This window comes from Campylobacter concisus, assembly GCF_902460665.1.
GTDB classification, from domain to species: domain Bacteria; phylum Campylobacterota; class Campylobacteria; order Campylobacterales; family Campylobacteraceae; genus Campylobacter_A; species Campylobacter_A concisus_AL.
In genome coordinates this window covers 1-56,334 of record NZ_CABPUR010000003.1, presented here as the reverse complement: position 1 = coordinate 56,334, position 56,334 = coordinate 1, and the positions used below count along the sequence as shown (strand labels likewise).

Genomic DNA, 56,334 nt, shown 5'->3' with positions numbered 1-56,334 from the left:
TGCCAGCACGATCACTCTAGCTTTTGGCTTTTCATAAATTTTATTCACACTTGGTAAAAACGCAGCTTTTATGTTGCCAACGACCTCTATTTCGCCTTCTCCAAGCGACTTTAACCGCTCTTTATCAAGCTCACTTTGGGTGTAAATCTTATCTATAAATTTAAAAAGATATCTATAAAAAAAACTAAATTTTAAGTAGCTTTTGTAGCTTCTATCTGAAATTCTAGCGTTTACAAGGATCACGCGACTACCTTTTAGCTTCGCCATGAAAACCAGCATAAGCCAAAGCTCAGCCTCAAAAATGACTAAAATTTTGCTCTTTTTTAGCCAAAATGGTAAGAAAATTTCAAATGGCAAAAATCTCGTGTTAGAGCAAATTTTGCTTGCTGCTTCAAAGCCTGTATTTGTCACCACACTTATAGCTTTGCTATCAAATTTTTGCATCAAAGGCTTAAGCGCTTGCACTTCGCCAAATGAGCAAGCGTGAAAATGCACATCTGCATCTTGAAATTTAGGATTATTAAAGAGGAAAAAACGTGCTGGAATTGATCTATGATACTTTTTTTTAAAACTTAAAAAAAATAAAAAGATAGCCCCAAAGAGATAGAGTATTGAGGCCAGAAAATAATATATTATTATCACGAAATGTGTTATTGCTCTTGTTTATATAAAATTCTGCCACAATGCGGACATGTAACGATATCTTCGCCCTTGATAACAGCAGAGAAAGTTTTGTCGTTTATCTGCATAAAACAACCATAACAAGCTTGTTTTTTTACAGGAACAACGGCTGTGTTATGAGCCCATTTTCTAATTTTTTCATAAAATGCGAGAATTTTTTGATTCATAGTGGCGATAAGCTTGTCTTTTTTAGCATAAACTTCTTCACGTTCTTTCCCGATATTTTCAAGTTCAGATGAAGTTTTGCTTTTTATATTTTTTAAATTCTCTTCAAGTTCAGCTTTTTTTGCACCAAGCTCATCTTTTTGACTATTTTTACTATCTATTAGCTTCTCAAGTCTAGCAATCTCTTCATTTGCAGCCTCAAGTTGCTCTTTTGCAATATCTTCTTCAAGACTTAGAGCTTTTATCTCCTTTTCACTTTTTGCACTTGAGCTTTTTTTGGCTACATCTTTTATCTTTGCACTAAACTCGGCAATATGAGCATTTGTGCCTGATTTTTGAGATTTTAGGTCATTTACCTCTTCATCTAGTCTTTCTATATTAACCGTTATGGTTTCGCACTCTTCTTCTATATTTTTATAAGCCTTTTCTATGTCTTGAATGCGTGGTATAAAGCCATCTATTTGTTTATCAAGATCAGATAATTCAACTAATTGTTGTAAGTATTTATTCATAATGTTTCCTTTTTTTGTTAGCAATATGTAAATGGATTTTTAGAATTGCGTATTATAACTTCAATTTTCAGATTTTGCAAATATTTTGCTAAAAAATCACCAAAATAACGTTCACTTTCATAGTGATTTATATCGATTAAATTTAGCCCGTTTTCCTTTGCATAAAGAGCTTGGTGATACTTTAGATCGCCTGTCAAAAAGGTATCTGCTTTGACTTCTTGTATGAGATCTCCGCCACTTCCAGTGCAGATACAAATTTTAAAAATTTCATCTTTTGCATGAACTACTCTTAAATTTTCTAGCCCAAGTTTTTCTTTTACAAATTCACAAAGCTCGCTAAATTTCATCTTCACATCAGCATAGATCAAAAAGCCCTCTTTGTTTGAAATTTCAAGCCCCAAAACCTGCATCACAAATTTTTCATTTAAAAATGCAAGGTCAGCATTTGTGTGAAGCGAGATGAGCGAGATATTTTTTATCATCATCTCCCTTATGAGTGAGCTTGGATAAAGGCTGTAGTCTAGGCTTTTTAGCCCCTTAAAAATGAGCGGATGGTGAGTGATGATGAGCGAATTTGGCAAGACATTTTGCAAAAGTTCGCTATCCAAATCAAGACTTAGATAAATTCGCTCAAATTCGCTATCAAATGAGCCAACTTGAAGGCCACTATTATCCCAAGACTCTTGGCTCGCAAACGGGTAAATTTCATCTAGAATTTTATAAATTTCAGCTATTTTCATAAAATTTTACTTTTGCTCTAGGCTCTCTTTATAAGTTAGCGCACACTCTTTTGCAAGCTCTCGAATTTTTAGGATGTAGTCTTGCCTTTGCGTTACACTAATCGCTCCGCGCGCGTCAAGGACGTTAAATGTGTGAGCCGCAAGCATGCAGTAGTCGTAAGCTGGCAGTGAAATTTTAGCCTCTAAGCAGCGTTTGCACTCGTTAAATGCGTTTTCAAACTGGTTAAAAAGCATATCAACATTTGCTACTTCGAAGTTGTATTTGCTCCACTCATACTCGCCTTGTTTATGCACGTCGGCGTAGGTTACGATGTTGCCATTAGAGTCGTCCCAAACGATGTCATAGACGCTATTTACATCTTGGAGATACATGGCCAAACGCTCAAGTCCGTATGTTATCTCACCAGAGATCAGCTCGCATGCGATGCCGCCCACTTGTTGAAAATACGTAAACTGCGTCACTTCCATGCCATCTAGCCAGACCTCCCAGCCTAGTCCCCAAGCACCTAGCGTCGGGCTCTCCCAGTTATCCTCGACAAAGCGGATGTCGTGATTTTTCAAATTTAACCCAAGCTTTTCAAGACTTTTTAGATAAAGCTCTTGAATATTTTCTGGACTTGGTTTTATGAGTACTTGAAACTGATAATAAGCGCCTAGGCGGTTTGGATTTTCGCCGTATCTGCCATCAGTCGGACGGCGGCTTGGAGCTACGTATGCAGTAGCCCATGGCTTTGGCCCGAGGCTCCTTAAAAAAGTCGCTTGATGATAAGTACCAGCACCAGCAGGCATGTCGTATGGCTGAAGTATAACGCAACCTTGCTCTTGCCAATAGTTTTGAAGGGTTAATATTATTTGTGAAAATGTCATTGCTTTCCTTTTAAAATTTTACTTTACATAGTGTATAACTGCACCAGGTCCTAGCGGTAGATCAAAAATGTACCAAAACGACATTAGCGCTGTCCAAGAAATTAAAAATGCAACCGTATAAGGAAGCATAATAGAAACTACTGATCCGATTTTTAACTCTTTATTGTATTTTTGCATAAAAGCTACTATCAAAACAAAAAATGGCATCAAAGGCGTTATGATATTTGTAGTAGAGTCGCCTATTCTAAAAGCAGCCTGTGTAAGCTCTGGTGAGAGTCCAAGATTCATAAACATTGGTACAAAAATTGGAGCCATCATAGCCCACTTTGCAGAATCAACAGCTATAAATAAATTTATAAAAGCGATCAAGAAAATAAAAACTATAATAAGACTAAGTCCAGTCAATCCGACCTCTTTTAGAAAAATAGAACCTTTTATAGAAAGCACTAGCCCAATATTTGAGGTATTAAAAAGATATGTAAACTGGGCTGCAAAAAATATCAAAACCAAAAATCCTGATAGCTCAGAAATAGATTGTTCCATAAATTTTATGGCGTCATTACTACTTTTTATACTCCTAGCACCTACGCCGTAAGCGACACCTACCACTATAAAAAGTAACATCATAAAAACAACAATAGAATGCATAAAAGTAGATTTCATAAAGCTTTCATTGCCTTTTGCTCCAAATAAAGAACCAGAAGGCAAAATAGCCACAAGCAGTAAAATCACAAAAACGATCAACGCTATTAGTGAAAATTTTAAGCCACGTTTTTGCTCTGCACTTATCTCGCTATGCTCTTTTAGGCTAAAATCACCTAAAAAATCAAATTTGCCAAGCCTAGGCTCTACGATTTTATCCGTTACAAACCAGCCAACAAATACGATCAAAAATGTCGAAGCGATCATAAAGTACCAATTTGCAGTTGCTAACACTACATAATCTGGATTTAACACGCTAGCTGCTTGCATAGAAAATGCTGCAAACATAGGGTCATTTGTACCGATTAATAAATTTGCCGACCAGCCACCGCTAACACCAGCAAAAGCAGCAGCTAATCCAGCAATTGGATGACGACCAAATCCAGCAAATAAAATAGCTCCGAGCGGGATTAGTACAACATAGCCAACCGAGGAAGCAACATTTGACATTACACCAAGGAAAATAACGATTGGAGTTACCCATATTTTGGAAGATTTTAAGGCAATCTTTGTCATAAGTGCTGACAAAAGTCCAGACTTGTCTGCGATACCAATACCTAGAATAATCGCAAAGACTACTCCCAAAGGATAAAAATTAGTAAAATTTTTAAGTACAGATGAAACAAAAGATCTAAGGCTATCAGCAGAAAGCAAATTTATAACATTTGCATTAAGCTGTGATATTTGTCCATCTTTGATAGCCTGATAGCTTACGCCAACGCCCATCTTTTCTAATACAAACGATATTATTATCGTAATAATCGAAAGATATATAAAAAGCATAGTTGGATTTGGCAATTTGTTACCAAAATTTTCGATAAAACTTAAGATTGAACTATTATTTTTTTTATTCATTTTTCTAACCTAAAATGGATATAAAAATTTTTATCTCATCGCTGCCGTAAAACTCAAAATCCGTTTCGTAGGCTCTTTTTAGCTCACTACTTTCAAAATATTTCCAAATTTTACCCCAAAATTTTGCTACGTTTTGCGGCTCTCTTGCAAAACTAAAAACGGCATATTTGCCACTTTTTATCTCTAGAATTTCATCACTTTTGTGGCTTAATCTTGTGCCGATGAAGTTATCGTAATGTCCGTTAAGATCGCTTTCATAGTTGCAGTAAACGCTATAAATTTCACTTTTGCCATCATAGTACTCATTCATAAATTTAGACCATAAAGCTGGAATTTTACTCTTGCCGCCTATCTCATCTTCATTTTTAGTGCGAGTTTTTACTCCGTAAATTTCAAAGCTATCATCTAAATTTATAATCTTCATAAACTACTTTTGTCCGTTAAAATTTTCAACCGCTTGGTTCCACATGAGTTTGTATTTTCGTTTTAGAAATTCAACTTCATCTTGTGAAATTTTAAGCTGTTTTGTAAGCGTCTCGACCGTTTTTCTATCCTCATCATAGAGCTCTTGCATCGAAATAAGCGCCTCTTTTAAAAATTTATTCTCATTTCTTAGGGTTTCAAGCGTCTCATCCTTTGCGTCAAGTACCTTTTCGTGTAAATTTAATATCGTTCCAATCGTCTTTTCAACAAAGCTGATACCATCTTGGCTTTGCGGCTGCAAGGATAAATTTTGCGAAACACTAGGCACCACGCTCATCGTTCCCTCGCTCGCTTCTATCAAAATTTCTCCATTTTCCTCTTTGGTTTTCAAAACGCCACGATTTATCATATCTTCGATAACTTCACGCTCCAAATGCACAAGTTTGCAAAATTCATCAACACCAAGATAGGTCTGCACCGCTTCTCCTTTTTACAGTATCACTTCAACCTTTGAAGAGTCTTCCTCTAAAGCCTTTATCTTCGCCTCTCTGTCAGCTTTTAGAGCACTTGCTAACCCCTCATCTTCAAGTGCTAAAATTTGCACTGCCAAATAGGCCGCATTTATGGCACCGGCCTTGCCGATGGCCAAGGTAGCCACTGGCATGCCACTTGGCATTTGCACTGTTGAGTAAAGTGCGTCAACGCCGCTTAGGGCCGAGCCTGCCATTGGTATGCCGATCACTGGTTTTGTAGTATTCGCAGCGATCGCTCCAGCTAGGTGAGCCGCCATACCAGCAGCTGCAATGAAGACTTTTGCGCCTTTTTTTTCTGCATTTGCGACGTACTCGCTAGTTCTTTTTGGACTTCTGTGAGCTGAGCTGATTATTAGTTCATATTTTACGCCAAATTTTTCAAGAGTTTTTGCCGCCTCACTAACTATCTCATAGTCGCTCTTACTTCCCATTATAATAGAAACAAATTTCATATCTTCTCCCTTAAAAAACTAAATTTTGGTAGCTTGACACCAAGACTTATCTCATTTTCATTGCCGCTATGAATTTCACTCATAATCTTGCCTTTTTTGGTGATGAGCTGCTTAAATTTGATAAATTTCTTGCCCTCTTGTGAATAAACCTTTGAGATTTCATTTTCACTATCTTCTATAACAGATCCAGTAGGAGCCACGATCTCGTAGCCCTTATCTGGAAAAATTTTATATTTACACTTAAAAAACTCGCCATCTTCACTTATTGCATTTACCTGATGCGTGCCCTCTTCTAGGCTACTAACGTGATTTTGTGTATCTATTCTCTCATAAGGCCTATGCACCAAATATCCATCCGTAAAGCCGCGATTTTTCAGCGTATTTATCTCATTTTCATAAATTTGTGCGTTAAATTTATCGTTTAACGCATCATCTATCGCCATTTTATAGGCTCTAGCCGTGCAAGCTGCGTAGTATTCGCTTTTTGTGCGACCTTCTATTTTTAGGCTATCTATTACGCCGCTATCAACGATCTCTTTAATGTGAGAGATGAGGCAAAGATCTTTTGAGTTCATAATATGAGTGCCATTTTCATCCTCTTCTAAGCGGAAAAGCACGCCACTCTCTTCGTTTTTAGCGTAAAGTTCATACTTAAATCTGCAGTCGTTGGCACAACTGCCGCGGTTTGACATACGTCCGCTTTGCACTGAGCTTACTAAGCACCTACCAGAATAAGCAAAGCACATCGAGCCATGTACAAAAATTTCAATATCAAGAGTTGGAATTTCTTCTTTTATCTTTATAACATCTTTCAAGTTCATCTCGCGTGCTACGACGATACGTTTTGCGCCCATATCGTGATAAATTTTTGCATCAAGCACATTCATAACGTTTGCCTGAGTTGAGAGATGTATCTCGATATCAGGAGCAATGGCTTTTGCTAAACTCATAACGCCTGGAGTTGCGATGATAAAGGCATCTGGCTTCATCGCTGAGATAGTCTGCAAGTGCCTTTTTAATGGCTCGATCTGAGAGTTAAAAGGAAAGGCATTTATGGTCGCATAAAATTTCTTTCCTTTTGCATGTGTGTAGTCTATCGCCTCTTTGAATGTTTCAAGGTTAAATTCGCGCGCCGAACGAGTGCGAAGCGAAAAGCTCGCCACTGAGCCATAAACAGCATCAGCTCCATACTCAAGGGCGATTTTAAGTTTTGTTAAATTTCCAGCTGGAGATAAAAGCTCAGGCCTTTTTAGCACTATTTTTTACCTAAACTTTCTATCAAGGCTTCGATATCGTCGTTGCTGACAAGATTTTCAGTCGTTGTATCACCAGCGATGTGAACAGCAGAGCTAACACGCTTATCATCGTCGATTTTACCTTCAAATAAGGTATTCATATATTTACTTAGCGCTCTCATAACGTTGATAACACGCTCGATCTTTTGTCTATGAATGTCTTGATACTGCATCATATCCATAGCCATCATGATCTCATCTTGTCCCATTTGTAAATTTCCGATGATATTATCGATCGTACCAAGAAGTGAGTTGTTTTTCTCTAAAGCTTCACTAAAAGCAGCAATATTTGGAAATTTCTCACTTAGCGTCGTAAATAGCTCAATATTTGAGTTTATTGTGTCTTTTAGGCTATTTGAGTCACTCTCAGCGTCCATAAAAAAGTTATTTATCGTCTCGAGCTTGTCAAACATCTGAGTAGCTTTTTCTTCGCTATCTCTTGTTACGTCATCAAGTTGATGAACCATTTTGTGGTCTTCCGTTGGTGGTGGTGGTGGCCAAACGCCATCTGCACTTACTCTGTAGTTTTCTGCATTCTTTGAATTACTTTCTGATTTTGACTGTGATTCATCTTTAGTATCGATTGCTTCTGCAACTTCTGTTACCTCGTCCGTATCCTCTTTGACGTCCGCAACCTCTTGGCCAGCATCTTCTTTAGCATTATCTAACTCATCATCTAGCCCACCTGCCATAAGTGCGTCAAGTTCCTCTTGGGTCATAAAAGCTCCTAATAAAATTTGGCTTGATTATATAGGATTTAAATAAAAAGTAAGTTTAAAGGCAATGCTTTTATCTTTAAATTTATAAATTTTTAGATAGCATTTTTAAAAATAAACGACCTTAAAAGGCTAAAAATGACCGTCGATCTTCACAACCACACGCCACTTTGCAAACACGCAGTTGGCGAGCCAAGAGAGTATGTACAAAACGCAATAAAAGCTGGCACAAAATACTTTGGCTTTAGCGATCACGCGCCGATGAACTACGATGAAGCTTACAGAATGAGCTTTGATGAAATGCAAGGATATGAAGATGAAATTTTACGTTTAAGAGATGAATTTAGCAGTGAGATAGAAATTTTACTTGGCTATGAGATGGATTTTTTAGATGGATTTATGGATGAGCGAGTTTTTGCTAGAAAAGTTGATTATCTAATAGGCTCTGTGCATTTTTTTAATGGCTGGGCATTTGACAATCTAGAATTTATCGGTGGCTACGAGGGCAAAGACTTGGATCAAATTTGGCAAGAGTATTTTGATCATGTAGAAAGATCAGCCAAGCTTGGCAAATTTGACATTATGGGGCATATCGATCTTTTAAAGCTTTTTAAATTTTTACCAAAAAAGGATGTTAGAATTTTGGCTAAAAATGCAGTAAATGCGATAAAAGAAGCGGATTTAGTTATTGAGATAAATGCTGCTGGCTTTAGAAAGCCTATCGGCGAGCAATATCCAAGCGTAAATTTACTTGAACTAATAGCCGAAAAAGATATAACCATCACCTTTGGCTCAGACGCTCACGCAAAAGAAGATATCGGTAAAAATGGTGAAATTTGCGAACAAATAGCTAGAGATTTAGGTTATTCAAAATGTGCTATTTTTAAAAACAGAGATAGAGAATTAGTAAAATTTTAGATTGGGTTCAAATAAAATATAAATTTAATCTTAAATATTAGGTTTTATGATAGAATACGAAAAATTTAAAAATTAGAAGGAGAAAAAAGTGGGAAAATTCGTCCAAAATATAGATCATTTTTTTGATTTTTGCAAAGAAAATGAAGTCAAATTTGTAGATTTTAGATTTACTGATTTAGGTGGTGCTTGGCATAGCATTAGCTACAACATAAAAGCTGTTACAAAAGAAAATTTCACAAATGGCATCCCAATGGACGCTAGCTCTATGCATGGCTGGCAACCAATCGATAAGAGCGATATGATAATGAAGCCAGAAGCTACAACTGCATTTTTAGATCCATTTACTTCCGATATTACAGTTGTTGTTTTTTGCGATATTTACGACATTTACAAAGGTCAAATTTATGAAAAATGCCCTCGCTCAATAGCTAAAAGAGCAATGCAGTACGTAAAAGATAGCGGTCTTGGTGACGAGGCGTATTTTGGCCCTGAGAATGAATTTTTTGTCTTTGATAACGTCAAAATCATCGATAGCCCAAACTGCGCGATGTATCAAGTAGATAGCGAAGAAGGCGAGTGGAACGATGCTACTGACTTCAAAGATAGCTACAACACAGGTCATCGCCCACGCAGAAAAGGCGGCTACTTGATGACTCAGCCAATCGACAGCATGGTAGATCTAAGAGCCGAGATGATGCAAGTTTTAGAGCAAGTTGGCCTTGAAGTCTTTTTGGGTCATCACGAAGTCGCTCAAGGACAAGGTGAGATCGGCGTAAAATTTGGTAACTTAGTAGAAGCCGCCGATAATGTTCAAATCTACAAATACGTCGTTCGCATGGTCGCTCACCTAAACGGCAAAACAGTTACATTCATGCCAAAACCACTCTACGGCGACAACGGAAGCGGCATGCACGTGCATCAATCAGTCTGGAAAGATGGTAAAAATTTATTCTATAAAGAGGGCAACTACGCAAATTTAAGTGATTTTGCAAGATACTACATCGGTGGCGTTTTAAAACACGCAAGAAGCGTTGCAGCCTTTACTAACCCAAGTACAAATAGCTACAAACGCCTAATCCCTGGCTTTGAAGCACCATCTATCCTAACATACTCTAGCCAAAACCGCTCAGCGAGCATCCGCATACCTTACGGCGCTGGCGAGAAGTCAGTTAGGGCTGAGATGAGATTTCCAGATAGCACAGCAAACCCTTATCTAGCCTTTTCAGCGATGCTAATGGCAGGACTTGACGGCGTTAAGCACAAATATGAGCCAGTTGGTCCGATGGATGAAAATTTATTTAAACTTCATCTTGATGAGATTAGAGAGCGTGGCATAGAACAGCTTCCACACACACTTCGTGGTAGCCTTGAAGCGCTAATTCGAGATAATGAATACTTAAAACCAATAATGACCGATCTTTTCATAGACACCTATCAGCACTTCAAATTTGAAACTCAAGTTTGGCCTTACGAAGCGCGCCCAACAGCTTATGAGTTTAAAACCTGCTTTTCTTGCTAATCTAAAATTTTGCCTTGGCACACACGCCAAGGCTTTTTATACCAAACACAATTCATACAAAAATACAAAATATTTAACATAAAATTTTATGTATTTTTATTATAAATTTTAAATCTAATCGGCTATGGATCATTATAAAAAGGGATAATTTTTTATATTTTTTGCAAATGTACTAGAAATTTTATGCAAATCTATAAAAAATTTATCCGCCCTCATTAAACTAAAATAAAAATTTTAAAGCCAATTAAATATATAAATAATCATAAATTTATGCCTTTTTTTATAAAATCCTTGAACTTTATAAAAAGGATACCGCATTGCAAGCACTAGCTTTAAAATATCGCCCTAAAAATTTTGATGAACTTATCGGTCAAGAAGCAGTTAGTAAAAGTCTTATACACGCACTTGACGAGGGTCGTATAAGCCACGCATATCTATTTTCAGGACTTAGAGGCAGTGGTAAAACTTCAAGTGCTAGGATATTTTCAAAAGCTTTAGTGTGCGAAAAAGGACCTACTTCAAAACCATGTGAAGTATGCCCACAATGCATAATGGCAAATGAGTCAAGACATATGGACATCATCGAAATGGACGCAGCTAGCCACAGAAAGATAGATGACATAAGAGAGCTAATAGAACAAACAAAATATGCTCCAGCAATGGCAAGATATAAAATTTTTATAATCGATGAAGTACACATGCTAACCAAAGAGGCATTTAATGCCCTTTTAAAAACGCTTGAAGAGCCGCCAAGCTATGTAAAATTTATCCTTGCGACGACTGATCCATTAAAACTCCCAACAACGGTACTTTCAAGAACGCAGCATTTTAGGTTTAAGCAAATAAGCAGATACAGCATCATTAAACATCTTGAGTTTATTTTGAGCAAAGAAGGCATTAGCTATGAAAAAGAGGCACTTGAAATTTTAGCAAGAAGTGGCGGAGGATCACTAAGAGATACTTTGACGCTTCTTGATCAAGCTATCATTTACGGTGCAAATAATGTAACGGCAAATGGCGTAGCATCGATGCTAGGGCTTCTTGACCCAGAAAAGATCGAAGAGATAATAACTCATGTTTTAAATCACGATAAGAATGCCATTAGAGTGCTTGTAAGCGAGCTTGAAAGCTATGATCCTGAGATGATAATAGATGAAATTTTGGCAAATTTAAAGCAAAAATTTATAGAAAACGACTCAAAAATTTCACTACTTGTTTATGAGAGATTTTTTAGGATTTTGGCACAAGCTAAAGGTATGTTAAACGTAAGTAGCGATAATGGCTTTGTACTAATGCTAATGCTTTTTATGATGATAGAAGCGCTAAATTTACAAGATATCGATGACGCTATAAATGAAGTGATCTCAAAAAATAGTGAAAATTCCACTCAAATCACAGAAGTCATCACTCAAAAAAGCCAAGTAGCTCCTGCTAAAATGCAAGGTCCATATGAACTCTTTTTAACAAAAATTTATGATAGAAATTACGATCTTGGCGAGTTTTTTAAAGAATTTGTAGAATTTAGCTTCTTTAATAACAATGAGCTTGGACTGATAGTAAATGCAAAAGATGAAAATCTTGAATATTTTAAGAAAAATTGGAGAATTTTAAATGAGATATTGCGTACGCTTTTTGGACAAAATGCGAAGATAGTAAATGCAAAGAGTGATGAGCAAAAAGTACAAACTAAGACGCCTAAAGCCTCTTTAGAAAATAATGAAAAAAGCGAACTAGACGAGCTTGATGAGGAAATTTCAAGACTAAATGCAAATAACATTGAAACTAAAAATGAGTCAAAAATCGAGATAAAAAGCGAGCTGCAAAACGAGAAAAATAACTTTTCTTTGATGCTAAATAAAGAGCCAAAAACGCCAGAAGAGCTTCAAAGGCAAAGAGAACAAGGTGTGCTAAAAGAGGCTAATAGACTTTTTGGCGAACCAACGATTGAGAGCTAAATTTTATCTTTATTAGATTTTGCTCTTTTTTTGAGAGCTTCTTTTTTGCGAAGCTCTAGCTCATAAGCTTCATTTAGCGCATCTTCATCGTCTAAATTTGCTCCGTCCAAAAATTTTCGGTAGTCCTCAAACTGCTTATTTTTTATCCCCCAAAGCACGCCAAAAAGCAAAAATGCTCCCATCAAAACCGAGATAAAAACTAGCATCGCAAGTGTCGCGCTATCCATTATTTTTCCTTAAATTTTCTAGCAATATAAAGCGAGTTTAATATAACACTTAGTGAGCTAAGCGACATAAAAAGTGCAGCAAATAGCGGAATGACATAGCCACACACAGCAAATGGCAGAGCAAGAGCATTATAAAGAAGGCAAAAGAGCAAATTTTGCTTTATCGTTTTGTAAGTAAATTTTGAGATTTTTATGGCCTTTGCTAGACTTTTTAAACTATCATCAAGTAGCACTACATCGCTTCTTTCTAAGCTTATCGCCGCCCCACTTCCCATACAAATGGCAACATGAGCAAGGCTAAGTGCTGCTGCGTCGTTTATGCCGTCCCCTACCATTAGCACCTTTTTGTCCTGCTCTTTTAGTTCGCTTATAAATTTAGCTTTCGTTTCAGGCAACATCTCTGCTCTAAACTCACTCACGCCAAGCTCATCTACCACGTTTTTTACCACTTTTTGCACGTCGCCACTTAAGATACACACTTTCATGCCAGCATTCTTTAGCTCGTCTATCAAGGCCTTTGCTTCAGGTTTTATGCTATCTTTTAGGTAAAATTTCGCCACTAGCTCACCATTAAGCCCCACAAAAAAGCTCACATTTTCTTCAGCTTCATCAAAGCTAATACCATTTTCAACTAAAAATCGTTTGCTTCCTGCATAAAATTTTTTACCTGAAATTTCAGCCTCAACACCCTTAGCCACGCTTAAATTTGTATTTTTAAGCTCTATTTTTCTTGCGCCTTTTTGCTTTAGAAATTTAGCCACTGCCACGCTTATTTGATGATTTGATATAAGAGCTAGCGAATAAATTTCATCTAAGCTTATGCTCTCTTTTATAAAAAAATCACTAACTTCAAATTCTGCCTTTGTGAGCGTGCCAGTCTTGTCAAATACTGCTACATCGCACTTTGCAAGGCTTTCAAAAAATTTAGCCTCTTTAAAAAGAATTCTATTTTTAAAAGCCACACCAAGAGCGCAAACGCTGCTAACTGGCGTGGCAAGCGCAAGCGCACAAGGGCAAGCGATCACGATGACGCTAACAGCCGTGACAATAGCTTCTGAAAAGCCAAATTTAAAGTACCAAAACCAAAATGTAAAAAATGCCAAAGTTAGCACGCTAAGAGAAAATTTAGAAGCGATTTTATTGACCACTAGCTCGATATTTGGTTTTTTTAGCTCTGCAGTTTGGAGCAAATTTATGAGCTGATTTAGATAAGAATTTTTAAAAATTTTCTTTGCTTCGTAGATGATTTGTCCATTTTGACAAATGACGCCACTTTTTACCTCTTGTTCCACTCCCAAGGTCACAGACAGGCTCTCTCCCGTTAGGCTTGAGCTATCCATGCTTGCCTCACCGCTAAGCACTACTCCATCAAGTAGCGCCCTATCGCCAGATCTTAGCACGATCTTTTCGCCCAAATTTACATCTCTTGGTTCTTTTAAAATATCCTTACCATCTTCTAAAACACACACCTTTGCAAGCAGCATATCATTTAAGAAATTTGAAGTCTCAAGCGCCTTTTTCTTACCCAAAATTTCTAAAAATTTACCGATAAAAACAAAGGTAATGATCATCGCAACCGAGTCAAAATAGCTCTCGCCACTTCTCGTAAACATCGCATAAATCGAATAAATATAAGTAATGCTAGCTCCCGTGATAACAAGCAGATCCATATTTGGCGAAGCGTTTTTTATGGCTATCTTTGCCCCTTTGAAAAACTCGCTACCAGTATAAAAAAGTACAGGCGTCGCTAATACAAACTGCGCAAAGCTTAAAATATCTTTTATGTCGCCTCTTATGCCACTAAAATACCCACTATACTGAGCAATAGCCAGCCACATAATGTTCATCGTAGCAAAGATACCAACTAGCGCTTTTGTGTAAAAATTTCTTCTTTTCTTGGCTAGTTCGTCCTCTTTTTGACTCGTAGCATAGGGCTTTGGGACATAACCAACGGCATAAATTTTTTCAATTATCTGCTCTACTAAAAGCTCCTGCTCATCAAAAATAATGACCGCTTTTTGATTAAGCGAGTTGATATTTACCTCCAAGACGCCCGGTAAGCTAAAAAGTGCCTTTTCAAGTAGCCAGATGCAAGCTGAGCAAGTGATGCCATCAATTAAAAATGAAATTTGACTAAAGTCGCCCTCTTTTGTCACAAGCTCACTAAAATTTGCCGCTAAATTTTTGATATTTGCACCGTTGCTTGCCGGTGTAAGTGTATTTTTACCAAGACGTTCATAAAACTCACTAAGCCCATTTTCATTTAAAATTTCATAAACACCTTTGCAACCAACACAGCAAAATTTAAGTCCGCTTTCATTTGAGATCATCACGCTTTCATCAAATTTTAATCTACAATGAGCACATCTACTTTGTGGCATTTTTACTTTCTTTTATCTAAAATTTTTACCAATATTGTTGCATCGCATGCCTATTACGCACCATAATTTAAATACATAAATTTGAAGCAGACAAACTGCAAAAATAGGCACAAATTTCTTCTTTTATTATCGTTATAAAATGGCGAGATTATAGCAAATCAACCATTTTTGAGCAAAAATTTTATTTTATGCCATTTCTTGACAACAAAGTTTTATTTTTATAAAATGCCAAAACTTTCAAAAACTTCTTTTTGAAACCTAGAAATTCTGCAAAATTATCCCCGCATTTAAAGAGGAAATATGGAAAATAACCAAACCGAGCAAAGTGTTGCTCAAAACACAAAAACTACAAAAAAACATCAAGCATCAAGAACACACATACCAGTAGACGGACACAAGATCGAAGAGCTAAGAACGCTTAGCCTAGATGAGCTAGTACAGATCGCAAATAGCGTTGGCGTCGAAAATCCACGCGAATTTCGCAGGCAGGATTTGATATTTGAGATACTAAAAACCCAGACAAAACAAGGCGGCTTTATACTATTTACTGGAATTTTAGAGATCACAAACGAGGGCTACGGCTTTTTAAGGGCTGTTGATGCAAATTTAAGCGACAGCTCAAACGACGCTTATGTTTCAAACTCTCAGATCCGCAAATTTGCACTTCGTGTGGGCGACATCATCACCGGCCAAGTAAGAGAGCCAAAAGATCAAGAAAAATACTACGCCCTTTTAAAGATCGAAGCGGTAAATTACATGCCTCTAGCAGACGCAAAAGAGAGGCCACTCTTTGACAACCTAACACCACTTTTCCCAACTGAAAAGCTAAATTTAGAGTATGATCCGATGAAGCTAACGGGCCGTGTGCTTGACCTTTTCACGCCTATTGGCAAGGGTCAGCGTGGCCTCATCGTCGCACCTCCAAGAAGTGGTAAAACTGAGCTTATGAAAGAGCTAGCTCACGGCATCGCTAAAAACCACCCAGAAGCCCAGCTTATGGTGCTTCTAGTCGATGAGAGACCAGAAGAAGTTACCGACATGCAGCGCTGCGTAAAAGGCGAGGTATTTAGCTCGACATTTGACCTACCAGCGCTTAATCACGTCCGCGTAGCAGAGCTCGTCATCGAAAAGGCAAAACGTCTAGTTGAGATGGGCAAAGATGTCATCATCTTGCTTGATAGCATAACCCGTCTAGCACGCGCTTACAACACAGTGACCCCGCCAAGTGGCAAGGTGCTAACAGGCGGCGTGGACGCAAACGCACTTCACAAGCCAAAACGCTTCTTTGGCGCAGCTAGAAACATCGAGCACGGCGGCTCTCTAACCATCATCGCAACAGCACTTATCGACACTGGCTCACGCATGGACGAAGTGATATTTGAAGAGTTTAAAGGCACTGGAAACAGCGAGATCGTGCTTGACCGCAACATCTCAGACCGCAGAATTTACCCAGCTATCAACGTGCTAAAATCAGGCACCAGAAAAGAAGAGCTACTTCAAAAACCTGACGAGCTTCAAAAAATTTGGGCTATTCGCTCTGCGATAGCTACAATGGACGATGTCGAAGCGCTTAAATTCTTATACGCAAAGATGCTAAAAACAAAAGATAACAAAGAGCTTCTATCTATCCTAAACGAGTAAATTTAACTGAGCTTGAAGCGCTTGCTTTGAGCTCTTTTAAAATTTCTATATTTTTCTATTATCAAAAATGAATCTTATCACTCTTAAAATCAAAGTCTAATTCTATTACTGAAAATTTGCTTTTTATGTGGATATTACGATCTATTTTAAACTAAAAAATTTTTGATTTATAAAAATAGCTACTTGCTAAATTTTTCTATGTCTTGATTGATTAAATTTTCATATTCGCAAAGCTCGTTGCAAGTCTTTTTGCTCTGCTCGATAAGCTCGTCAAATTTAAATCCAAGCATCACGATACGATAAAGGTTTGGCTTGTGTTTTCGCCAGTTGTAAAGCGTTGCGACATCAACGTCTAAATGATAAGCCATATCACGTTTTGTCATCTTAGCCACTTTACACTCCTTTTTTTGAGTGATTTTATAAATTTTATTCTGATAAGAAAACAATTGAATTATTTTATGTTTTTTATTAATTTCATTGAATATTTAAACTTTATTTAATATAAGAAAATTTAAAATAGCCACGTAACATTTTTTTAAATAAGGAGTAAAAATGAAAAATGTAGTTTTAAAAGTTGCTTTAGGTTTAAGCCTAGCTAGTGCCGCTGCTTTAGCGCAAGGAGCCTTTGTAGGAGTTGAAGGAGACTGCTCTTTTGGATCAAAGCTTACTGTAAAAGGCGATGATGGCTCAAAGATCAAATTTAAAAAAGCTCAACCAGGTCTTGGTATAAAAGCTGGTTATGACTTTGATGTGGCTAGAGTTTATGGTGCTTACATTTATGATTTTAAAGTTAAGAAAACAGCAAATGACGAAGATAAAAGCGTAGCTGAGTGGAAAACTCATAAATTTATAGTTGGAGCTGACTATACTCCAAGTGTGGCAAAAGATCTTAAACTAGTTCTTGGTGGCTACACTGGTTTTTCAAAGCTTAAACTAAGAGGTGGCGATGCTGAAAATCCGATGGAAAGTGCTAGCACGAACGGCTGGATACTAGGTGTAAGATTTGGTGCTGAGTACTCTATCAATGAAAACAATGCAGTTGAGTTTGGTCTAAAAGCTGATAGAACTGACTACGGCAAGATCAGTAAATTTGACATGGTTGATGCCAAAGAGACAAACGTCGGTCTTTATATGGGATATACATATAAATTTTAATAATTTGCAAGCTCAAATTTCAAAGCAAATTTGAGCTTTACTAGAAACTATAAATTTACCAGCTTTTCTAAATTTTCGCCGTCTAAGCGGTAGGTTCTCCACTCAAGAGATTGATTTTTAGCGCCCATGCTCTCATAAAATTTGATGCTTGGCTCATTCCAGTTTAGGCAGCACCACTCAAGCCTTTTTAAATTTTCATCCTTGCAAATTTGAGCTAGAAATTTAAAAAAAGCCTTACCGATGCCTTGATTTCTAAACTCTTTTTTGACGTAGATGTCCTCAAGATAGATCCCGCCAAGCCCCAAAAATGTAGAAAATGTGTAAAAATAGATAGCATAGCCAATAGCCCTGCCCTCGCTTTCGCAAACAAGGGCTTTTGCGTGATTTTTATTAAAAATGGAGTCTGCAAAAATTTCATTAGTAAAAGTGACTTGGTCACTCAAATTCTCATAGCTAGCAAGCTCTCTTACAAGCTCGCAGATCACGTCTATATCAGCTCTCGTTGCTTTTCTTATTTGAAATTTCATTAGTTATCACCAAAGAGTGCTTTTAGATCTTTAACCATTTCGCCATTTTCGCCGCTGCTGCTAGTTTTTGAGCCAAGCTCATTTAGCTCGATCTCATAGCCAGTTAGCATGCTTGCAAGGCGGATATTTATGCCATTTTTACCGATCGCCTTACTCTTTTGCTCGCTCGCAAGTGTCACGATCGCCTTGTTTTCTTCAATCTTTACTGATGTGATGATAGCAGGTGCCATAGCGCGAGCTACCAAGATCGCTGGCTCAGTGGTGTATTCGATCGCATCGATGCTCTCACCATGAAGCTCTTTGCTTACAGCATTTATCCTAACGCCCTTTGTGCCGACAGTTGCGCCGACTGGATCGATGTTTGGAGTGGTTGAGATGAGTGCTACTTTAGCCCTTTCTCCAGGAATCCTCGCACTTCCTTGGATGATGATGCCGCCATCTTTTATCTCAGGCACCTCTGAAGTTAGCAGCGCTTCAAGAAATTTAGGCGAAGTCCTTGAAAGCTCGACCTTTATGCCTAAATTTTTATCTGTAAAAACTTTTCTAATGACCGCTTTTACCACATCGCCCACTTTAAATTTCTCGCCTTTTATGCGATTTTTTCGTGGTAAGATGGCACGAAGCTCGTCTATCTCGATAAATGTGTTTTCATCGTTATCGACTCTGACAACTGGTCCAAAGACCATGTGACCGCTCATCTCATTATATTTTTGTAAAATTTTCTCTTCTACTAGGCGCTGGATGTGATACTCAAGCTCCTTGTGAAGCGTTTGAGCTGCGGTTCTGCCAAGGTTATCAAGGCTTAGTTCGTAAGTGAGCTCATCGCCGATCTCTACGCCACTGTCTATCTTTTTAGCCTCTTTTAAGCTTAAAAAGTGCTCATTGTCTTCAGCAAGCCTCTCATCGTCGTTTGCTACGATTGAAATTTTTTGATAAAGCTTTAAATTTTTATTAGCATCGATGCTCACGTCATACTCATAATTTTCGCCATAAACCCTTTTTGCAGTGTTTATCAAGGCTCTTATGACGCGCTCTTTTACATCTTCTATCTCTAAATTTTTCTCATTTGCAATTGACTCGATAATATCTGAAATTCTTTCCATTTTTTCTCCATTGTGACGATAAATTTCGGGGATTTTTCGTGAAGTTTTGAAATTATACATAAGCCATACTTTTAACAACTTTAAGCTTGTTATTGACTTTTATTTAATCCTTTTTTTATGATGATTTGGGTATATTGACCGATTAAAATTTAAGATTTTGAAAGGATTAAAAATGGAGCTAAAACTTGCAAGAGCCGAATTAGACGCAAAACCAAAAACGATTTCACTAGAAAAGATAGAGGCAGCTGTCGAAAAAGAGGGTCAGAAAATTTTCTATTTTGATAAAGAAAACACGCACAAACAACTAATCGCCTTAGTCGAGCACTTTGAAGAAAAAGGGCTAAGCGTTTATCACAGAACCGTAAAATACGGGCTTGATGATAGCGATTATATGTATGAAGTGCATATACTTTAATGAGTAAAAAACTCTTTATCCAAACTCTAGGTTGTGCTATGAATGTTCGTGACAGCGAGCATATCATAGCCGAGCTCTCACAAAAAGAAGACTACTCCTTAACACAAAACATCGAAGAAGCTGATTTAATCCTTATAAATACCTGCTCGGTTCGTGAAAAGCCAGTTCATAAGCTCTTTAGCGAGGTCGGAGCCTTTGAAAAAGCCAAAAAAAGAGGTGCAAAGATAGGCGTTTGTGGCTGCACTGCAAGCCATTTGGGTAGTGAAATTTTCAAGCGTGCGCCTTATGTTGATTTTGTCCTTGGCGCAAGAAATGTTAGCAAGATCACAAAGGCGGTAAATACGCCTAAATTTATCTCAACCGACATCAACCACGACGAGAGCGAATATGCATTTGGCGAATTTAGAGGCTCGCCATATAAAAGCCACATCAACATCTCGATCGGCTGCGATAAAAAATGCACCTACTGCATCGTCCCACACACCAGAGGAGATGAAATTTCCATCCCTTCAAGCCTCATCCTAAAAGAGGTAGAAAAGGCGGCAAAAAGCGGCGCAAAAGAGATATTTTTACTAGGGCAAAATGTCAATAACTACGGTAAAAGATTTTCAGGCGTGCAAGAAAATATCGATTTTAGCGACCTTTTAGTAAAGATAAGCGAGATAGATGGCGTTGAGAGGATAAGATTTACAAGTCCGCACCCACTTCATATGGATGATAAATTTCTTGAAATTTTCACTAATAATCCAAAAATTTGTAAATCAATGCACATGCCACTTCAAAGCGGAAATACCAAAGTTTTACGCGAGATGAAGCGTGGATACACAAAAGAGTGGTTTTTAGACCGCGCGCTAAGACTTAGAAAGATGTGCCCGGACGTGAGCATCTCAACTGATATCATCGTCGCATTTCCAGGCGAGAGTGATAGCGAGTTTGAAGATACGATGGACGTGCTTGAGCAAGTTAGATTTGAGCAAATTTTTAGTTTTAAGTATTCGCCTCGTCCGCTTACAAAGGCAGCTACTTTCAGAAATCAAATAGATGATAAAACCGCTTCAGCAAGGCTAACGCGCCTACAAAATCGCCATAACGAAATTTTAGACGAGATCGTGGCGGTACAAAAAGATAAAATTTTTGATGTATATTTTGAAGAGCTAAGAGCAAACGGCGGCGTTGCTGGACGAAGTTTTAATAACTTTTTAGTTCAAGTTGATGGCAGCGAAGAGCTTCTTGGCACTACACAAAAAATCAAGATCACAAACCCAAAACGAATGGTTTTGTATGGCGAGCTGCAAATTTAAAAACACCCTTGAAAAGCTCGCCCTAAATGTTGGCGTCTTTTTCATCTATATTTTAATGTGGCTCATTTTTCTAACCTGCAAAAAGAGCTACACTCCAAATTTCTTACCACAAAATGGCTGCGTTGTCGTCTTTTGGCACGGAAGGCTTAGCTTTATGAGCTTTGCTTACAGGCAGTGGTGGAGCAGACAAAATAGAAAACAAGGCAAGGTGATAATTAGCGACCACAAGGATGGCGAGCTAATCACTAGAATAATCAATTTTTTTGGTATCGGCACCATTAGAGGTAGCAGCTCAAAAGGCGGTGCAAGGGCACTTATAGAAGCTCTAAGAGAGATAAAGCAAGGTCACGACGTCATCATCACGCCAGATGGTCCAAGAGGACCAAGGCACAGCGTGGCAGACGGAGCTGCTGTGATCGCACAAAAGTCATCTTGCGAAATTTATGCTCTAAATTTTGAAGCAAACTCGTTTTGGGAGTTTAAAAGCTGGGATAAGATGATACTTCCAAAGCCATTTTCAACTATAAATTTTAGCCTCTCAGCACCTTTTAGTGTGGCAAATTTAGATCAAAAAGAGGCAAAAGAAAAAATACAAAACGAGCTCTGGCAAGCCTCGCAAAACGACGGTGGCAAGAGCGTAGAACAAAACAAAGAGGACTTTAGAGTAAATTTAAAGATTTGGTGGAAAAAGTATGCTCATAAAAATCCACAAATAAGCGACGAGATAAAAGAAATTTTGGACGAAATTTATGAAAAATAAACTATCTATTTTTATAGCCATCTTTCTAATTGTTTTATTTGGACTATTTTTTTATAGCGACAACTCCTATAAGCTCGCCCTTGAAGCAAAATTTTTATACGAAAACAAAGAATATGAAAAAGCCTTGAATTTAAGCCAAAAAGCACTTGATATAGATATTTATAACAAAATGGCAAATACTGTACTAAACCAAAGCAAGGCTGCTATCAAATTTAGCTCATACATAAAAAACGGCAAAGAGTATCTTGAGCGTATCAAAAAAATGAGTCAAAGTAGCGTTAGCAAAGCTGATAGTGAGCGCATTAAGATGATGTGTGATGTGATGATAGAGGATTTTGACGACCTTAAAAACTCGGCCTTACTTGATAGTGAGCTAAAAAATGAAGCTTTAAATACAAAAGAGATTTTCGTTAAGCTTAAAAACGAGCTGTTTTAAACTTATTTAATCCCTTTTTGGCTACCATAACGAAAATTATGCACTAAATTTAGGAGATTTATGTCTTTTAGCGTCAAAAAGCTTTTTTCTAACCTTTTTTTAAGCGTCGTGTTGGAGGGCAATGAGTGCATATTTTTCGGTCAGGTCTTTAGAAATGGCAAACTTTTAAAAACTATAAACACTAAATTTACAGATATAAATATCGATAATATCGATGAGAAAATCATAAAATATATAGAAGAGCAAGAAAAAACATATTTTGGTGTATATGTTTCAGTTTTTTTTAACGACGACTCGCAAGGCGCGCTTCCTAGTGTTAGCTTCGATGAATACAAAAAATTTAATATAAATACTAAAAATCTTACAAGCCTTATCATGCAAGATAGCTGGAGTATTTATGCAAATTTAAACGCTATAAAAAAATATAAAAATTTATTTGGACAAGATAGAGTAGATCTCATCTACTCACCTATCGCCCTGCTCTTTCACGAGCTCTTAAAACGCGGAATTTCTCCAAAAACTACACTTTATCTTTATATCCATGCACACTCGTTTACACTTGCAATTTTTAAAGATAAACAAATGAAGTTATCCACTTTTTTAAATATGTCTGGCGTTGAAGAAACCAACCAGGAAGCTGAAAGCCTAAAAGAAGAAGATATAACAGATATTGATAACTTAATCATTAAAGAAGAAAATGACGCAACATCGCTTGATGATTTTAAAAGTTTAGATGATTTTTTAAGTGATGATAAGCCAAAAGAATTTGAAGATCTAAACTATGAACTAAATATGCCAGTTTCTACAAATGTAGAAAAATCAGTTGCTATTTTTGGGTATGACATGAAGATGTTTGATTACATCGTAAAGGCTGTAAAAGAATTTTATGAAAATCCTCTCTACGGCGGTGATTTTATTGAACAAATAATTGTTTTTGAAAACACAAAAACAAGTGCAACCTTTTTACAATATCTGCAATCTGAGCTTTTAGTGGAGACTTCGGTGTATCCAGTGAATACAAATCATATTATGAATGAAATCATGCAAGAAGAGATAATATTATGAGATTTAGCTTTATTGCTCCGGAACCAAGACCACTTATATCTATCTTTAGCAAAATTTGGCTAAGCCTTATAAGTTTTGTGTTTGTAGCTCTTTTGGCAACAAATTTCTTTATACTTTACAAAAATTATTCAATTGAAAAAAATATAAATTTTTTATCAAATGAGCAAAAAGAACTTAGTCAAAAAATAGTCACAACAGATGAAGTTTCATCTAAACTAGCTGTACAAATAGAATCTGCAAATGATATTTTCACATCAAATTCTATTCTCAAGCAAAGTTTGCACAATCTTTTTGATCTAGTGCCTGACAGTATAACGCTTGAAGAGGTTTTTATGGATAAAAGCTCGCTCATCATTCGCGGTATAACGCCGACAAAAGATGTATTTAATCAGCTTCTAGCTTCACCTTTAAGATCTATTTTTACGACTTCAAATACCAGCTTTTATCAAAGCAAAAACGGCTGGTATGGCTTTATAAGCACAAATAAAATTGATAATTCTGAGGGATATAATGAGTAAAAAAGATACGAGCTTAGAAAAAATAGATCCCGTCAAGCTTTTACTTTTTATATTTGCTTTTATTGTAGTTTGCTTCATTATGATATTTGGTTTTATCGTGCCAAATATAAGAGAATTTAAAAGCCTAACTAGACAAAATTATTCACAAACCTCATCTTATACAAAAGTAAAAAATGAATTTGAAGCCAAATTTAAAGCCCTTGAAGCAACCAAACAAAAAGATGGAGCTATCATTTCAGCTTTTGAGGCTAAATTTGATAAAGATAAATTTATAGAATTTGCCTCCAAATTTTTCAGTGAAGTAAGCCTTAGTAAAATAGAAGAAAGTGATAATAACGCTAGTGAGAAATTTTTTAGATTTCGTCTAAATGTAACTAGCTCTCTAAGGACACCACAAAAATTTTATGACTTTTTAGATGCGCTTAGCAGCTATGACAGTATCGTAAAGACTGAATTTCCTATCGTCATGAAAGGCGAAAAGGATAAAATCCATACTACTTTTAATATAAAAGTCTTTGGGTTGAAGTAAAAACTTAAAGTCTACCATCAAGATAAAGTTTAACCAAAAACTCACTATATCTTTTTCTACCAAGATAGTTAAAATGTTCCCAATCAGATAATTCTTCATCACTAAATTTTAAATTTGTAAGATCAACAATTTTGGCACTTTTGATGACTGATGCTATTTCGTTTATGTTATATTGAAGTCTTGTTCCATCAAATATTGGCTCAAGTAAAACAATTACTTTTATGTCATCTTTAACAAGCGGATCAATTATGTAATTTTGCATGTATTTTAATGTGTTTAAATTTATTCCTTTTAAATTTGTTATACCACTATTTTCCCTAGGTATCGTATTTGCAAAAAGTATATTATCGCCATTACTGCATTTTGCAACAATAATTTTTTTGCTTTTTGTAAAATTTGAATTTACTTCACTTGTGTTAATTAGCTCGCAATCACTATTTGCTTCAATATTAAAGAAACTTTCTACACTAAAATTATTTACATTGGTTGCGGTCTTTGGTGTAAATTTACCATAAGCCATAACTACTCTATTATAGATAGCTTCAGAGTATCTTAAAAACAAATGCAAGCTTGCTAAATAATCTAGCAGTGTTTTTAAAAACATTATCTTATTTGTGCCAAAATTTGCCATTAGTTCATCAGTGGTATAAATTTTGACATCTCTCTCAATATAATCTTTAAAAAGATTGCTAACTCTTATATTAATAACAACCTCTTTTGCACCAACTTTTTTAATAGCATTTACAATAAAAGGATAGTCACCTATAAAATTTCCAGAAACGCCAAAATTATAAATACCAATATTATTTTCTTTAAAAATGTTTGTTGAAATATGATTAAACGTCCTACTACTTCCAACAAAAACGATATCCTTTTGCTTTTCGCTATTTAGCTTAAAGTGCTCCGCTTTTGAAATTTTATTATCAACGAAATTCTTCTTACTTGTTCTACTTTCTGCAAAAACATAAAGTACAACATCAAGCCCAACCATAGCAAATACTACCAAAGACAGGCATAGAAATATTTTTTTCTTAAAATCTAAAGTATAAAAATTCACTCGCATTATTAAGCCTAATTACTAAGATTGATATAAATAAAAAGAAAGATGTTGCAAAAATTTGCCAGATAGTAAATTTAAATTTCTTATCAAATGCCATTTGCATAGAGTTTTTAAAAAGTAAAACAACCAAAAAAGCTAAAACGATAAAAAATATCTCAAGATAGTTAACGTCTATTTTAAGCTCACCAAAAAACATCCCTCGGATCACTTTCATGGTATCTTCAAAGCTTTTTGCCCTAAAAAATATCCATGTAAAATTTACAAAGTTAAAGGTTATGATCCAAGCAATGATTTTATTTAATTTAAAATTTAACTTTTGCCAACATCTGTGAATAACAATAGCAACACCATGTAAAGCACCCCAAACAATAAATGTCCAAGCAGCCCCATGCCAAAGACCGCCTATCAAAAATACCAAAAACAAATTTAGATAGGTACGGCTCTGCCCCCCCCCTATTTCCTCCAAGTGGGATATATATGTAGTCTCTTAAAAAACGTGATAGAGTAATGTGCCACCTATGCCAAAAATCCTGAATATTTAAAGCCTTGTACGGGGAGTTAAAATTTATGGGAAGTCTTATGTTAAAAAGCAGCGCAAGACCTATCGCCATATCACAATAACCACTAAAATCAAAATAAAGTTAAAAGGTATACGAAAGTGACATCGCCCATGCTTGCAGAAAAGTCAAATTTCCTTCCACATCAAATCCAGCATTTGCAAAAATCGAAAAAGTATCAGCAACCACACTCTTCTTAAATAGCCCTATGCTAAAAACACAAAGCCCAAGAGCTATAAATTTATAGTTTTTTATAAGATTAAATTTATTTGCAAACTGAGGCATCATTTCTTTGTGATGCACTATCGGATCAGCAATAAGCTGTGGAAAAAATGTTATAAAAAGGCAGTAAGTTTAAAAAACTATTCTCTTTTGTCTGCTTGTTATAACTATCCACTAGATATGCTATTTGCTGAAATGTGACAAAACTAAGTGCTAGCGGCAAAGCGATATGAAGTAGACTTAAATTTGTATTTGTTATAGCGTTTAAATTTGAAATTAAAAAATCAGCATATTTAAAATATCCAAGTAAAGCAAGGTTGCAAACTATACCAAAAATCAAAATAGTTTTACTCTGATGTTTTGCAAGAAATTTTGAAACAAGGAAGTTAAAAACGATACCTCCTAACAAAATCGGCAGATAATAAACACTCCAATAAGCATAAAAAAATAAACTAGCACTCACTAAAAAAGCTTTTGCAAGAGTGCTTAGTCTCTTTTTATTTAGAAAAAAATATACAAAAAATACAAGTGGTAAAAATACAAATATAAAGACATATGAGTTAAAAAGCAATTTTATCCCTTATTTTTTCTCTACACATTTACCAAGCTGGCAGGCTCTTTTGTAAAGTGCGTCCGCCTTTGTTTCATCTCCGCTTAGCTTTGCAAGCAAAAAGCACGACTGAGCATACTCAAGCTCGCAGCTCTTTGCTAAAAGCTTTAAAACTCTAGCCTCAGCCTTAGCTCTATCTATCTTATGAGTTTTTAAATTTTCGCTTTCGATGTAGGATTTTAGCCCCATTGCTTCGTTATAGCAGCCAACGCCATCACCGCTATCACAAGCTAGTTTATAAAGTTTTAGAGCTTTTTCCATATCTTTTTGCTCATCAATCAGCCCTTGCTCATAAATTTGACCCAAATTTGAACAAGCCGTCGCAAGCCCAGCATTGCAAGCTTTTTCGTAGTAGCCTTTTGCCTTTACAAAGTCTTTTTCGTTACTAAAATTTACGGCTAAATTGTTGCAGTCGATGCTATTTCCACCCTCGCAGTTTTGCATCATCTTCTCTTTTTCAAGTTCAAGACGCTCTGCCCTAGCCTCTTCATCACTTTGCCAAAAGCCAAAGCTTACCATCTTTTGCCACGACCAGCAACCACCAAGCATAAAGCCCATAGCCAAAATAAGACCAAAATTTAAGACCTTTTTCACTTACATTCCTAGCTTTGTACCTAGTCTTTTCATCTGCGGGCATGCCTTGCTTAGCCCACGAAAGCAAGCAACTTTATAAATTCCATAAGCCCTTTTTTCGTCTTTATTGACACCAAGACCAAGCTCGTACATCGCTCCGATATTGGCACAACTTGGCAAATCGCCAGCATTGCATGCATTTGTATAAGCTTGCATTGCTAAGTAATAATCTCGCTTAACGATTTCGCCCTTTCTATAAGCATTGCCTAAATGATAGCAAGCTTGCATGCCTCCGCCATTGCAACTTTCTTTATAAATTGAAATTGCCTTTTTTGGATTTTTTTTAACTCCAAGTCCAAGCTCATAAAGAGTGCCCAAATTTGCACAACCGACTTGCACCTTAGCATCGCAAGCTTTTTTATAATTTGTTAAAGCATTTTCATATTCTTTTAAAAGCTCGTAATTTACACCCAAATCGTTGCAAGCTTCAGCATCGCCTTCTTCGCATTTTGGTATTAAAATCTCGATCGCATTTCTTGAAATTTGCTCTTTATTTTGCACTATTTTTTCATCCTTTGGTTGCTGCCACGAATCATCTTGTTTTTGTCCTACACCAATCACATTTAAGCAGCCAGTGAAAAATAAAGCCGATAAAAGCAATAAATATTTTTTCATTCTTTTCCTTTTAAAATTGTCCAAATAAGTCATTTAGTGCTTCACTGATACTTGGATGAGTGAAAATTTGATTTTTAAAGAAATTTGCGTTCGCTTTTAAATTCATTGCAATTGCGATTTCATTTATCAGCTCATTTGCATAGATGCAGTGAAAGCTAGCACCTAAAATTTCGCCACTTTGCGCATCAACAATAGCTTTTAGCATACCTACATCGTGATTTAGTACTTTTGCGCCTGGTACTGTTGCCATACTAAGCTTTAGCTCTTTGAAATTTAACCCAAGCTTGCTAGCTTCTTTTGCATTTACTCCAACTCTTGCTAGCGGAGTGTCAGTAAATAGCACATTTGCGTGAATGCTTCTATTTTTAGTATTTCTCTTTTTATCACCAAAAATTTGTGAATAAACTATCCTAAAATCATCCAAGCTCGTATAAGTAAAAAGCTCTCCGCCGCGCACGTCGCCTACCGCATAGATGTTTGGCACATTTGTTTGAAGGTTTTCATTTGTCTTTATAAAGCCTTTTTCATTTAGCTCAACTCTAGCGGCTTTTAAATTTAAATCATCCACATTTGCCACTCTGCCAAGCGCGATCAAAAATGCATCAGCCCTAAAGCATCTTTGCTCGCCATTTTGCTTGAAATTTAATATATTTTCTTTAATGCACTCTATCTCGCAACCCTCTAAAATTTCAACGCCTTGGACTCTAAGAGCTTCTTTTACGCTATTAGCTATATCATCATCTTCGTTTTTAAGTAGTTTTGAGCGCCCTATAATAGTCACTTTTGAGCTAAAATTTGCAAACATTGATGCAAACTCTATACCGATAAAACCACTACCGATAATGACAAAATGCTTTGGTAAATTTTTTAGATCAAGCAGCGTTTGGCTTGAAAATACATTTGAGCTTACAACCTCAAAAGGAGTATCTGCCTCTTTTGAGCCACTATTTATGATAATAAAATCGCCCTCTATTAGCTTTTTCTCACCACTTGGCGTTGTTACAAGTACGCTATTTTCACTAGCAAATGAGCCAACACCGTCTATCACATCGATATTTTCTTTATCATTTAGCATCGCATAGTTTTTAGCATTCAAAGCTGAAATTAGCTTATTTTTATTTTCCACGCTAAGCGTGTAATATTCGCTTTCAACGCTATTATTTACAAATTTTGCCTCTTTAGCGGCTGTTATTAGACGTTTGGTTGGTATGCAGCCAACATTTATGCAAGTGCCTCCATACATCTTTGGCGATCTCTCTACAAGAGCCACTTTTTTGCCAAGTGCGGCAGCTTTAACCGCTAGCGTTTTGCCAGCTTTTCCAAAACCAATAATTACAATATCATATTTCATTTTCAGTCCCTTATCTTTCCCATTATATAGTAAGTTGTTTCATTTATCTTTTTTAGCTCCATTTTATATTTATTAGCCCAGTTTTTTATAATCTCATCAACTCGCTCTTTTATTTCATTAACGGTAGCTACATTTTTTATCTTTAGTCTATCTTCACTTCCACTCATCGCCACAAAACAAAGATGCGGCTTTAAATGATCGTTTAGTTCAATTATGCTCTTTGGCAAAAGACCATCAGTATTGTTTAAAATTCTACACATTTGAGCAGTGGTCGTTTCATTGACGTTATAGCCAAGCTGGATTAAAAGTGCATTATGATCCATATCGTTCCTTTTGCTTAAAATTTGCGGGCATTATAAGATAAAATTGGATAAAATCGCCTAAATTTTCAAGGACAAATATGAAAAAATTTATCATTTTTGTGTTTAGTGTTTTGCTATTTTGGGGATGTTCGTTAGATCAAATTTCACAAAATTTTGGCCTTAGTGAGCCACCACTTGATCCAGAGGTCGAACAAATAGCAGATGCTATATATCTATACAATGAAGGTAACTATCCAAAAGCTTGCAAGAGATTTTACGACTACGCAAAAGATGGAAATGTGCTTGCCATGCAACAAACTGGCATTTGCTTTCGTGACGGCAAAGGCTTTAGCAAGGATATCTTAAGGGCACTTTTTTGGTTTGAGACAGCTGGCAGATACGGCAACATAGACGGACTAAGAAGTGCTGGATATATCTACGAGTACGGCCTTGGAGTCAATAAAAATTTAGAAAAAGCGATATATTTTTACGAAAAAGCTACAAGCCTTGGCTCAAGCGAGGCAAGTTATGATCTGGGGCTTATCTATCTAGGCAAAAATGACTATAAAAGAGCAAGAATTTATCTTGATGAGGCTTGCTTTAAAGGCAAAGAAGAAGCCTGCACAAAGCTAAAAGAGATGAAATTTTAGCTCCCATCTCTTTTTGTAAATTTATTACGCCTCAGCCTTTTGAGCGATCAAGACGCCTTCTATCATCTTTTTGATGTCGCCATCAAGTATCGCATCAGTTTGTGAGTATGCCTCGCCGCTGCGGTTATCTTTTACCTGCTGATATGGGAAAAGCACATATGATCTTATCTGATGCCCCCAGCCGATCTCACTCTTTTCGATGCTATTACTCGCTTCTTGCTGCTTCATCAGCTCAAGCTCGTAAAGACGAGATTTTAGCATTTTCATCGCTGTGGCTCTATTTTTGTGCTGACTGCGGTCATTTTGACACTGCACGACGATGCCAGTTGGTATGTGCGTGATGCGAATGGCAGATTCAGTCTTATTTACGTGCTGACCGCCTGCGCCACTAGCTCTATAAGTATCTATCTTTAGATCTTTTTCCTCGATCTCGATCTCGATATCATCATCTATCTCAGGGCTTACCATGACACTTGAAAAGCTTGTGTGGCGGCGCCCTGCACTATCAAATGGACTTGTGCGAACGAGCCTGTGGATGCCATTTTCTGCCTTGAAGTAGCCATAAGCATTTTCACCTTTTACGATAAAGCTCACGTCCTTTAGCCCAGCCTCATCACCCTCTTGAAAGTCAAGAGTCTCGACCTTAAAGCCCTCGCGCTCGCAAAATCTAAGATACATCCTATAAAGCATGCTCGCCCAGTCATTACTCTCAGTTCCGCCAGCTCCAGGATGGATCGATACAATTGCGTTTTTGCCATCATCTTCGCCACTTAAAAGCATAGAAATTTCAAGATTTACTATCTTTTCATCTAAATTTTTAGCGTCATCAAAAAGAGAATTTATAGTCTCTTCGTCATTTTCAGAATTTGCTAGCTCAAAGAGCTCCTTTGCATCACTTACTGCCTGATTAGCATCGTTAAATTTTGCAAGCATATTTGAAATTTTTATCTTTTCTTTATTTAGCGCCCCAGCTCTTGCGATATCTTGCCAAAAATCAGGATCTTGTTCGGTGGCCTCGATCTCTTTTAGTCTAGCCTTGATCTCTTCAGGCTTTACGATAGAGCCTATGTTTTCAACTTTTGTTTGTAGCTTCTTTAAAAGCTCGTTGTATTCGTAACTATCCAAGTTTTTCTCCAAAAATTTTTGCCGATTTTAGCCAAAAGTTGCTTACATTTTTAAATTTACGCCCTTTTAATCCTTTTTTGTTAAAATGCCAAGTTAAAATTTCAAACAAAAAGAGTCAAAAATGCAAATCATAAGAACTATAAAAGAACTTGAAAATTTCGTCTCTAGCACAAGCGAAAAGATCGGTTTTGTGCCGACCATGGGCGCACTTCATGACGGACACGTTAGCCTTATTAAAAAATGCGTGAGCGAAAATGAGATAAGTATCGTCTCAACATTCGTTAATCCAACTCAATTTTTACCAGGCGAAGATCTGGACAAATACCCAAGAAACGAACAAAACGACATTAAAATTTGTGAGCAAAATGGCGTTAGCGCTATTTTTATCCCAGATGCTAATGAACTTTACTTTGAAGATGAGCCACTCATCATTGCTCCAAAAAAATTTTCAGCTATCTTAGAGGGCAAAACTAGACCTGGTCACTTTGATGGTGTCTTAAGGGTGCTAAACAAGCTATTTCGCCTAACTCGTACAAATAGCGTTTACATGGGCAAAAAAGATACACAACAATTAATCATCGTGCAAAACATGATAAAGACATTTTTTCTTAATACCAGCCTAGTGGCTTGCGATATCGTTAGAGAGCCGGACGGACTTGCACTTTCAAGTAGAAATGTCTATATCTGCGACGAAGATAAATGTAATGCTCTAAGGCTTTCAAGATCGCTAAATAAAGCACAAAATTTGATCCAAAACGGTGAGGAAGACACAAGTGAGATCAAAACAAAGATGCTTGAAGTGTTAGAGCCATTAAAGGTTGATTATGTCGCCATTACGGATAGAAATTTAAATGAAATTTCCAAAATAGAAAAAAATAACACCATCATTTTAGTAGCAGCTTACGTTGGTAAAACTAGGCTAATAGACAACATCTGGATCTAAAAATGCCAAAACTTCACTTAATTTCACTTGGCTGTAACAAAAATTTAGTTGATTCTGAGATCATGCTTGGTAGACTGCAAAACTACGATATCACCGATGATATCAGCGATGCCGATGTTATCATCGTAAATACATGCGGCTTTATCAAATCCGCCAAAGAAGAGAGCATACAAACCATACTTGAGATGCACGAAGCTCGTAAAAATGGCTCTTTGCTAGTAGTAACTGGCTGTCTTATGCAGCGATATAAAGATGAGCTTATGAAAGAGCTACCAGAGGTTGATCTCTTTACCGGCGTGGCTGACTATGACAAGATCGATGAGATCATCTTGAAAAAGCAAAATTTATTTAGCCCGCAAACTTATCTGCAAGCAAATGAAGAGCGTGTGATAACTGGCTCAAACTACCACGCCTACATCAAAATTTCAGAGGGCTGTAACCAAAAATGTAGCTTTTGTGCCATTCCAACTTTTAAAGGAAAACTAAAATCACGCTCGCTCGAAAATATCGTAAATGAGGTTAAAAATCTGGTCAAAAAAGGCTACTACGACTTTAGCTTTTTATCTCAAGACTCAAGCTCATATATGCGCGATCAAGGTGTTAGCGACGGGCTAATAAATTTAATAGACGAGATAGAAAAGATAAAGGGCGTAAGGAGTGCCAGGATACTTTATCTCTACCCAAGTACAACTAGCAAGGAGCTAATTGAACGCATTATCGTTTCGCCTATCTTTCACAACTACTTTGATATGCCGATCCAACACATCAGCGAAGATATGCTAAAGATAATGAAGCGTGGAAGTGGCGCTAAAAAGATCAAAGAGCTTTTAAATTTAATGAGAAATGCCGAGAATTCATTCTTACGAACTGGTGTCATCGTGGGTCATCCAGGAGAGAGCGAGGAGGATTTTGAGGAGCTTTGTAAATTTTTAGAAGAGTTTAAATTTGATAGAATTTCAGCCTTTGCCTACTCAAAAGAAGAAGATACGGCATCTTTTGAAATGGAGCAAATCCCAGCCAAAATCATTTCAAAAAGACTAAACAAGATAGAAAAAATCACTAAAAAATCGATAAATGAGAGCTTGCAAAAAGAGATTGGCAAGCAAATTTATGCTTCTCTTGAGGGCGAAAGTAGCGAGGGCGAGATGTTTTACGCGGCCAAAAAAGATATCTGGGATAAAGATATAGACGGCGAAATTTTGATCAACGAAAGCGATGTAAAAGAACTTGAGATCGGCTCACTCTATCTTTGTGAGGTCACTGACGTGGTCGATCAAAAACTAATCGCTAAAATCATCAAAAAAGCAAAATGATAAGTCAAAATGTGCGAGAGAGGCTAAACTCAGGTGCAAACCTGCTAGCCTTCTCGCACGGTATAGATAGTACCGCACTTTTTTACATTTTAGAAGAGGCTGGGATCAAATTTGATTTAGCGATGGTTGATTACAATGTTCGAGAGCAAAGCAAAAACGAGATAAAAAGCGCAAAAGAGCTCGCAGATAAATTTGGTAAAAAAATTTATACTAAAAGCGTTTTTTTAGATAAGTCAAATTTTGAAAAAAATGCGCGCGAGGTAAGATATGAGTTTTTTGGCGAGATTTGTCAAAAATTTAGCTATGAAAATTTGATCCTAGCGCATCAGTTTGATGATAAATTTGAGTGGTTTTTGATGCAGCTTAGTAAGGGTGCTGGACTAAAAGAGCTCTTTGGTATGAGCGAGCTTGAAAAGAGAAAGCACTTCTGGCTAGTTAGGCCGCTTTTAAATTTACGCAAAAAAGAGCTTCAAAGCTATCTTGACGAGAGAAATTTACGCTATTTTATCGATGAGACAAATTTAAAAGGTGAGTTTAAAAGAAGCTTCATGAGGCTAAATTTTAGTGAGCCCTTTTTGGATAGATATTTTAGTGGCGTACAAAAGAGCTTTGAGTTTTTAGAAGCCGATAGACAAATTTTAATGCCAAATATCACAAAAATAAGTGATGAAATTTTTATCATAAAAAATGATAGTAATGCGATACGAGGCGTAGATATGGCGGTAAAAGAGCTAAATGTGCTTTTAAGCAAGACTCAAAAAGATGAACTAAGCGCAAATTTAGCAAAGCAAACAAGCGTGGTGCTAAGCGGCAAGATCGCTGTCGGATACGCAGATACTTACCTTTTAGTAACTCCATTTTGCAAAGCCATAATGCCAAAAATTTTTAAAGAGAAGGCTAGAATTTTAAAAATTCCAGCTATAAATAGAGGCTATCTTTTTGCTACAAATTTTGATTTATCAAAAATTAAATTCTAATAAATATTGAAAGATTTGGCTTTTGCCTGAAACACTCAAAGCAAAAGCCAAGATTAATTAAAATAAGCTATTTACACTTTCATTGTGATATACACGGCGTATCACTTCGCCAAATAAAGAAGCCGCACTTAGCACCTTTATACAAGGAAGCTCCTCAGCTAGAGGGATCGTATCTGTTACCACTAGCTCATCTAAAAAGCCTAGTCTTAGCCTATCGTAAGCTGGTCCACTAAGGACTGGATGCGTGCAAAACGCCATAACGCTAGTTGCGCCACGCTCTTTAAAAATTTCAGCTGCTTTTACGATCGTGCCAGCCGTATCTATCATATCATCAACTAAAATAACATCTTTGCCATTTACGTCGCCGATTATATTCATCACTTCGCTCTCGTTTGCTTTTTCGCGGCGCTTATCTACGATAACCATGTCAAGATTTAGATTTTTAGCCAAGGCTCTAGCACGAGCAACGCCACCTACATCAGGGCTTGCAACGATTGGATTTGGTAAATTTTTGGCCCTCACATAGTCATTAAAAATGATGCTTCCATAAAGGTTATCAACCGGAATATCAAAAAATCCTTGGATTTGTCCTGCGTGAAGGTCCATAGTGACGACTCTATCGATACCTGCTGTTTGCATCATGTTTGCCACTAGTTTTGCAGTGATCGGCACTCTAGGAGCTGCTTTTCTATCTTGTCTAGCGTAGCCAAAATACGGCACAATCGCTGTTATTGAGCTTGCACTGCTACGTCTTAAAGCATCAGTCAAGATAAGCAGCTCCATTAAATTTGTATTTGTCGGTGCACATGTTGGCTGAATGACAAAAACATCTTTTCCGCGCACGCTCTCGCCGATTTGCACGCTGATCTCTCCATCGCTAAATCTTTTTATACTTGCCTCGCTAAGAGGAAGTGAAAGATATTGCGAAATTTTCTTTGAAAGCTCAATATTAGCCGTTCCTGAGAAAATTTTATAGCCTCTCATAATGATAACCTTTTTAGTGATTTTTATGTTGGGATTTTATCGAAACGAGCTTTAATTTAAATTTATTCTTTTTAGGACTATTTTCTAGCCCTAGTTTAATTCTTATCGCCACAATCAAAAATTTTAGCTTTGATTTTATAAACCTTAAAATTTAAACAAGTATAAAAAATATAAGATAACTAAGAATATTTTTTTATTTATAAACATTATAGGACTACAATCACAACATGTTTAAAGCTTATAGAATTTATGATTTTATCAAAGATGATAGTTTGGATATGAAGGCGGCTTTTGTTGATAGACTCTATCCAAGAGGCATAAGAAAAGAGATATTTTCAAATTTCCTTTGGTTAAAAGATATCACACCAAGCACTACTTTAAGAGAGTGGTTTCATGAAGATAGAGAAGCTAGATTTGATGAGTTTTGTGAGAAATTTGAGCTCGAGCTTGATAATGAAAAAGCGCAATCTTGCTTTAAAATGCTAAAGAAACTAGAAAAAGAGCATGGCGATATAGCACTTCTAACAGCTAGCAAAGATATAAATCTTTGCCATATCGTTGTGTTATTAAAAATTTTAAATAAGTAGTTTGCTTGCCTATTTTGCAAGAGTGCCAAGCATCTTTTCAAACTGCACACCATACCATGTGCGGCTTTTATCTTTTAGTGTGATTTTAATGCTACTAAGCACAAAGTTTGCTGCCTTTTTGATGGCATTTTGCATGCTTTCGCCATTTACTAGCGAGCCAAAAAGCACAGAAGCAAATATATCTCCGGTTCCACTCGTGTGAAATGGCAAAAATTCGTGAAAATACTCTACTTTCCCTTTTGTCTTTGCGTCGTAAGCTATGATACCGCATTCATTTTGCTTGTATCTAATGCCCTTTAACACAATCTTTCTAGCTCCAAAACTAGCTAAGCTTTCAAGCAACTCTAAAATATAATCTTGCGTATAGTCACTACCAAAAAATGGCATCCCGCACATAAAGCTTGCTTCAGTTATATTTGGCGTGATGACGTGAGCCTTTGTGCAAAGCTCACGCATTTTCATAACAAATTTTTCATCAAATCCGTGATAGAGCTTGCCATTGTCACCCATGCAAGGATCTACAAGTATTAGTGGAGCAGAGTCATTAAACTCATTAAAAATTTTCTCTATCAGCTCAAGCTGGCTAAAGCTGCCTAAAAATCCAGTATAAATTCCATCAAATGCGATATTTTCTTTGTGCCATACTCGTGTTATTGCGTCAAATTCATCAGTCAGATCACGAAATGTGAATTTTTTAAAGCCAGTATGAGTCGAAAGTAGCGCAGTAGGCAATATGCACGCCTCAATGCCTTGAGCGCTAATTATCGGAAGCGCGACGGTAAGGGAACATTTGCCAACGCACGAGATATCTTGTATTGTAAGGATTCTTTTCATTTATGCTCTTAGTTTGTAAAATTTTACTCCAGCAACATCGGCTAGATAAACCATATCTTGTTGCAAGAGCTTGTTTAAAATTTGCTTTGAGTGCTCTGAGAAATTTTCTTCAATATTTGCGATAGTTTGTGGACGACGTCTTAGCATTTCTAAAATTTCGCTCTTATTAAATTCATACTTTTGCTCTATCTTGTGAGCCCTAGCTATGGTGACTGGCACGCCTTTTATCTTGCTTGCAAGCTCTTCAAGCCTACTAGCATCAACGCCTTTTACATTGTAAGCTGGCGGGCGATCTATCGTGCCAATATCCACTCGGTGCGGAGCTATCTCATTTATCGCTGCATTGAGTGCTATAAATTCCTCTTCTTTGTCGTTAAATCCAGCCACAACCAAAATTTCAAGCACAAGCTCGCCAGTAAATTCCTTGCGAAATTTAGCCATTGCTTTTATAAGCTCATTTACTTCTATGCCACTTTTGTTGCGGTCTATCTTTTTAAATGTGCTTTGCACCGCGCTATCAAGGCTAAATTTCACTATATCAAGCCCTTGCAAGGCTTCACAAATTTTTGGATCACACACGCCTGAGCCATTACTCAAAATAAGTGTTTTTGCGCTACCTTTTAGCTCATTTACTTTTGCTATCAGCTCTTTTAGGTGTGGGTAAAGAGTTGGTTCGCCATTTGCTGTAAGCGTGATGACATCGATGTTTTGATAAGTTTTTAAAGCTTCTTTTAAATCGTTTATGATCTCATCAACGCTTGGCGGATTTTCTATTGTTTCAACAGTCTTTGCGCCACTTAGCTCGCAATAAACACAGTCAAAATTACATGATTTTTGTTTAGGGCTTAGATCTATACCAAGGCTCATGCCAAAACGGCGAGAATTTATCGGTCCAAAGACGATGCAAGGCTTGCTACCTTGCACTTTTTGTCTGTACCTGTTTTATAAAATATTTTGCATTCTCAACTGGCACATCAGGCAAAATTCCATGCCCAAGATTGAAAATATGAGGCACACCTTTCATCGTGCTTAAAATTTTATCCACACCTTCATCTATCGCCTTTTTGCTATAAAGCCTTGTTGGCTCCATATTGCCTTGAAGGACGTATCTTGGGCTAAGTTTTTCTTTTGCTAGCTCAATTGGTGTACTCCAATCAACGCCAAAAACGTCAAATTTTCCTGAAATTTTATCCAGATAGCCACTTATTCCTTTTGGGAAAACGATGACTGGGATATCTGGAAATTCAGCCTTGACGCTATCAACTATCTTGTTTATGTAGTTAAATCCAAACTCAAAATAAGCCTGCTCTTCAAGCGCAGCCGCCCAGCTGTCAAAAATTTGCACCGCATTTACACCAGCTTTTATCTGCTCTTTCACGTAAAAGATGAGAGCTTGCGTCACTTTTTCTAAAATTTGATGTAAAAATTCTGGATTTTGATAGAGCATTTTTTTGCAGACCGCATAGTTTTTACTGCCACCACCCTCTATCATATATGTAGCTATCGTCCAAGGTGCGCCACAAAAGCCAATGAGCGCCTTATCTTTGGCTAAATTTTCTCTTGTAATCTTGATCGTGTCATAGACGTATGCTAAGCTTTTAACCGATCTTTCGATACTAAGTGCATCAAGTGCTGCCTCATCACGTAAAGGCTTTGTAAAAACTGGTCCCTCGCCCTTTTCAAAACGTAGATCCATGCCCATTTCAAGAGGCACGACAAGGATATCGCTAAACAAAATCGCCGCATCAACGCCTAGGATATCAACTGGTTGAAGCGTGACTTCACTAGCCTTTTTGTAGTCTTTGCAAAGTGACAAAAAATCCCCTGCTTGCGCGCGTACTCGCATATACTCTGGTAGATATCTACCGGCTTGGCGCATCATCCAAACAGGCGTATAAGGGGTAGGTTTTTTAAGGCAGGCGTCTATGAAAATCATCAAATTTCCTTTAAATTTTTAAAGGGATATTACCTAAAAATAGCTAAAGAAAAGATGTAGGAGAAATTTTAAGCGTTAAAACGCTTAAAATTTTAGTGATCTCCCTTGTGAAGAAAGTAAAGTCCGAGACAAAGCGCTAGGATATAAGCCGCAAGATAGGCCATCTCAAGCGGTGTTGTAAAGTTTGCGTGAAGCACCCTTTGGAAGAAATTTACGATTAAAACCATGACGATCACTTTGCCAAGCTTGTCTTTTAGCTCATCAAGCGAATGCACTTCAAGCACCTTGCTCTGCTTTGACTGCTTTAACTGTGTGATCTCTGAGATGAAAAGCTCGTAAATTCCAAAGCTAAATATATAAAGAACAAGTGCCATTAAGTATAGATCGATTGCTCCAACGATCTCGCCAACGACTTCTGAGTGAAAATTTTCAACGTGAAAATCTGCGGCAAAGAAATATCTATAAACCTCTAGAAGCACCTTACCGACGTCGTAACTTGCGATGATAAAAAGTACGATCGCACCTAAAAGTCCAAAAACTACTGAAAAAAGTGTAAAGCTGTTACTAGCAAGCAAAATTTTTTCAAATATCTTACGCAATAAAAATCCTTTTTATTTACTCTTGCATCGCGATCCATTTTTGTGCGATCCTGACAGCATTTGTAGCAGCCCCTACGCGGATCTGATCAGCACTGCACCAAAGGTGAAGCACATTAGGTCTGTAATTATCAACTCTGATCCTGCCGACATAAGTCTCATTTGTATCGCTTGAAATGATAGGCATCGGATACTCTTTATTTGCCGGATTATCGACTACGACGACGCTTGGAGCTTTGCTTAAAATTTCTCTCGCCGCATCTGCGCTCACATCTTTGTCAAAGTGGATAGTGATCGCCTCTGAGTGGCTTCTAAGCACTGGCACACGCACACAGGTAGCGCTAACTTCGATATCTTTGTGAAGAATTTTTTGCGTTTCATTGACCATTTTCATCTCTTCTTTTGTGTAGTCATTGTCCAAAAAGACATCGATGTGTGGGATCACATTTAGTGCTAGGCGGTGCGCAAATACCTTTGGCTCGCACTCATCAAGCTTAAACTCAAAGAATTTTTGCATCTGAACGACAAGCTCTTCCATGCCCTCTTTGCCAGCACCGCTTGCTGCTTGGTATGTAGAAACATCAACTCTATTGATACTAAAAGCGTCATTTAGTGGTTTTAAAATTTGCACCATTTGGATGGTTGAGCAGTTTGGATTTGCGATGATACCGCGATTTTTCCACATAGCAATATCACTTGGATTACACTCTGGCACAACAAGAGGGATGTCTTTATCCATCCTAAAATGGCTGGTGTTATCGATGACTACTGCGCCACTATCAGCTGCAAATTTGGCAAATTTCTCTGAGACTGAACCGCCCGCACTAAAAAAAGCGATATCTATCTCGTGCTCGCTAAAAACCTTTTCAGTTAATTCTTTTACTTTGTAATATTTGCCATTAAATTCGATCTCGCTACCAGCACTTTTTGCGCTAGCAAGCGGCAAAAGCTCTCCAACTGGGAAATCAACCTCTTCCATAACTCTAAAAAGCTCTTCGCCGACCGCTCCAGTAGCACCAACGACTGCTACGTTAAATTTTCTCATCTGCTCTCCTTATCTTTTTTAATTTTCGTAATTTTACTTAAATTTATGGCTATTTTTTGCTTCTAGCTTGTAAAAATAGATCATTTGGCAAAATTTCATCGCCCTCGCTTAGTATCGCCGCTCTTTGCACGACTGAAATGAGCTCTCTTATGTTGCCTGGATAGTCGTAGCCCAAAAGATCCTCTTTTGCCGCTTTTGAGAAATTTTTAGCCTCAAAGCCATACTCTTTGCAACATTTTTCCAAAGTATCCTGCGCGATAGGTAAAATTTCATCTTTTCGCTCACGAAGTGGCGGGATGAAAAGCGGGATCGTGTTTAGGCGGTAGAAAAGATCCTCTCTAAACCTGCCCTCTTTCATCGCAAGCTCTAAATTTGCGTTTGTAGCGCAGATGATGCGAACATCTATCTTTTCGCTCTTTGTAGCACCAAGTCTTGTTATCTCGCGCTCCTGCAAGGCACGAAGCAATTTTGGCTGTAAATTTATAGGCATCTCGCCGATCTCATCTAAAAATAGCGTTCCGCCATTTGCTAGCTCAAACTGCCCTTTTTTGGTAGTCGCAGCGTCAGTAAATGCGCCCTTTTCAAAGCCAAAAAGCTCGCTTTCAATTAAATTTTCAGGGATCGCAGCCATATTTAAAGCAACAAATACAGCATCTTTTCTAGGCGAGTTTGCATGGATAAATTTAGCAAAGACCTCCTTACCAACGCCGCTTTCGCCGCTAAGCATTATTGAGGCGTCAGTCCTTGCGGCTTTTAGCGCGATATTTAGCGTAGCTTCAAGCACCTTTGAAGTGGCTAAAAAGCCGTTATTTTCGCTTTTTGTTTCTACTTTTTTTATAGTTTTTGGAGTTTTTTGCTTAAGAAGCTCGACCCTTTTTATCGCCTCGTAAAGCGTTGAGACGTCAAACGGCTTAGTTAAAAAATCCTTTACGCCGAGCCTAACGCTTTCGATCGCCTTATTAAGTGTGGCGTTTCCAGTCATTATGATGACATCAAATTTGCCATTTAGCTCTTTAATAAACTCGAGTCCGTCCATCTTTGGCATGTTTATATCGGTGATGATTAGATCAGTATCGTCGCTTAGTTTTTTTAGGGCTTCAACTGCACTCTTATAGCTTTTGATGTTTAGCTCTTCATACTCGCCAAGTGCGATCTCAAGCGACTTTCGCATATTGATGTCATCTTCTACTATGACGATATTCATTTGATCTCTTTTTATTGAAGTGTGCCGATGATAGCGGATTTTGGCTTAAATTCCACCATAAATCTAACTGGCAAAATTTTCAAATTTGAAGCGTTTGAAATCTGTGCATTTTTGACATTTAGCTCATTTTTTATCATCACTTTTTTTAAGGCAAAGCAGTCAAAAATTTCATCTTTGTGTAAATTTAAAAAGCCAAGAGTTGTGGTGTTTTCATCTTTAAAAGTATCTATCTGACAAAGAAATTTTGGTTTTGGATTTGGCGAGAGAGTCATCGCTTTAGAAAATGAAATTTCTTCAAAGGCAACTATTTGATTTTTCGTATCAACCTTCGCCCAGAAGATAAACTCCTCCAGGCAAAAGGCGAAATTTAAAAGTATTGTTAGTAAGAAAAGACTTCTCGCCACTTATCTTCGTCTATCTTAAGCTCCATATTTACCTTATAAAGCCCATCTTTGAAATTTTCATTCACGATCCTTGCGTTTTTAACAAGTCCTTGAACCTTTGAAGTGATAGATGAGTCGTTTAGCATCGCGTCTCTTACAGTGTCTTCAGCGTTAATCTTTACGCCATAAAGCTTACCAGCAAGCTGCGAATAAGCATCAGCCATAGCTGCTCTTTTTGCAAGAGTGACTGACTGAGCGTACGAGAGCGAATTTAGCGGAGCTATGCCCTCGCCTGTGGCTCTAAAAGTGGTCTCTTTTGGAGCGCTATCATATATCATCTTCTCTTTTTTCATCACCTCTCTAAGATCGTCTTTATCGACCTTTTGGATGACCACATTGCGGTTTGATGTGCTAGTTGGCTCGCCCATAAAGCCGTTAAATGAGCAACCACCAAAAATAGCAATCATCAAAGCAAAAGATAAAATTTTAACCTTCATAAACAACCTTTTTTATGCTTTTATTTAAAAATTTAATAGCAAAATTTATTCCAAAAGCCCCATATCTTCGCTTGGTGCTTCGTCCTCGTCCTCGCCATCATCTGCCTTAGGGCATCTTGCGATACTTACAACATCATCGCCATCGACATTTACGACGATCACGCCGCTTGTATTACGTCCTGCTTTGCGGATGCTTTGCATATCGACTCTTATCATCTTGCCGCTTGATGTTAGAGCCATTAGATCTTGCTCTTCATCAACCATCACAACGCCCACAAGATCGCCTGTTCTGCTCGTTAGCTTCATGCAGATGACACCTTTGCCGCCACGATTTGTCAAGCGATACTCATCAGCAGTTGTGCGCTTTCCGATACCTTTTTGAGATATGCTTAAAATTTCTTGGTCATTGCTTTCGATGACTGCAGCACCTACGACTTCATCGCCTGGCTCTTTAAATTTGATACCAGTTACGCCGCGTGCAGTTCTTCCCATTTGGCGAACCTTGCTGATCTTAAATTTAAGACACATACCCTTTTTAGTAACGACAAATAGCATTGTCTCATCGCTTGAGTTTGCATCCTCTTCGGCATTTACATTATCTTCGTCGATCTCATTTTGAAGTTCTTCAACTTCAAGCACCTCTGTCTCTACGCTTAGCTCATTTTCTGGGTCAGTGACTGGCATATCATCGTATGTTTGAGCGATGAGCGCAGTTACTAGCTCGTCGTTCTCATCAAGGCTTATCGCTCTTACGCCAACTGAGCGAATGTTTTTAAATTCGCTTAAATTCGTGCGTTTTACGATGCCGTTTTTAGTAAAGAACGCTAACGATTTGCTTTCGTCAAAGTCGGTCGTTGGGATGATCGCTTTGATCTTCTCATCAGGCTGCAACTGGATCAAATTTACAACTGCCTTGCCCTTTGCTGTGCGGCTTCCCTCTGGGATCTTATAGACTTTTAGCCAATATAGCTGTCCGCGGTCAGTCACAAACATAAGCGTGTCGTGAGTATTTGAAGTAAAGAAACTCTCTATAAAGTCATCATCGTATGTCGTGACCGCTACTTTACCCTTGCCACCACGTTTTTGCTTCTCGTACTGCTTGCTTGGCACACGCTTGATGTAGCCGCGGTGAGTTATGGTTACGACCATATTTTCATTTGGTATCAGATCTTCAATGTCGATATCATCGTAGTCATCAACGATCTCAGTCACTCTTGGTACTTTAAATTTATTTTTGATCTCAAGAAGCTCTTCTTTGATCAAATTTTCAAGCAATGTCTCACTCTTTAAAATTTCATCAAGTCTTGCGATCTCAGCCATAAGCTCGGCTAGTTCGGCCTCTAGTTTTTCTCTCTCTAGGCCTGTAAGCTTGCTTAAACGCATATCAAGGATAGCGTTTGCTTGAAGCTCCGAGAGGTTAAATTTACTCATCAAGCCTTCTCTAGCAACCGCCGTATCAGCACTATTTCTAATAAGCTCGATCACCTCGTCGATGTTATCAAGTGCGATCTTTAGGCCCTCTAAGATGTGGGCTCTTGCGCGCGCTTTTTCAAGCTCAAATATCGTTCTTCTAATGATGACCGTTTTTCTGTGATTTAAAAATAGCTTAAGTAGCTCGATAAGGTTAAATACCTTTGGCTCTTTGTTATTAATAGCAAGCATAATAACGCCAAAAGTGCTCTCCATAGTGGTTGATTTAAAGAGATTGTTTAGCACGATGTCGCTCATCGCATCACGTTTTAGCTCGATGACTACGCGGATGCCGTCTTTGTCAGACTCATCTCTAACCTCGCTGATGCCATCTATCTGCTTATCTTTTACAAGCTCGGCGATCTGCTCAATGAGCCTAGCTTTGTTTGTTTGATATGGTAGCTCATCAATGACTATGACATCTTTGTTTGGCTTTTTCTCTATGTGAGTTTTAGCTCTTAGTTTTACCCTGCCACGACCTGTGCGGTAGGCCTCTATGATGCCTTTTTTACCAAAGATGATGCCGCCAGTTGGAAAGTCTGGACCTTTTATAAATTCCATCACCTCTTCAAGTGTCGCCTCTTTGTTTTCAAGAAGTAGCAAAAGACCGTCTATTAGCTCATCAAGGCTGTGTGGTGGGATATTTGTCGCCATACCAACCGCGATACCGCTTGAGCCGTTTAATAATAAATTTGGCACACGGCTTGGAAGTACGTCTGGTTCGACCTCTCTATCGTCGTAGTTTGGCACAAAATCAACCGTGTCTTTGTCGATATCTTTTAAAAGCTCTTCAGTAAGCATTGTCATTCTAGCTTCGGTATAACGCATCGCGGCAGCGCTGTCGCCATCTATCGAGCCAAAGTTTCCTTGCCCGTCAACGACTGGATAACGCATAGAAAATTTCTGAGCCATACGAACAAGTGCGTCATAAACCGCTGTGTCGCCGTGCGGGTGATACTTACCGATTACTTCACCGACGATACGAGCTGACTTCATATAGGCACTTCTGCTACCAACGCCAAGATTGTCCATAGCGTATAAAATTCTTCTATGAACTGGCTTTAATCCGTCTCTAGCGTCAGGCAAAGCACGTCCGACGATGACGCTCATGGAGTAGTCAAGATAGCTAGTTTTTATAGACTCTTCGATATCAACAGATGCGATATCTTGGGTTAATTCAAGTAGATTGTCTTTCATTTTTTTCCTTAAATTTAGCTTGGCTGATTTTAGCTTAAAATTAATAAAAACTTGCTAAATAGCAAATCAGCGACTTTGGCAATAGTGCGATGAAAATTTTAGTCTAAAATTTTTTCTATCTGCTCTTTTTTAAGAATAAAATCATAGCTAAAAGCATCAACCACGATTCCAGCGTAACTACTCTCTTTTAGCATCGCAAGATACTCTTTTAGCCCTATCTCAATACTCTCTTGCTCGCTGTCGTTTCGCCAAAGCTTCATCGCCTCTTTGCTAGTAAATGCCGGAAAATAGCTAAGCTTCTCGCCCTCATCTTCAAGCAGGATAAATTTGATATTTGAGCCCTCTTCTTCATAAACCACACCACCATCAGGCTTTGCTAGCGCTTGATTTAAAAGCACTGGAGCAAAAAAGCTAGCCTTTTTTAAAGCTGCTATCAAATTTATCTCATTTTGCTGGCTGGGATCACTTAAAAATTTATCCATCACTTCTTGCATTTTAGCCCCTAAAAGCCTCATCTACGGCCTGGCAAATTGTGTGTATGAAAAATATATGCGACTCTTGTATCCTTGCAGTGTCGCTTGAGCTAACGACTAAATTTAGATCACATCCTTCATTCATAGCGCCACCTCCTTTACCACTAAGTCCAAGCACTGATGCGCCCATTTTCTTGGCACTTTTTATAGCTTCAAGGACATTTTTGCTGTTGCCACTTGTTGAGATCGCCACGAGCAAGTCGCCTGGCTGAGCCAAAGCCTCAAACTGGCGTGAAAAAACATAGTCAAAGCCGTAGTCGTTGCCAATGGCTGTAAGTGCCGAAGTATCAGTGGTTAGCGCGATGCCAGGAAGTGGTTGACGCTCACTTTTATATCTGCCAGTTAGCTCAGCTGCAAAGTGCTGAGCATCCGCCGCAGAGCCGCCGTTGCCGCATATTAGCACCTTTTTGCCATTTTTTAGCGTATCAGCTACCATCTGGCAAGCACACTCTAAGTTATCAAGCAAATTTACATGCTCACTAAAGGTCTTTTGGTGAGCCTCGAGCTCATTTTTTATCATTGTTTTTAGCATCTTTTATCCTTTTTATTATCCCTGTTGTGCTTTTGCCCTCGACAAAGTCAATCAGCCTGACCTCTTTTACGATCTCGCTGCCAACAACCTCTTTGCCTTTGTAATCAGCCCCTTTTACAAGCACGTCAGGCTTTATCTTTGTTATCAAATTTAAAGGCGTATCCTCATCAAAAATCACGACATAATCAACAAATCCAAGCCCACTTAGCACGCATGCTCTATCATCTTGCGAGTTTATAGGTCTTGTCTCGCCTTTTAGCCTCTTAACTGAAGCATCAGAATTTAGCCCAACAACCAAAAGATCACCAAGCTCCCTTGCTCGGGCTAGGTATTTTACGTGTCCAGCGTGCAGGATATCAAAGCAGCCATTTGTGAAAACGACCTTTTTCTTGCCCTTTTGACTCAAAATTTCTTCTAACTCTTCAACGCTTTTAAGCTTGTGCTCGAAATTTGCTCCAAATGAGCTATTTAGTAGCTGCTCGATCTCGCTAAAGCTAGCCGTTGCGCTGCCGATCTTTGCCACGACAACGGCTGCTGCAAGGTTTGCTATCTTTATCGCCTCTTTTATATCAGCCCCAGTTGCTAGCATGTAGCCAAGTGTGGCCAGCACCGTATCTCCAGCGCCAGTGACATCAAAGACCTCTTTTGCCTTGGCCGCAAAGATGTGCAATTTATCATCATATAGCGCGATGCCCTCTTCTGAGATCGTGATGATCGAATAGGTCAAATTTAGCTCGTCTTTTAGCTGTTTTATCGCCTTTTCAAGCTCGGCCTTATCTTTTATCTTTAAATTTGTAGCCTCGCTCGCTTCTTTTTTATTTGGCGTTAGAAGGGTTGCATTTTTATATTTTGAGTAGTCGCTACCCTTTGGATCGATAAGTACTGGGATATTTAGCCTCACGCACTCGCTTATGATCTCTTGGCAGACCTTCTCGCTAAGCACGCCTTTGCCGTAGTCGCTTAGCAAGACAGCCTTGAAATTTGCAAGGTTTTCTTTTACTTTTAAGACGAGCTCATCTTCTAAATTTATCTTGACAACGCTCTCTTTATCGATCCTGACAACTTGCTGGTGCGATGCCATAATGCGGCTTTTTATCGAGCTTTCACGTCCTTTTTCGGTGAGTATGAGCTCATCTTTTACATTTAGCTCAGCAAGTCTCTCTTTTATCTTTTTGCCAGCCTCGTCATCTCCTAAGACGCTAGCCACGCTCACGTTTGCGCCAAGAGAGAGTAAATTTCTCACCACGTTGCCAGCGCCACCAAGCGTGTAGGTTTCGTTATTTATCTTTACTACCTGCACTGGCGCTTCTGGCGAGATACGGTCGCAGCTACCCCAGATATAGTGGTCCAACATGAGATCGCCAACGACTAAAATTTTAACTCTCTTAGCCATTTATCTCTTCCTTGTAAATTCTCTTTATTTCTGGCAAGTAGTCTTTTATCGCTTCTTCCAAGCTCCAAGTCGCGCTAAAGCCAAATGCCTCGCGAGCTGGGGCTACGTCGGCCTCGGTGTGAAACTGATATGAGCCAATAAATGGATTTTTTATGTATTCGTTGCCTAAATTTACACCGATCTCTCGCTGCAAGATGTCAGCGATATCTTGAAAGCTTCTTGCTTTGCCAGTAGCTGCGTTATAGACGCCACTTGGTGCGTCAAGTGCTTTTATGTTTGCGTCAATAATATCTTTTATATAGACGAAATCTCTCTTGATCTGGTCGCTGCCCTCAAAGAGCCTTGGGGTCTTGCCAGCTAAAATTTGCAGGCCAAACTGAAGCACCATCGATGCGGTTTTGTTTTTGAAAAACTCACCCTTACCAAAGACATTAAAATATCTTAGTCCAACCACGCTCAAGCCACGCTTTGCGTAAATTTTATTGATATTATCCATGCTTAGTTTGCTAAAGCCGTAAACGTTATTTGGTGCTTCGCACTCGCCAACAGTTTGTGGGCTCTTTGCGTTGCCGTAAGTGGCGCCTGAGCTTGCGTAGATCATCTTTGCGCCCAAACTTTCGCAGATATCGAGCAAATTTACAAAAGCGTTTACATTTGTTTTTATTAGCTCGTCTTGCTCTTTTACGGTCGTATCTGAGATCGCTGCCTCGTGGTAGATAACGTCTGGACAAAAGCTCTTTATCTTTTCAAGTGTACTCTCATCGTTGATGTCGCCGGCGTAAATTTCACCCTTAAAGCCTAGTAAATTTTTAAAATGTCCAAAGCTTTTTAAGTTGCCATTGCTAAATGTCTCGTCGTTTCTAAATTTATCCACGACAAGCACGTGAGCATCTTTGTAATTTTCATCAAAATAATGCGCTAAGGCTGAGCCGATAAAGCCAGCGCCGCCAGTTATAACTATCTTTTTTTCATTTAAATTCATAGTGATTTTTCCTTTTTTAGCTTATTTAAAACATCTCTTACATCTTTAAAATTTATACCATCAAGCAAGAAATTTCTACCAACGCCCGCTCTTTTGCCAGCCTCTACGTCGCTTGGCTTATCACCTATCATGAGCGAGTTTTTAAGATCTATATTAAACTCTTTGCAAGCATCAAGTATCATTTTTGGATTTGGTTTTCTGCAAGCGCAATCCGCCTCTGGGGCATGCGGGCAAAAGTAGACTTTCGTGATAAAAATTTGCTCTTTTTTAAAGCTTTCTAACATAAATTTGTTTAGAGCGTCAAACTGCTCCTGCGTGTAGTAACCTCTGCCTATACCTGATTGATTTGTCACGACAAAGAGCTTGTAGCCAGCCTTGGCAAATTCTCTTAACACATCAAAAATACCATCGATAAATTTAAAATCTTTTATCTCGTAAACATATCCAGCATCTTCGTTTATTACGCCGTCTCTATCCAGAAAAAGTGCTTTAATAGGCTCATTTTTATTCATTTTGTGATTATAGCCAAAATATTTTAACTAGCTTCTTGCGAATTTACCTTTTTGTACTATAATGCATAAACTTTTTTACAAAGGATGAAAAATGAAAAAATTACTAATTGTTTCTAGCGTTGCGGCTCTACTTTCAACTGCTGCCTTTGCTGCAGATGGTGCTGCTATCTACAAAAAATGCATCGCCTGTCATGGTGCAAAAGCTGAAAAAATGTTTAATAATAAAGTTCCAGCTTTAACATCTCTTGATGCAGCAGCTATCGAAGAGGCACTAAAGGGTTATAAAACAGGAGCAAATAAATTTGGTCTTGGCGCTATGATGAAACCAATCGCTACTCCAATGAGCGACGAAGATGCAAAAGCAGTAGCTGAATACATCCAAACTTTAAAATAATAATTAGGGGCATTCGCCCCTCCTGCATTTTTAAATTTATACTAATAATCCATAAAATAATACTAGGTGAGAATTTCTCTTTTTATATTTAAAAGTCATGAAACCTATTTTTACTAATCTTTCTTTTTACATATTAAAACAAAACTATTCTAGTCTTCAAAGCCATAAAACAACGCTTAGAAATAGCTAAAAGAGTTGGTAGGGCTGAAGCACTAAAACTCTTTACTGAAACAAAAGACAATGGAGTGCTTCGTATGGCTTACTACTGGGTGTATCAAAGGACTTATGATAACTGCAAAGACTTACCTCTTGATAAGTGCCCTATAACACACTTAAACATCGATAGCAGCAGTAGAATGTGGGGTGCAGTAAAGACCTATTTAGGATATAAGGGAAATGATAGCACTCACGGACTATATGTATTACGCCATACAGTAGCTTCTAGGTTAGTGAGTTTGAAGGGATTTAATGCTCATAAATTAATGAAATTTATGGGTCACAAGGATATTAAGAGTAGTTTGCACTATGTCCATCTAAATGTTGATGATATACGTGATGGCACAGGGGTTGGCGTTTAGTTTTTAGATGATAAAGATATGAGGCATTTGGTTGCGGAGGACGGATTTGAACCGCCGACCTTCGGGTTATGAGCGTTAAGGACTTATTTTATGTTATAATGTTTGCAAAGGATAGTTATGGAAAATAAGAATTTATGGGAGTTTTTAAAAATTAAACTTGATTTCTTAAAGCCTTTTCTTACCACGCTTTTACTTTTAGATGCTGGTTTAATAGGTTTTATCTTTCTTAATTTTGATAAAAATGGGTTTATTTTAAATTTTTGCTCTACCATTGCAATCTTTTTGGTAAGTATTTTATTTTGTTATCTTTTAAAAGCATGTTTAGACGTATTAAAAGAAATGAAAGGATTATTATAATGTCAATATTTGGTTTATTCTTAATAGTTGTTTTTGCTGTTTTAGTAACTTGGGCTGGTGTAAAAATATCTAAGGTTTGATCTTGAAAGAAGAATTTACAAAATTTAATCTAGAAGACTATTTAACAACCGATAAACTTAGAAAAGAATATTTAAATCAGGTTTTGTCTGATGGCGATATCGAAGAATTGAAAAGAGCATTATTCTATATAGTAAAATCAATTTGATATCTGTTATTAAAAAATGCAAAGTAATAATAAAGCTTTTAGTATTCTCACTCTATTATCCTATCTCTTTTTTTAGTATTCTTGCTCTTATGTCTGATAAATAAAATTCTTGTTCCATTTCGTTTAACTTATCAAATAGCTCTATTAGCTCTTTATGCTTTGGATTAATTTCACTTTCTTTTTGAAAATAAAATTCTAGTATTTTGTATAGGTTTGGATTTGTTTTTTTCCAGTTATAGATAGTGCTTATATCTTTTTCTATAAATTTGGCTGCTTCTCTTTTATTCATTTATCTATTTCTTTTTTTAAAATTCTTGTTTTTATATCTAGGATATAGTATTGAATTTCTTGTTCTGATAGTTTTTCAAAGAGCTGTATTAATTCTTTATATGTATCATTTACATATAAGCTTTCTTTGTTTTCTTTTAAATTGAGTCCATTTTCTATAACTTCAAAAAGCTCTTTTCTATTTTTACGCCAGTTGTATATAGTTTTTTCGGCTATCTTAAGCTTTTTTGCTATTTCTGCATTTGTCATTTTTTTACCTGTAAAATTTACATATTTAAGCTTTATTTAATTCTATTTTATGTAAGATTTACTTGTTGGAAGTATGTAAATCTTACATATTTTTGATTCTATCGAAGGTATGTAAATTTTGCCCTTAATATGGCTTTAAACTATTTATAAATTGACAAACTGCCCGCAACAGAGTGAAGATGTTTTGGGGCTTAGTTGTTACAACCTTAATACGTTGTAAAACTGTTGGGGGTGGTGTAGCTCTGCCCCTAAAATACTAAGCTACAAATAAATATTTCTTAAGGAGCTACACATGTACACTTACCTTTTAGGCCTTTGTGACGAAGTTCGTCCAATTTCTCGTATTGACAAAAAGACTGGCGAAGTTTCATCATCTATTGATGTAACTATTACATTTGAAAGTCGTGACCAGCACGGCTATCTTGTCAAATCAACCGAAACTATCAATTATGACTTTTCTTTAAAGCCTAAATTTGATTCCGTCAAAGGCAAATATATTGCTGTTCCATATCGTTTTTTAAATACTCGTAATGGTGCTTATATGTTCCCTGATGAGAGTTTGAGTTTCCAAGTTTTCAATGAAAACCCTTTTTTAAAGGAAACAAAGCCATCTAAATAATAAAAAGCGGGGGCTATGCCTTAATGTGAGTAGCAAACCACTCTCCCGCATTAATCTCTAGAAAGTTTATTTTTATAGATTTTCTAGAGTTTAAAACTCGTAAATTTATAAAAAGGAGTTAGATATGGAAAAAACTAAAAATTTTCTAGAATCTACTAAGGTTAAAGTTGCTGCTGTTAGCTCTGCATTGCTTTCAGCTCCTGCTCTTTTCGCTGGAGATGCTCCAGTTATTCCAACTACGCCGTTAAAAGCTGACTATGCTTTATTTGACTACGTATTTGCTGGTGTTATCGCTGTTGCTTTCATCTTTATGATTGCTGGCAGAGTTAAGTCTTTCATCAAGTAGTTTTAGGGGCTTCTTGCCCCTTTAAAGGTGCATAATAATGAAAGAAAATGCTATATATATCCCTAATTTAAATATCTGCGTTAAAGATTTCTACATAAAAGATAAAAAAGTATTTTTTGTAAATTTTGATGATAGTGTTTTTACTTCTTATTATTCTCTTTCTAATTTTCAAACAAACTATATATTTAACACTGAAACTAATATTTGCTACATACAAAAAAATGATTTAATTTCAAACTTAGGTATATACGAACATCAATTTAATTTTTTAATGGGTCTTTCTGCGATACTTATAGCATTTTCTTTCCTTATTGGCTTAATCATAGTCGGAGCTACACGATGATTGAAGTATTTAATAACGATGTATTTAACTATTTTTTAAACGTTTTTTCTCTCTTTTTCGTTCCTATTTTTCTTTACGTTATAGCTCTTTCTTTTGTCAAATAGGTTTTAAATTTTAAAGGCGCTGGATACTAAATTTTTAACTTCATTTTTTTCTTAAAAAAATGAAGCGACAACCGAAGGGCGTCAGTAATTTATATGAATAAAAATTTATTTAAGGATTTTATATGAAATTTCTAGTTAGATCTTTCATTTTCTTATCTCTTTTATGCTCTCTTGCTTTTTCTTATAATTGCCCTAGTGGCTTATGTTCGGTTATTCGTGATAAAGACTTTGATAGCTCTTTTAAGCTCGTCGATGGCAAATTTTTAAAAGGTAATAATTATTTTGGCATTAGATCGCCAGAAACTGGTTATTACTATATCTATTCTTTTACAATTACTCAAGAAGCTTATTATTTTTTAGGCTCAAAAACTCCTGGTTTTTATGCTGGGTTTGGCTATGGTTGGGTTTATATAGGTGGCGAGCGTAGGACTGGCCGCTTTGGCCAACGTGGTGGTGGTGGTGTTTTTGATTATTTTGTTGTTTCTGATTATCCTAAAGATCCAGTTTTTGATTATTATGATTTTACTGTCTTTGTTTCAAAAGAAGTTGCTAGATGCTCTGTAAATCAAGAATTTAACACTGATACTATGCAATGTGTCGATTCTTGTCCAGTTGGCCAGACTTGGGACGTTGAAAAAAATACTTGCGTTGATTCTTGCCCTGCTGATCAAATTTTTAATAAAGAAACTGGTAAATGTGAGCCTAAACTAAAACGTCCTGATTGGTGTCCTTCTCCTATGATCTACAATGAAAGAAAAGTAGAGCTTCTTTTAAGAGATACAACTGTTGAAGAGTGTCTTCCTGATCCTAACATTGATAGGGATAAGTGTAAATCATTTGGCATGGTTTATCATGATTGTGCTGATCTTTATGGTCTTGAATTAACTGCTTGTATGAGTTTCCCTGAAGGTTGTTATACAACTTCTACCCTTCATAAACTTGAAGCCGAACAACAGCTCGAAAGTGATCTTTTTCTTATGGGCGGATTTATGATCCCCTTGCCTATTAATGCTATAAAAAATGGTCTTACTTCTTTATCTAATTTTTTTAGAGGTTTGTTTGCTAGTGGCTCTAAAGCACCTAAGATAAATTTATTAGAGTATAGACCCCAGTTAGTTGATATTAAAGCTACTAAGGCTGGCCCTGAGCCAGTTTTTGATTTTAAGCTAGTTGATGATTCCGCTATTGCTTTAAATAATACCTTTAGACAAACTGGCAAGATTGATCCTGCTGCTTCAACTTCATCAAATATTATAAAATCTCCACAAAAACTAGCCGATGTTTCTCCAAATTTAAGAAAATTTGATTTACCCAAAGACGCTTCGGTTTCTAAAATTGAAAACAATACTGTTGTTACTGCAAAGCTAAAGGATATGTCTAAGCCTATCCCCACAAAAGAGATAACTGTTCCAAATCAAGTTAAAAATATAAATCTTGATTATGATCTAAATACTATGTTTAAGGCTTCTGATAAGCCTACTCCTAATTTGCCGATGACAATTAAGCAAACTAGCAATACTGGCAATAAAGCAACTTATAAAGGTAATATTGTTACGCCTGATCAAAGTATTATTGATGTTGATGTTGTAGAAACTACTACACAAACTGGTTCAAGGGTGCAAGATGTAACTTATTCTTATACTTATAAAACTCCAAAAGGTAATAGTAAATTTTCAACTGGTTATGTTAATACTATTGGTTCTGATAATAGAGTTAATAATTCTATCCCTAAAGATGGTACGTCAAGTTCAGGTGGTAACTCGTCTAGTCCAGGTAATGGCGGTAGTGGTTCATCTACTACCACACCTACTACACCTACCCAGCCTTCCCAGTCTATTGATTTAAGCTCTTTGGAGCAAGCTATAAATAGAAATGGTGCTAAACTTGATTCTATAAACGATACTTTAACTTCTATCAAGAATCAACAGCTCGAGCAATGGAATTATGATCCTAATGTTAATACTGCCACTTCTTTTTCGGCACTACAAAGCGAGCTTGCTAAATTTGATGTGTCTGTTAATGACGCTTTTAATTTTTTGAATAATTTTAAGAGCGATATTGACAATTTAATGAATAATTTTAACGAGTCATTAGAAATTTTTAATAAAGGCATTGAAACTCCTGATATTCCTAAAGGTACTTGCCCTTTTACTATTAGCGGTCCGACTCCTGGTAGTGAGAAAAATAATTTATTTGTGATCGATCCTTGTCGTATTGTTACCCCTTATAGGTCTATTCTTACTCTATTTTTTACGATTTGGTTTAGCTTCGAGATCATTATGTTTTCTTTGAAATATCTTTTTAGGGTAGGCGGTGAATCATGAAATGGTTAATTGGTGCCGTTGGCGGTTTTATAGTTAATTTTATTGAATTTCTAGTCAAGAAAATTGGTATAAGAAATACTATTTTAGCTTTTGTTGTGCCTATTTATGCTTCTTTTGTGGCTTTTCTTATTGCATTTGCCGGCTATGCCATTTTATTTATTATGAAAATTTGGAATTTATTAAGAGAATATATCCCTAAAATGTTTGATTATGGCTCTAGCGTTAGTGGTTCTTTTGGTGGCTTACCTACTCAGACTGTTTTAAACTCGGCTATGGAGTTTTTACATCAAAGTGGTCTAGCTTCTGCCTTTTCAACTGCCATTACTTTATTTATATCTATTCTTAGTCTTTTCTTTGCTCTCCAGCTTTATAAGGTTATCTTGTATGTTAGAGCCAACATTACTAAGATCATAACTGATCTATTAACATTAATGAGTAGATAAAATGTTAAGTTTGATTATAGGTCCGCCACGTTCTGGTAAAACTTACAAAGCTGTTCATATAATAAACGATGAATACGAATTACATTTAAAGAATGAATCAAAGTATAGATTTATTTATACTAATATCAATGGCTTAAAATTTGATCATTTTAATGGTTTTGTAAAGCAATATGACAAAAATGATTTTCTTACTGCTGTTAGTCAAGAATATACGCTTAGTTCTCAATATGAAAATGGCTTTTTAGATAATATAGACAATTATGATGAGTATGCTTTAAAAAATGGCATCTATGAAAATTATCATCATTGCTTGATAGTTCTTGACGAAGCTTACAACACCTTTACAAAAACATTTAACGATAGTCTTGGTAGGTTTTTAAGTTATCACGGACATTTTGGCATTGATATTATTTTTTTATTTCAGTCTAAACGTCAGACAAATAGAGAATATTTAGTTCATACTGAATTAATGTATATGGCCCAGCCTAGTGGCAAAAGACTCTTTAGTAGTCTTTTTAAATATAAGGTTTATAGCACTTCGTCTAATTTTAATTATAATCTTATTCGCTCTGAAAATCTAAAATTTAATCAAAAAGTATCAGATTTATATAGTAGTGGCTCAAAAGAAA

At 37.1% G+C, this 56,334-nt stretch carries 65 protein-coding genes and 1 pseudogene (1 of these 66 only partly in view); 27 read left to right on the top strand and 39 right to left on the bottom strand.

Annotated elements, in window-relative coordinates; translation table 11 throughout:
• The 10 genes in view from waaA to F3G66_RS07110 are tightly spaced (at most 18 nt apart) and all read right to left on the bottom strand, a layout consistent with a single transcriptional unit that may run on beyond the window.
• A protein-coding gene (gene waaA / locus F3G66_RS07155) for a lipid IV(A) 3-deoxy-D-manno-octulosonic acid transferase (RefSeq protein WP_149707633.1) crosses the window boundary here: on the bottom strand, window positions 1-642 show its 5' portion. The gene continues 495 nt to the left of window position 1, outside the view; the window shows 642 of its 1,137 coding nt (coding positions 1-642); it begins with the start codon at window positions 640-642; its stop codon lies beyond the left edge, outside the window.
• A gap of 8 nt (window positions 643-650) precedes the next feature.
• Window positions 651-1,358, bottom strand: coding sequence for a zinc ribbon domain-containing protein (locus tag F3G66_RS07150; RefSeq protein ID WP_054196578.1), 708 nt, complete (start codon window positions 1,356-1,358; stop codon window positions 651-653).
• Between the two features lie 17 nt (window positions 1,359-1,375).
• Window positions 1,376-2,098: a Nif3-like dinuclear metal center hexameric protein gene (locus F3G66_RS07145; protein WP_149707632.1), complete on the bottom strand. Its 723-nt coding sequence runs from the start codon at window positions 2,096-2,098 to the stop codon at window positions 1,376-1,378.
• Window positions 2,099-2,104: 6 nt separating this feature from the next.
• Complete coding sequence (gene glyQ, locus F3G66_RS07140) at window positions 2,105-2,965, bottom strand: glycine--tRNA ligase subunit alpha (protein ID WP_149707631.1); 861 nt, start codon at window positions 2,963-2,965, stop codon at window positions 2,105-2,107.
• Between the two features lie 18 nt (window positions 2,966-2,983).
• On the bottom strand, window positions 2,984-4,522 hold the full coding sequence (locus tag F3G66_RS07135) for an AbgT family transporter (RefSeq protein WP_149707630.1): 1,539 nt from the start codon (window positions 4,520-4,522) through the stop codon (window positions 2,984-2,986).
• A gap of 4 nt (window positions 4,523-4,526) precedes the next feature.
• Window positions 4,527-4,946: a GyrI-like domain-containing protein gene (locus F3G66_RS07130; RefSeq protein ID WP_149707629.1), complete on the bottom strand. Its 420-nt coding sequence runs from the start codon at window positions 4,944-4,946 to the stop codon at window positions 4,527-4,529.
• 3 nt (window positions 4,947-4,949) lie between these two features.
• Entirely contained in the window at window positions 4,950-5,423 is a 474-nt protein-coding gene (locus tag F3G66_RS07125) for a DUF3972 domain-containing protein (RefSeq protein ID WP_084108020.1), read from the bottom strand.
• Between the two features lie 12 nt (window positions 5,424-5,435).
• The gene (gene purE, locus F3G66_RS07120) at window positions 5,436-5,930 is read right to left on the bottom strand and encodes a 5-(carboxyamino)imidazole ribonucleotide mutase (RefSeq protein ID WP_021084425.1); all 495 of its coding nucleotides are present in this window, start codon (window positions 5,928-5,930) and stop codon (window positions 5,436-5,438) included.
• The gene (locus F3G66_RS07115; protein ID WP_149707628.1) at window positions 5,927-7,186 is read right to left on the bottom strand and encodes a peptidase U32 family protein; all 1,260 of its coding nucleotides are present in this window, start codon (window positions 7,184-7,186) and stop codon (window positions 5,927-5,929) included. The genes purE and F3G66_RS07115 overlap by 4 nt, the downstream gene beginning before the upstream one ends.
• Entirely contained in the window at window positions 7,186-7,944 is a 759-nt protein-coding gene (locus F3G66_RS07110; RefSeq protein WP_149707627.1) for a chemotaxis protein, read from the bottom strand. The genes F3G66_RS07115 and F3G66_RS07110 overlap by 1 nt, the downstream gene beginning before the upstream one ends.
• A 135-nt stretch (window positions 7,945-8,079) precedes the next feature.
• Here F3G66_RS07110 and F3G66_RS07105 point away from each other — a divergent pair, with 135 nt between their 5' ends.
• The 3 genes from F3G66_RS07105 to F3G66_RS07095 all read left to right on the top strand — a co-directional run bounded on the left by F3G66_RS07105 (window position 8,080) and on the right by F3G66_RS07095 (window position 12,333).
• Window positions 8,080-8,859, top strand: coding sequence for a histidinol-phosphatase (locus F3G66_RS07105; RefSeq protein WP_149707626.1), 780 nt, complete (start codon window positions 8,080-8,082; stop codon window positions 8,857-8,859).
• An 88-nt stretch (window positions 8,860-8,947) separates the two neighbouring features.
• Window positions 8,948-10,378: a type I glutamate--ammonia ligase gene (gene glnA, locus F3G66_RS07100; RefSeq protein WP_085657413.1), complete on the top strand. Its 1,431-nt coding sequence runs from the start codon at window positions 8,948-8,950 to the stop codon at window positions 10,376-10,378.
• A gap of 317 nt (window positions 10,379-10,695) precedes the next feature.
• Window positions 10,696-12,333, top strand: a complete 1,638-nt coding sequence (locus F3G66_RS07095) for a DNA polymerase III subunit gamma/tau (RefSeq protein WP_149707625.1) — start codon at window positions 10,696-10,698, stop codon at window positions 12,331-12,333.
• Here F3G66_RS07095 and ccoS read toward each other — a convergent pair.
• Window positions 12,330-12,560 carry a cbb3-type cytochrome oxidase assembly protein CcoS gene (gene ccoS, locus F3G66_RS07090; RefSeq protein WP_087578757.1) on the bottom strand — a complete coding sequence of 77 codons (231 nt, stop codon included), beginning with the start codon at window positions 12,558-12,560 and terminating at the stop codon, window positions 12,330-12,332. The genes F3G66_RS07095 and ccoS overlap by 4 nt on opposite strands.
• The gene (locus F3G66_RS07085) at window positions 12,560-14,941 is read right to left on the bottom strand and encodes a heavy metal translocating P-type ATPase (RefSeq protein ID WP_149707624.1); all 2,382 of its coding nucleotides are present in this window, start codon (window positions 14,939-14,941) and stop codon (window positions 12,560-12,562) included. Before F3G66_RS07085 ends, ccoS begins: the two co-directional genes overlap by 1 nt.
• Before the next feature lie 300 nt (window positions 14,942-15,241).
• Between F3G66_RS07085 and rho the strand changes: the two genes are divergently transcribed.
• The gene (gene rho / locus F3G66_RS07080; protein WP_107697776.1) at window positions 15,242-16,582 is read left to right on the top strand and encodes a transcription termination factor Rho; all 1,341 of its coding nucleotides are present in this window, start codon (window positions 15,242-15,244) and stop codon (window positions 16,580-16,582) included.
• A 179-nt stretch (window positions 16,583-16,761) separates the two neighbouring features.
• On the opposite strand, the gene F3G66_RS07075 is transcribed toward rho, so the two are convergent.
• Window positions 16,762-16,974, bottom strand: a complete 213-nt coding sequence (locus F3G66_RS07075) for a transcriptional regulator (protein WP_002941953.1) — start codon at window positions 16,972-16,974, stop codon at window positions 16,762-16,764.
• Window positions 16,975-17,134: 160 nt separating this feature from the next.
• On the opposite strand from F3G66_RS07075, the gene F3G66_RS07070 reads away from it, so the two are divergent.
• Entirely contained in the window at window positions 17,135-17,737 is a 603-nt protein-coding gene (locus tag F3G66_RS07070) for an outer membrane beta-barrel protein (protein WP_149707623.1), read from the top strand.
• 47 nt (window positions 17,738-17,784) lie between these two features.
• Here F3G66_RS07070 and F3G66_RS07065 read toward each other — a convergent pair whose 3' ends face one another.
• Window positions 17,785-18,264 (bottom strand): GNAT family N-acetyltransferase, encoded by a 480-nt coding sequence (locus F3G66_RS07065; RefSeq protein ID WP_149707622.1) that lies wholly within the window; start codon window positions 18,262-18,264, stop codon window positions 17,785-17,787.
• Complete coding sequence (gene nusA, locus F3G66_RS07060) at window positions 18,264-19,367, bottom strand: transcription termination factor NusA (RefSeq protein ID WP_012139939.1); 1,104 nt, start codon at window positions 19,365-19,367, stop codon at window positions 18,264-18,266. Before nusA ends, F3G66_RS07065 begins: the two co-directional genes overlap by 1 nt.
• 172 nt (window positions 19,368-19,539) lie before the next feature.
• Here nusA and F3G66_RS07055 point away from each other — a divergent pair, with 172 nt between their 5' ends.
• From F3G66_RS07055 to F3G66_RS07025, 7 genes are read left to right on the top strand one after another with little or no spacing between them, the layout of a single operon-like run.
• Entirely contained in the window at window positions 19,540-19,782 is a 243-nt protein-coding gene (locus tag F3G66_RS07055; protein ID WP_002941786.1) for an HP0268 family nuclease, read from the top strand.
• A complete protein-coding gene (gene miaB, locus F3G66_RS07050; protein WP_149707621.1) occupies window positions 19,782-21,083 on the top strand; it encodes a tRNA (N6-isopentenyl adenosine(37)-C2)-methylthiotransferase MiaB in 1,302 nt (433 codons plus the stop codon). The genes F3G66_RS07055 and miaB overlap by 1 nt, the downstream gene beginning before the upstream one ends.
• A complete protein-coding gene (locus F3G66_RS07045) occupies window positions 21,064-21,843 on the top strand; it encodes a lysophospholipid acyltransferase family protein (protein WP_149707620.1) in 780 nt (259 codons plus the stop codon). Before miaB ends, F3G66_RS07045 begins: the two co-directional genes overlap by 20 nt.
• Complete coding sequence (locus F3G66_RS07040) at window positions 21,833-22,279, top strand: hypothetical protein (RefSeq protein ID WP_103641434.1); 447 nt, start codon at window positions 21,833-21,835, stop codon at window positions 22,277-22,279. The genes F3G66_RS07045 and F3G66_RS07040 overlap by 11 nt, the downstream gene beginning before the upstream one ends.
• A gap of 60 nt (window positions 22,280-22,339) precedes the next feature.
• Window positions 22,340-23,344 (top strand): hypothetical protein, encoded by a 1,005-nt coding sequence (locus F3G66_RS07035; RefSeq protein ID WP_149707619.1) that lies wholly within the window; start codon window positions 22,340-22,342, stop codon window positions 23,342-23,344.
• Window positions 23,341-23,862, top strand: a complete 522-nt coding sequence (locus tag F3G66_RS07030; protein ID WP_149707618.1) for a hypothetical protein — start codon at window positions 23,341-23,343, stop codon at window positions 23,860-23,862. Before F3G66_RS07035 ends, F3G66_RS07030 begins: the two co-directional genes overlap by 4 nt.
• Window positions 23,855-24,391 carry a hypothetical protein gene (locus F3G66_RS07025; protein WP_149707617.1) on the top strand — a complete coding sequence of 179 codons (537 nt, stop codon included), beginning with the start codon at window positions 23,855-23,857 and terminating at the stop codon, window positions 24,389-24,391. The genes F3G66_RS07030 and F3G66_RS07025 overlap by 8 nt, the downstream gene beginning before the upstream one ends.
• 4 nt (window positions 24,392-24,395) lie before the next feature.
• Here the strand turns inward: F3G66_RS07025 and F3G66_RS07020 are convergent, their stop codons facing one another.
• From F3G66_RS07020 to F3G66_RS06995, 6 genes and pseudogenes are all read right to left on the bottom strand, one after another.
• A complete protein-coding gene (locus F3G66_RS07020) occupies window positions 24,396-25,397 on the bottom strand; it encodes a hypothetical protein (RefSeq protein WP_149707616.1) in 1,002 nt (333 codons plus the stop codon).
• 25 nt (window positions 25,398-25,422) lie between these two features.
• Window positions 25,423-26,801: pseudogene (locus F3G66_RS09640) on the bottom strand (MBOAT family O-acyltransferase).
• A 9-nt stretch (window positions 26,802-26,810) separates the two neighbouring features.
• Window positions 26,811-27,434, bottom strand: a complete 624-nt coding sequence (locus F3G66_RS07010) for a tetratricopeptide repeat protein (RefSeq protein WP_149707615.1) — start codon at window positions 27,432-27,434, stop codon at window positions 26,811-26,813.
• Entirely contained in the window at window positions 27,435-28,088 is a 654-nt protein-coding gene (locus tag F3G66_RS07005) for a tetratricopeptide repeat protein (RefSeq protein ID WP_021090816.1), read from the bottom strand.
• Window positions 28,089-28,098: 10 nt separating this feature from the next.
• The gene (locus F3G66_RS07000; RefSeq protein WP_103649314.1) at window positions 28,099-29,439 is read right to left on the bottom strand and encodes a dihydrolipoyl dehydrogenase family protein; all 1,341 of its coding nucleotides are present in this window, start codon (window positions 29,437-29,439) and stop codon (window positions 28,099-28,101) included.
• A gap of 2 nt (window positions 29,440-29,441) precedes the next feature.
• Window positions 29,442-29,762, bottom strand: a complete 321-nt coding sequence (locus F3G66_RS06995; protein ID WP_054196551.1) for a hypothetical protein — start codon at window positions 29,760-29,762, stop codon at window positions 29,442-29,444.
• A 77-nt stretch (window positions 29,763-29,839) separates the two neighbouring features.
• Here F3G66_RS06995 and F3G66_RS06985 point away from each other — a divergent pair, with 77 nt between their 5' ends.
• A complete protein-coding gene (locus tag F3G66_RS06985; protein WP_149707614.1) occupies window positions 29,840-30,391 on the top strand; it encodes a tetratricopeptide repeat protein in 552 nt (183 codons plus the stop codon).
• Between the two features lie 24 nt (window positions 30,392-30,415).
• Here F3G66_RS06985 and prfB read toward each other — a convergent pair whose 3' ends face one another.
• Window positions 30,416-31,516 carry a peptide chain release factor 2 gene (gene prfB, locus F3G66_RS06980; protein WP_149707613.1) on the bottom strand — a complete coding sequence of 367 codons (1,101 nt, stop codon included), beginning with the start codon at window positions 31,514-31,516 and terminating at the stop codon, window positions 30,416-30,418.
• A 121-nt stretch (window positions 31,517-31,637) separates the two neighbouring features.
• Here prfB and panC point away from each other — a divergent pair, with 121 nt between their 5' ends.
• The 3 genes from panC to tilS are packed head-to-tail and all read left to right on the top strand — an operon-like array spanning window position 31,638 to window position 34,749.
• Entirely contained in the window at window positions 31,638-32,459 is an 822-nt protein-coding gene (gene panC, locus F3G66_RS06975; protein WP_149707612.1) for a pantoate--beta-alanine ligase, read from the top strand.
• A 2-nt stretch (window positions 32,460-32,461) separates the two neighbouring features.
• The gene (rimO, locus tag F3G66_RS06970) at window positions 32,462-33,772 is read left to right on the top strand and encodes a 30S ribosomal protein S12 methylthiotransferase RimO (RefSeq protein ID WP_149707611.1); all 1,311 of its coding nucleotides are present in this window, start codon (window positions 32,462-32,464) and stop codon (window positions 33,770-33,772) included.
• Complete coding sequence (gene tilS / locus F3G66_RS06965) at window positions 33,769-34,749, top strand: tRNA lysidine(34) synthetase TilS (RefSeq protein ID WP_149707610.1); 981 nt, start codon at window positions 33,769-33,771, stop codon at window positions 34,747-34,749. Before rimO ends, tilS begins: the two co-directional genes overlap by 4 nt.
• 57 nt (window positions 34,750-34,806) lie before the next feature.
• Here tilS and F3G66_RS06960 read toward each other — a convergent pair whose 3' ends face one another.
• On the bottom strand, window positions 34,807-35,733 hold the full coding sequence (locus tag F3G66_RS06960; RefSeq protein WP_072594149.1) for a ribose-phosphate pyrophosphokinase: 927 nt from the start codon (window positions 35,731-35,733) through the stop codon (window positions 34,807-34,809).
• A gap of 227 nt (window positions 35,734-35,960) precedes the next feature.
• Here F3G66_RS06960 and F3G66_RS06955 point away from each other — a divergent pair, with 227 nt between their 5' ends.
• Entirely contained in the window at window positions 35,961-36,320 is a 360-nt protein-coding gene (locus F3G66_RS06955; RefSeq protein ID WP_107784916.1) for a DUF488 domain-containing protein, read from the top strand.
• Window positions 36,321-36,329: 9 nt separating this feature from the next.
• Here F3G66_RS06955 and F3G66_RS06950 read toward each other — a convergent pair whose 3' ends face one another.
• The 14 genes from F3G66_RS06950 to gmhB form a co-directional block, all read right to left on the bottom strand.
• Window positions 36,330-37,154 (bottom strand): pyridoxamine kinase, encoded by an 825-nt coding sequence (locus F3G66_RS06950; protein WP_149707609.1) that lies wholly within the window; start codon window positions 37,152-37,154, stop codon window positions 36,330-36,332.
• Complete coding sequence (locus tag F3G66_RS06945; RefSeq protein WP_149707688.1) at window positions 37,155-38,021, bottom strand: radical SAM protein; 867 nt, start codon at window positions 38,019-38,021, stop codon at window positions 37,155-37,157.
• Between the two features lie 46 nt (window positions 38,022-38,067).
• Complete coding sequence (gene hemE, locus F3G66_RS06940) at window positions 38,068-39,090, bottom strand: uroporphyrinogen decarboxylase (protein WP_149707608.1); 1,023 nt, start codon at window positions 39,088-39,090, stop codon at window positions 38,068-38,070.
• 92 nt (window positions 39,091-39,182) lie between these two features.
• Window positions 39,183-39,689 (bottom strand): YqhA family protein, encoded by a 507-nt coding sequence (locus F3G66_RS06935; protein WP_149707607.1) that lies wholly within the window; start codon window positions 39,687-39,689, stop codon window positions 39,183-39,185.
• Window positions 39,690-39,705: 16 nt separating this feature from the next.
• A complete protein-coding gene (locus tag F3G66_RS06930; protein ID WP_021090917.1) occupies window positions 39,706-40,731 on the bottom strand; it encodes an aspartate-semialdehyde dehydrogenase in 1,026 nt (341 codons plus the stop codon).
• Between the two features lie 49 nt (window positions 40,732-40,780).
• Window positions 40,781-41,935, bottom strand: coding sequence for a sigma-54-dependent transcriptional regulator (locus tag F3G66_RS06925; protein WP_149707606.1), 1,155 nt, complete (start codon window positions 41,933-41,935; stop codon window positions 40,781-40,783).
• A gap of 11 nt (window positions 41,936-41,946) precedes the next feature.
• Complete coding sequence (locus F3G66_RS06920; protein ID WP_149707605.1) at window positions 41,947-42,339, bottom strand: hypothetical protein; 393 nt, start codon at window positions 42,337-42,339, stop codon at window positions 41,947-41,949.
• Complete coding sequence (locus F3G66_RS06915) at window positions 42,315-42,815, bottom strand: LPP20 family lipoprotein (RefSeq protein ID WP_107784922.1); 501 nt, start codon at window positions 42,813-42,815, stop codon at window positions 42,315-42,317. Before F3G66_RS06915 ends, F3G66_RS06920 begins: the two co-directional genes overlap by 25 nt.
• Before the next feature lie 45 nt (window positions 42,816-42,860).
• The gene (gene gyrA, locus F3G66_RS06910) at window positions 42,861-45,482 is read right to left on the bottom strand and encodes a DNA gyrase subunit A (protein ID WP_149707604.1); all 2,622 of its coding nucleotides are present in this window, start codon (window positions 45,480-45,482) and stop codon (window positions 42,861-42,863) included.
• Between the two features lie 98 nt (window positions 45,483-45,580).
• Window positions 45,581-45,976 (bottom strand): SseB family protein, encoded by a 396-nt coding sequence (locus F3G66_RS06905; protein WP_149707687.1) that lies wholly within the window; start codon window positions 45,974-45,976, stop codon window positions 45,581-45,583.
• A 1-nt stretch (window position 45,977) separates the two neighbouring features.
• Window positions 45,978-46,547: a D-sedoheptulose 7-phosphate isomerase gene (gmhA, locus tag F3G66_RS06900; RefSeq protein ID WP_149707603.1), complete on the bottom strand. Its 570-nt coding sequence runs from the start codon at window positions 46,545-46,547 to the stop codon at window positions 45,978-45,980.
• Complete coding sequence (gene rfaE1 / locus F3G66_RS06895) at window positions 46,522-47,940, bottom strand: D-glycero-beta-D-manno-heptose-7-phosphate kinase (protein ID WP_149707602.1); 1,419 nt, start codon at window positions 47,938-47,940, stop codon at window positions 46,522-46,524. Before rfaE1 ends, gmhA begins: the two co-directional genes overlap by 26 nt.
• Window positions 47,933-48,922 (bottom strand): ADP-glyceromanno-heptose 6-epimerase, encoded by a 990-nt coding sequence (gene rfaD, locus F3G66_RS06890; protein WP_149707601.1) that lies wholly within the window; start codon window positions 48,920-48,922, stop codon window positions 47,933-47,935. Before rfaD ends, rfaE1 begins: the two co-directional genes overlap by 8 nt.
• Complete coding sequence (gene gmhB, locus F3G66_RS06885) at window positions 48,919-49,434, bottom strand: D-glycero-beta-D-manno-heptose 1,7-bisphosphate 7-phosphatase (RefSeq protein ID WP_149707600.1); 516 nt, start codon at window positions 49,432-49,434, stop codon at window positions 48,919-48,921. Before gmhB ends, rfaD begins: the two co-directional genes overlap by 4 nt.
• 91 nt (window positions 49,435-49,525) lie before the next feature.
• On the opposite strand from gmhB, the gene F3G66_RS06880 reads away from it, so the two are divergent.
• From F3G66_RS06880 to F3G66_RS06865, 4 genes are all read left to right on the top strand, one after another.
• Entirely contained in the window at window positions 49,526-49,828 is a 303-nt protein-coding gene (locus F3G66_RS06880; protein ID WP_072594134.1) for a c-type cytochrome, read from the top strand.
• Window positions 49,829-50,082: 254 nt separating this feature from the next.
• Window positions 50,083-50,406 (top strand): tyrosine-type recombinase/integrase, encoded by a 324-nt coding sequence (locus F3G66_RS06875; protein ID WP_149707599.1) that lies wholly within the window; start codon window positions 50,083-50,085, stop codon window positions 50,404-50,406.
• 117 nt (window positions 50,407-50,523) lie between these two features.
• Window positions 50,524-50,763, top strand: coding sequence for a hypothetical protein (locus F3G66_RS06870; RefSeq protein ID WP_072594132.1), 240 nt, complete (start codon window positions 50,524-50,526; stop codon window positions 50,761-50,763).
• Between the two features lie 82 nt (window positions 50,764-50,845).
• Window positions 50,846-50,989, top strand: coding sequence for a helix-turn-helix domain-containing transcriptional regulator (locus F3G66_RS06865; protein ID WP_223154235.1), 144 nt, complete (start codon window positions 50,846-50,848; stop codon window positions 50,987-50,989).
• A gap of 55 nt (window positions 50,990-51,044) precedes the next feature.
• On the opposite strand, the gene F3G66_RS06860 is transcribed toward F3G66_RS06865, so the two are convergent.
• A complete protein-coding gene (locus F3G66_RS06860) occupies window positions 51,045-51,278 on the bottom strand; it encodes a histidine kinase (protein ID WP_149707598.1) in 234 nt (77 codons plus the stop codon).
• Window positions 51,275-51,526: a helix-turn-helix domain-containing protein gene (locus F3G66_RS06855; protein WP_107832901.1), complete on the bottom strand. Its 252-nt coding sequence runs from the start codon at window positions 51,524-51,526 to the stop codon at window positions 51,275-51,277. The genes F3G66_RS06860 and F3G66_RS06855 overlap by 4 nt, the downstream gene beginning before the upstream one ends.
• 292 nt (window positions 51,527-51,818) lie before the next feature.
• Between F3G66_RS06855 and F3G66_RS06850 the strand changes: the two genes are divergently transcribed.
• The 6 genes from F3G66_RS06850 to F3G66_RS06825 form a co-directional block, all read left to right on the top strand.
• Window positions 51,819-52,145 carry a hypothetical protein gene (locus F3G66_RS06850; RefSeq protein WP_072594128.1) on the top strand — a complete coding sequence of 109 codons (327 nt, stop codon included), beginning with the start codon at window positions 51,819-51,821 and terminating at the stop codon, window positions 52,143-52,145.
• A gap of 124 nt (window positions 52,146-52,269) precedes the next feature.
• Window positions 52,270-52,491, top strand: coding sequence for a phosphonate transporter (locus F3G66_RS06845; RefSeq protein ID WP_087585149.1), 222 nt, complete (start codon window positions 52,270-52,272; stop codon window positions 52,489-52,491).
• Between the two features lie 37 nt (window positions 52,492-52,528).
• On the top strand, window positions 52,529-52,834 hold the full coding sequence (locus F3G66_RS06840; RefSeq protein ID WP_149707597.1) for a hypothetical protein: 306 nt from the start codon (window positions 52,529-52,531) through the stop codon (window positions 52,832-52,834).
• Between the two features lie 226 nt (window positions 52,835-53,060).
• On the top strand, window positions 53,061-55,262 hold the full coding sequence (locus tag F3G66_RS06835; RefSeq protein ID WP_188115844.1) for a hypothetical protein: 2,202 nt from the start codon (window positions 53,061-53,063) through the stop codon (window positions 55,260-55,262).
• Window positions 55,259-55,705, top strand: coding sequence for a hypothetical protein (locus F3G66_RS06830; RefSeq protein WP_149707596.1), 447 nt, complete (start codon window positions 55,259-55,261; stop codon window positions 55,703-55,705). Before F3G66_RS06835 ends, F3G66_RS06830 begins: the two co-directional genes overlap by 4 nt.
• Before the next feature lies 1 nt (window position 55,706).
• The coding region (locus F3G66_RS06825) for a zonular occludens toxin domain-containing protein (RefSeq protein WP_223154234.1) at window positions 55,707-56,334 on the top strand (628 nt) is incomplete at its 3' end.

Bases quoted from the DNA above. Each gene is read 5' to 3' on its own strand.
- F3G66_RS07150 (WP_054196578.1), bottom strand. From the start codon at position 1,358: ATGAATAAATACTTACAACAATTAGTTGAATTATCTGATCTTGATAAA.
- F3G66_RS07145 (WP_149707632.1), bottom strand. From the start codon at position 2,098: ATGAAAATAGCTGAAATTTATAAAATTCTAGATGAAATTTACCCGTTT.
- glyQ (WP_149707631.1), bottom strand. From the start codon at position 2,965: ATGACATTTTCACAAATAATATTAACCCTTCAAAACTATTGGCAAGAG.
- F3G66_RS07135 (WP_149707630.1), bottom strand. From the start codon at position 4,522: ATGAATAAAAAAAATAATAGTTCAATCTTAAGTTTTATCGAAAATTTT.
- F3G66_RS07130 (WP_149707629.1), bottom strand. From the start codon at position 4,946: ATGAAGATTATAAATTTAGATGATAGCTTTGAAATTTACGGAGTAAAA.
- purE (WP_021084425.1), bottom strand. From the start codon at position 5,930: ATGAAATTTGTTTCTATTATAATGGGAAGTAAGAGCGACTATGAGATA.
- F3G66_RS07110 (WP_149707627.1), bottom strand. From the start codon at position 7,944: ATGACCCAAGAGGAACTTGACGCACTTATGGCAGGTGGGCTAGATGAT.
- F3G66_RS07105 (WP_149707626.1), top strand. From the start codon at position 8,080: ATGACCGTCGATCTTCACAACCACACGCCACTTTGCAAACACGCAGTT.
- ccoS (WP_087578757.1), bottom strand. From the start codon at position 12,560: ATGGATAGCGCGACACTTGCGATGCTAGTTTTTATCTCGGTTTTGATG.
- F3G66_RS07085 (WP_149707624.1), bottom strand. From the start codon at position 14,941: ATGCCACAAAGTAGATGTGCTCATTGTAGATTAAAATTTGATGAAAGC.
- rho (WP_107697776.1), top strand. From the start codon at position 15,242: ATGGAAAATAACCAAACCGAGCAAAGTGTTGCTCAAAACACAAAAACT.
- F3G66_RS07070 (WP_149707623.1), top strand. From the start codon at position 17,135: ATGAAAAATGTAGTTTTAAAAGTTGCTTTAGGTTTAAGCCTAGCTAGT.
- F3G66_RS07065 (WP_149707622.1), bottom strand. From the start codon at position 18,264: ATGAAATTTCAAATAAGAAAAGCAACGAGAGCTGATATAGACGTGATC.
- nusA (WP_012139939.1), bottom strand. From the start codon at position 19,367: ATGGAAAGAATTTCAGATATTATCGAGTCAATTGCAAATGAGAAAAAT.
- F3G66_RS07055 (WP_002941786.1), top strand. From the start codon at position 19,540: ATGGAGCTAAAACTTGCAAGAGCCGAATTAGACGCAAAACCAAAAACG.
- miaB (WP_149707621.1), top strand. From the start codon at position 19,782: ATGAGTAAAAAACTCTTTATCCAAACTCTAGGTTGTGCTATGAATGTT.
- F3G66_RS07045 (WP_149707620.1), top strand. From the start codon at position 21,064: ATGGCGAGCTGCAAATTTAAAAACACCCTTGAAAAGCTCGCCCTAAAT.
- F3G66_RS07040 (WP_103641434.1), top strand. From the start codon at position 21,833: ATGAAAAATAAACTATCTATTTTTATAGCCATCTTTCTAATTGTTTTA.
- F3G66_RS07035 (WP_149707619.1), top strand. From the start codon at position 22,340: ATGTCTTTTAGCGTCAAAAAGCTTTTTTCTAACCTTTTTTTAAGCGTC.
- F3G66_RS07030 (WP_149707618.1), top strand. From the start codon at position 23,341: ATGAGATTTAGCTTTATTGCTCCGGAACCAAGACCACTTATATCTATC.
- F3G66_RS07025 (WP_149707617.1), top strand. From the start codon at position 23,855: ATGAGTAAAAAAGATACGAGCTTAGAAAAAATAGATCCCGTCAAGCTT.
- F3G66_RS07005 (WP_021090816.1), bottom strand. From the start codon at position 28,088: ATGAAAAAATATTTATTGCTTTTATCGGCTTTATTTTTCACTGGCTGC.
- F3G66_RS07000 (WP_103649314.1), bottom strand. From the start codon at position 29,439: ATGAAATATGATATTGTAATTATTGGTTTTGGAAAAGCTGGCAAAACG.
- F3G66_RS06995 (WP_054196551.1), bottom strand. From the start codon at position 29,762: ATGGATCATAATGCACTTTTAATCCAGCTTGGCTATAACGTCAATGAA.
- F3G66_RS06985 (WP_149707614.1), top strand. From the start codon at position 29,840: ATGAAAAAATTTATCATTTTTGTGTTTAGTGTTTTGCTATTTTGGGGA.
- panC (WP_149707612.1), top strand. From the start codon at position 31,638: ATGCAAATCATAAGAACTATAAAAGAACTTGAAAATTTCGTCTCTAGC.
- rimO (WP_149707611.1), top strand. From the start codon at position 32,462: ATGCCAAAACTTCACTTAATTTCACTTGGCTGTAACAAAAATTTAGTT.
- tilS (WP_149707610.1), top strand. From the start codon at position 33,769: ATGATAAGTCAAAATGTGCGAGAGAGGCTAAACTCAGGTGCAAACCTG.
- F3G66_RS06960 (WP_072594149.1), bottom strand. From the start codon at position 35,733: ATGAGAGGCTATAAAATTTTCTCAGGAACGGCTAATATTGAGCTTTCA.
- F3G66_RS06955 (WP_107784916.1), top strand. From the start codon at position 35,961: ATGTTTAAAGCTTATAGAATTTATGATTTTATCAAAGATGATAGTTTG.
- F3G66_RS06950 (WP_149707609.1), bottom strand. From the start codon at position 37,154: ATGAAAAGAATCCTTACAATACAAGATATCTCGTGCGTTGGCAAATGT.
- F3G66_RS06945 (WP_149707688.1), bottom strand. From the start codon at position 38,021: ATGAGCCTTGGTATAGATCTAAGCCCTAAACAAAAATCATGTAATTTT.
- hemE (WP_149707608.1), bottom strand. From the start codon at position 39,090: ATGATTTTCATAGACGCCTGCCTTAAAAAACCTACCCCTTATACGCCT.
- F3G66_RS06930 (WP_021090917.1), bottom strand. From the start codon at position 40,731: ATGAGAAAATTTAACGTAGCAGTCGTTGGTGCTACTGGAGCGGTCGGC.
- F3G66_RS06925 (WP_149707606.1), bottom strand. From the start codon at position 41,935: ATGAATATCGTCATAGTAGAAGATGACATCAATATGCGAAAGTCGCTT.
- F3G66_RS06915 (WP_107784922.1), bottom strand. From the start codon at position 42,815: ATGAAGGTTAAAATTTTATCTTTTGCTTTGATGATTGCTATTTTTGGT.
- gyrA (WP_149707604.1), bottom strand. From the start codon at position 45,482: ATGAAAGACAATCTACTTGAATTAACCCAAGATATCGCATCTGTTGAT.
- F3G66_RS06905 (WP_149707687.1), bottom strand. From the start codon at position 45,976: ATGCAAGAAGTGATGGATAAATTTTTAAGTGATCCCAGCCAGCAAAAT.
- gmhA (WP_149707603.1), bottom strand. From the start codon at position 46,547: ATGCTAAAAACAATGATAAAAAATGAGCTCGAGGCTCACCAAAAGACC.
- rfaE1 (WP_149707602.1), bottom strand. From the start codon at position 47,940: ATGGCTAAGAGAGTTAAAATTTTAGTCGTTGGCGATCTCATGTTGGAC.
- rfaD (WP_149707601.1), bottom strand. From the start codon at position 48,922: ATGAATTTAAATGAAAAAAAGATAGTTATAACTGGCGGCGCTGGCTTT.
- gmhB (WP_149707600.1), bottom strand. From the start codon at position 49,434: ATGAATAAAAATGAGCCTATTAAAGCACTTTTTCTGGATAGAGACGGC.
- F3G66_RS06880 (WP_072594134.1), top strand. From the start codon at position 49,526: ATGAAAAAATTACTAATTGTTTCTAGCGTTGCGGCTCTACTTTCAACT.
- F3G66_RS06875 (WP_149707599.1), top strand. From the start codon at position 50,083: ATGGCTTACTACTGGGTGTATCAAAGGACTTATGATAACTGCAAAGAC.
- F3G66_RS06870 (WP_072594132.1), top strand. From the start codon at position 50,524: ATGGAAAATAAGAATTTATGGGAGTTTTTAAAAATTAAACTTGATTTC.
- F3G66_RS06860 (WP_149707598.1), bottom strand. From the start codon at position 51,278: ATGAATAAAAGAGAAGCAGCCAAATTTATAGAAAAAGATATAAGCACT.
- F3G66_RS06855 (WP_107832901.1), bottom strand. From the start codon at position 51,526: ATGACAAATGCAGAAATAGCAAAAAAGCTTAAGATAGCCGAAAAAACT.
- F3G66_RS06850 (WP_072594128.1), top strand. From the start codon at position 51,819: ATGTACACTTACCTTTTAGGCCTTTGTGACGAAGTTCGTCCAATTTCT.
- F3G66_RS06845 (WP_087585149.1), top strand. From the start codon at position 52,270: ATGGAAAAAACTAAAAATTTTCTAGAATCTACTAAGGTTAAAGTTGCT.
- F3G66_RS06840 (WP_149707597.1), top strand. From the start codon at position 52,529: ATGAAAGAAAATGCTATATATATCCCTAATTTAAATATCTGCGTTAAA.
- F3G66_RS06835 (WP_188115844.1), top strand. From the start codon at position 53,061: ATGAAATTTCTAGTTAGATCTTTCATTTTCTTATCTCTTTTATGCTCT.
- F3G66_RS06830 (WP_149707596.1), top strand. From the start codon at position 55,259: ATGAAATGGTTAATTGGTGCCGTTGGCGGTTTTATAGTTAATTTTATT.